The sequence below is a fragment of the Roseobacter fucihabitans genome (genome assembly GCF_014337925.2).
Classification (GTDB): Bacteria; Pseudomonadota; Alphaproteobacteria; order Rhodobacterales; family Rhodobacteraceae; genus Roseobacter; species Roseobacter fucihabitans.
Genome location: NZ_CP143423.1, coordinates 1,464,274 through 1,521,944 on the forward strand (window position 1 = coordinate 1,464,274; position 57,671 = coordinate 1,521,944).

The 57,671-nt window shown below is 57.0% G+C and carries 48 protein-coding genes and 3 pseudogenes (2 of these 51 only partly in view); 27 read left to right on the top strand and 24 right to left on the bottom strand.

Translation table 11 applies throughout. The annotated features are described in order from the left end of the window. Positions 1–469, bottom strand: a pseudogene (gene putA / locus ROLI_RS07290) (bifunctional proline dehydrogenase/L-glutamate gamma-semialdehyde dehydrogenase PutA); it reaches 2,955 nt to the left of the window's first position. 85 nt (positions 470–554) lie between these two features. On the opposite strand from putA, the gene ROLI_RS07295 reads away from it, so the two are divergent. Both ROLI_RS07295 and ROLI_RS07300 read left to right on the top strand, forming a co-directional pair. Further along, positions 555–1,055, top strand: a complete 501-nt coding sequence (locus tag ROLI_RS07295) for an Lrp/AsnC family transcriptional regulator (RefSeq protein ID WP_187432362.1) — start codon at positions 555–557, stop codon at positions 1,053–1,055. 31 nt (positions 1,056–1,086) lie between these two features. After that, positions 1,087–1,641, top strand: a complete 555-nt coding sequence (locus ROLI_RS07300; protein ID WP_187432363.1) for a tetratricopeptide repeat protein — start codon at positions 1,087–1,089, stop codon at positions 1,639–1,641. A gap of 1,597 nt (positions 1,642–3,238) precedes the next feature. Here ROLI_RS07300 and ROLI_RS07310 read toward each other — a convergent pair. From ROLI_RS07310 to ROLI_RS07320, 3 genes and pseudogenes are all read right to left on the bottom strand, one after another. Beyond that, complete coding sequence (locus tag ROLI_RS07310; protein ID WP_338469275.1) at positions 3,239–3,844, bottom strand: hypothetical protein; 606 nt, start codon at positions 3,842–3,844, stop codon at positions 3,239–3,241. Next, a pseudogene (locus ROLI_RS07315) lies at positions 3,765–4,533 on the bottom strand (IS1595 family transposase); the annotation flags it as partial. The gene ROLI_RS07310 and the pseudogene ROLI_RS07315, both read right to left, overlap by 80 nt. Positions 4,534–4,616: 83 nt before the next feature. Next, a pseudogene (locus tag ROLI_RS07320) lies at positions 4,617–4,739 on the bottom strand (helix-turn-helix domain-containing protein); the annotation flags it as partial. A gap of 421 nt (positions 4,740–5,160) precedes the next feature. Here ROLI_RS07320 and ROLI_RS07325 point away from each other — a divergent pair. Continuing rightward, positions 5,161–7,749: a methyl-accepting chemotaxis protein gene (locus ROLI_RS07325; protein ID WP_222869705.1), complete on the top strand. Its 2,589-nt coding sequence runs from the start codon at positions 5,161–5,163 to the stop codon at positions 7,747–7,749. Positions 7,750–7,821: 72 nt separating this feature from the next. Here the strand turns inward: ROLI_RS07325 and metG are convergent, their stop codons facing one another. From metG to ROLI_RS07340, 3 genes are all read right to left on the bottom strand, one after another. Then, the gene (gene metG, locus ROLI_RS07330; protein WP_187432042.1) at positions 7,822–9,543 is read right to left on the bottom strand and encodes a methionine--tRNA ligase; all 1,722 of its coding nucleotides are present in this window, start codon (positions 9,541–9,543) and stop codon (positions 7,822–7,824) included. Between the two features lie 96 nt (positions 9,544–9,639). After that, positions 9,640–10,869, bottom strand: a complete 1,230-nt coding sequence (locus tag ROLI_RS07335; RefSeq protein WP_187432041.1) for an MFS transporter — start codon at positions 10,867–10,869, stop codon at positions 9,640–9,642. A gap of 65 nt (positions 10,870–10,934) precedes the next feature. Beyond that, a complete protein-coding gene (locus ROLI_RS07340; RefSeq protein WP_338469248.1) occupies positions 10,935–11,519 on the bottom strand; it encodes a YceI family protein in 585 nt (194 codons plus the stop codon). A gap of 534 nt (positions 11,520–12,053) precedes the next feature. Here ROLI_RS07340 and ROLI_RS07345 point away from each other — a divergent pair. Beyond that, positions 12,054–13,097, top strand: coding sequence for an aldo/keto reductase (locus ROLI_RS07345; RefSeq protein WP_187432039.1), 1,044 nt, complete (start codon positions 12,054–12,056; stop codon positions 13,095–13,097). Here ROLI_RS07345 and ROLI_RS07350 read toward each other — a convergent pair. Further along, positions 13,048–14,046, bottom strand: coding sequence for a GlxA family transcriptional regulator (locus tag ROLI_RS07350; RefSeq protein WP_187432038.1), 999 nt, complete (start codon positions 14,044–14,046; stop codon positions 13,048–13,050). The genes ROLI_RS07345 and ROLI_RS07350 overlap by 50 nt on opposite strands. A 77-nt stretch (positions 14,047–14,123) precedes the next feature. On the opposite strand from ROLI_RS07350, the gene ROLI_RS07355 reads away from it, so the two are divergent. From ROLI_RS07355 to ROLI_RS07375, 5 genes are read left to right on the top strand one after another with little or no spacing between them, the layout of a single operon-like run. Next, a complete protein-coding gene (locus tag ROLI_RS07355) occupies positions 14,124–15,038 on the top strand; it encodes a 3-keto-5-aminohexanoate cleavage protein (protein WP_187432037.1) in 915 nt (304 codons plus the stop codon). After that, positions 15,035–15,550 carry a hypothetical protein gene (locus ROLI_RS07360; protein ID WP_187432036.1) on the top strand — a complete coding sequence of 172 codons (516 nt, stop codon included), beginning with the start codon at positions 15,035–15,037 and terminating at the stop codon, positions 15,548–15,550. The genes ROLI_RS07355 and ROLI_RS07360 overlap by 4 nt, the downstream gene beginning before the upstream one ends. Further along, positions 15,547–17,022, top strand: a complete 1,476-nt coding sequence (locus ROLI_RS07365) for a carnitine 3-dehydrogenase (protein WP_187432035.1) — start codon at positions 15,547–15,549, stop codon at positions 17,020–17,022. Before ROLI_RS07360 ends, ROLI_RS07365 begins: the two co-directional genes overlap by 4 nt. Then, the gene (locus ROLI_RS07370) at positions 17,019–17,765 is read left to right on the top strand and encodes an SDR family oxidoreductase (protein WP_187432034.1); all 747 of its coding nucleotides are present in this window, start codon (positions 17,019–17,021) and stop codon (positions 17,763–17,765) included. Before ROLI_RS07365 ends, ROLI_RS07370 begins: the two co-directional genes overlap by 4 nt. A 44-nt stretch (positions 17,766–17,809) precedes the next feature. Next, entirely contained in the window at positions 17,810–18,727 is a 918-nt protein-coding gene (locus ROLI_RS07375) for a DMT family transporter (RefSeq protein WP_187432033.1), read from the top strand. Positions 18,728–18,773: 46 nt separating this feature from the next. On the opposite strand, the gene ROLI_RS07380 is transcribed toward ROLI_RS07375, so the two are convergent. From ROLI_RS07380 to ROLI_RS07390, 3 genes are all read right to left on the bottom strand, one after another. Next, positions 18,774–19,481: an NUDIX hydrolase gene (locus ROLI_RS07380; RefSeq protein ID WP_187432032.1), complete on the bottom strand. Its 708-nt coding sequence runs from the start codon at positions 19,479–19,481 to the stop codon at positions 18,774–18,776. A gap of 23 nt (positions 19,482–19,504) precedes the next feature. Continuing rightward, entirely contained in the window at positions 19,505–19,858 is a 354-nt protein-coding gene (locus ROLI_RS07385) for a DUF983 domain-containing protein (RefSeq protein WP_262386686.1), read from the bottom strand. 582 nt (positions 19,859–20,440) lie between these two features. Beyond that, positions 20,441–21,844: a diguanylate cyclase gene (locus ROLI_RS07390; protein WP_187432030.1), complete on the bottom strand. Its 1,404-nt coding sequence runs from the start codon at positions 21,842–21,844 to the stop codon at positions 20,441–20,443. Positions 21,845–21,943: 99 nt separating this feature from the next. Between ROLI_RS07390 and ROLI_RS07395 the strand changes: the two genes are divergently transcribed. The 9 genes from ROLI_RS07395 to ROLI_RS07435 all read left to right on the top strand — a co-directional run bounded on the left by ROLI_RS07395 (position 21,944) and on the right by ROLI_RS07435 (position 33,816). After that, positions 21,944–22,228, top strand: a complete 285-nt coding sequence (locus ROLI_RS07395) for a DUF3572 domain-containing protein (protein ID WP_187432044.1) — start codon at positions 21,944–21,946, stop codon at positions 22,226–22,228. Continuing rightward, the gene (locus ROLI_RS07400; RefSeq protein ID WP_187432029.1) at positions 22,225–22,923 is read left to right on the top strand and encodes an HAD family hydrolase; all 699 of its coding nucleotides are present in this window, start codon (positions 22,225–22,227) and stop codon (positions 22,921–22,923) included. Before ROLI_RS07395 ends, ROLI_RS07400 begins: the two co-directional genes overlap by 4 nt. 122 nt (positions 22,924–23,045) lie before the next feature. Next, positions 23,046–24,608 carry a trimethylamine methyltransferase family protein gene (locus ROLI_RS07405; RefSeq protein WP_187432028.1) on the top strand — a complete coding sequence of 521 codons (1,563 nt, stop codon included), beginning with the start codon at positions 23,046–23,048 and terminating at the stop codon, positions 24,606–24,608. An 855-nt stretch (positions 24,609–25,463) separates the two neighbouring features. Beyond that, on the top strand, positions 25,464–26,048 hold the full coding sequence (locus ROLI_RS07410) for a heme NO-binding domain-containing protein (RefSeq protein ID WP_187429833.1): 585 nt from the start codon (positions 25,464–25,466) through the stop codon (positions 26,046–26,048). Between the two features lie 323 nt (positions 26,049–26,371). Next, positions 26,372–27,088, top strand: a complete 717-nt coding sequence (locus ROLI_RS07415; protein ID WP_316247437.1) for a GGDEF domain-containing protein — start codon at positions 26,372–26,374, stop codon at positions 27,086–27,088. Between the two features lie 291 nt (positions 27,089–27,379). Continuing rightward, a complete protein-coding gene (locus ROLI_RS07420) occupies positions 27,380–27,817 on the top strand; it encodes a GAF domain-containing protein (protein WP_187429832.1) in 438 nt (145 codons plus the stop codon). 172 nt (positions 27,818–27,989) lie between these two features. Continuing rightward, positions 27,990–30,335 carry a cache domain-containing protein gene (locus tag ROLI_RS07425; protein WP_187429831.1) on the top strand — a complete coding sequence of 782 codons (2,346 nt, stop codon included), beginning with the start codon at positions 27,990–27,992 and terminating at the stop codon, positions 30,333–30,335. Next, complete coding sequence (locus ROLI_RS07430; RefSeq protein WP_187429830.1) at positions 30,322–30,954, top strand: response regulator transcription factor; 633 nt, start codon at positions 30,322–30,324, stop codon at positions 30,952–30,954. Before ROLI_RS07425 ends, ROLI_RS07430 begins: the two co-directional genes overlap by 14 nt. A 450-nt stretch (positions 30,955–31,404) precedes the next feature. Beyond that, on the top strand, positions 31,405–33,816 hold the full coding sequence (locus ROLI_RS07435) for a bifunctional diguanylate cyclase/phosphodiesterase (RefSeq protein WP_187429829.1): 2,412 nt from the start codon (positions 31,405–31,407) through the stop codon (positions 33,814–33,816). 208 nt (positions 33,817–34,024) lie between these two features. On the opposite strand, the gene ROLI_RS07440 is transcribed toward ROLI_RS07435, so the two are convergent. From ROLI_RS07440 to ROLI_RS07465, 6 genes are all read right to left on the bottom strand, one after another. Next, a complete protein-coding gene (locus ROLI_RS07440) occupies positions 34,025–34,528 on the bottom strand; it encodes a DUF3299 domain-containing protein (RefSeq protein WP_187429828.1) in 504 nt (167 codons plus the stop codon). Beyond that, positions 34,522–35,025 (bottom strand): DUF3299 domain-containing protein, encoded by a 504-nt coding sequence (locus ROLI_RS07445; RefSeq protein ID WP_187429827.1) that lies wholly within the window; start codon positions 35,023–35,025, stop codon positions 34,522–34,524. Before ROLI_RS07445 ends, ROLI_RS07440 begins: the two co-directional genes overlap by 7 nt. A gap of 17 nt (positions 35,026–35,042) precedes the next feature. After that, positions 35,043–36,293 carry an ABC transporter permease gene (locus ROLI_RS07450; RefSeq protein WP_187429826.1) on the bottom strand — a complete coding sequence of 417 codons (1,251 nt, stop codon included), beginning with the start codon at positions 36,291–36,293 and terminating at the stop codon, positions 35,043–35,045. Then, positions 36,290–37,009, bottom strand: a complete 720-nt coding sequence (locus ROLI_RS07455) for an ABC transporter ATP-binding protein (RefSeq protein ID WP_262386486.1) — start codon at positions 37,007–37,009, stop codon at positions 36,290–36,292. The genes ROLI_RS07450 and ROLI_RS07455 overlap by 4 nt, the downstream gene beginning before the upstream one ends. Continuing rightward, positions 37,006–37,626, bottom strand: coding sequence for a DUF2796 domain-containing protein (locus ROLI_RS07460; protein WP_187429825.1), 621 nt, complete (start codon positions 37,624–37,626; stop codon positions 37,006–37,008). The genes ROLI_RS07455 and ROLI_RS07460 overlap by 4 nt, the downstream gene beginning before the upstream one ends. 665 nt (positions 37,627–38,291) lie before the next feature. Next, complete coding sequence (locus ROLI_RS07465; RefSeq protein ID WP_187429824.1) at positions 38,292–40,517, bottom strand: hypothetical protein; 2,226 nt, start codon at positions 40,515–40,517, stop codon at positions 38,292–38,294. Positions 40,518–40,673: 156 nt separating this feature from the next. On the opposite strand from ROLI_RS07465, the gene ROLI_RS07470 reads away from it, so the two are divergent. Next, entirely contained in the window at positions 40,674–41,369 is a 696-nt protein-coding gene (locus ROLI_RS07470; RefSeq protein ID WP_187429823.1) for an SIMPL domain-containing protein, read from the top strand. A 52-nt stretch (positions 41,370–41,421) separates the two neighbouring features. Here ROLI_RS07470 and ROLI_RS07475 read toward each other — a convergent pair whose 3' ends face one another. The 3 genes from ROLI_RS07475 to ROLI_RS07485 all read right to left on the bottom strand — a co-directional run bounded on the left by ROLI_RS07475 (position 41,422) and on the right by ROLI_RS07485 (position 43,807). Continuing rightward, on the bottom strand, positions 41,422–42,714 hold the full coding sequence (locus tag ROLI_RS07475; RefSeq protein WP_187429822.1) for an O-acetylhomoserine aminocarboxypropyltransferase/cysteine synthase family protein: 1,293 nt from the start codon (positions 42,712–42,714) through the stop codon (positions 41,422–41,424). A gap of 148 nt (positions 42,715–42,862) precedes the next feature. Further along, positions 42,863–43,036, bottom strand: coding sequence for a hypothetical protein (locus ROLI_RS07480; protein ID WP_187429821.1), 174 nt, complete (start codon positions 43,034–43,036; stop codon positions 42,863–42,865). A gap of 603 nt (positions 43,037–43,639) precedes the next feature. Beyond that, complete coding sequence (locus ROLI_RS07485; RefSeq protein ID WP_338469249.1) at positions 43,640–43,807, bottom strand: hypothetical protein; 168 nt, start codon at positions 43,805–43,807, stop codon at positions 43,640–43,642. A 111-nt stretch (positions 43,808–43,918) separates the two neighbouring features. On the opposite strand from ROLI_RS07485, the gene ROLI_RS07490 reads away from it, so the two are divergent. Beyond that, a complete protein-coding gene (locus ROLI_RS07490; protein ID WP_187429820.1) occupies positions 43,919–45,547 on the top strand; it encodes an iron ABC transporter permease in 1,629 nt (542 codons plus the stop codon). Positions 45,548–45,601: 54 nt separating this feature from the next. Here the strand turns inward: ROLI_RS07490 and ROLI_RS07495 are convergent, their stop codons facing one another. Then, on the bottom strand, positions 45,602–46,615 hold the full coding sequence (locus ROLI_RS07495; RefSeq protein WP_187429819.1) for an extracellular solute-binding protein: 1,014 nt from the start codon (positions 46,613–46,615) through the stop codon (positions 45,602–45,604). 211 nt (positions 46,616–46,826) lie between these two features. Beyond that, positions 46,827–48,206: a short-chain fatty acyl-CoA regulator family protein gene (locus ROLI_RS07500; protein WP_262386485.1), complete on the bottom strand. Its 1,380-nt coding sequence runs from the start codon at positions 48,204–48,206 to the stop codon at positions 46,827–46,829. 157 nt (positions 48,207–48,363) lie between these two features. Between ROLI_RS07500 and ROLI_RS07505 the strand changes: the two genes are divergently transcribed. The 7 genes from ROLI_RS07505 to ROLI_RS07535 all read left to right on the top strand — a co-directional run bounded on the left by ROLI_RS07505 (position 48,364) and on the right by ROLI_RS07535 (position 55,229). Continuing rightward, positions 48,364–49,566, top strand: coding sequence for an alanine--glyoxylate aminotransferase family protein (locus ROLI_RS07505; protein ID WP_187429817.1), 1,203 nt, complete (start codon positions 48,364–48,366; stop codon positions 49,564–49,566). 27 nt (positions 49,567–49,593) lie between these two features. Continuing rightward, positions 49,594–49,767, top strand: a complete 174-nt coding sequence (locus ROLI_RS07510) for a hypothetical protein (protein WP_187429816.1) — start codon at positions 49,594–49,596, stop codon at positions 49,765–49,767. Positions 49,768–49,824: 57 nt separating this feature from the next. Beyond that, a complete protein-coding gene (locus tag ROLI_RS07515; RefSeq protein WP_187429815.1) occupies positions 49,825–51,000 on the top strand; it encodes a malate--CoA ligase subunit beta in 1,176 nt (391 codons plus the stop codon). Positions 51,001–51,013: 13 nt separating this feature from the next. Next, entirely contained in the window at positions 51,014–51,910 is an 897-nt protein-coding gene (gene sucD / locus ROLI_RS07520) for a succinate--CoA ligase subunit alpha (protein WP_187429814.1), read from the top strand. Further along, positions 51,907–52,785 (top strand): MaoC family dehydratase N-terminal domain-containing protein, encoded by an 879-nt coding sequence (locus ROLI_RS07525; protein ID WP_262386484.1) that lies wholly within the window; start codon positions 51,907–51,909, stop codon positions 52,783–52,785. The genes sucD and ROLI_RS07525 overlap by 4 nt, the downstream gene beginning before the upstream one ends. Next, positions 52,782–54,023, top strand: coding sequence for a CoA transferase (locus ROLI_RS07530; protein ID WP_405048995.1), 1,242 nt, complete (start codon positions 52,782–52,784; stop codon positions 54,021–54,023). Before ROLI_RS07525 ends, ROLI_RS07530 begins: the two co-directional genes overlap by 4 nt. Before the next feature lie 276 nt (positions 54,024–54,299). Continuing rightward, positions 54,300–55,229, top strand: coding sequence for an aminotransferase class IV (locus ROLI_RS07535; protein WP_187429813.1), 930 nt, complete (start codon positions 54,300–54,302; stop codon positions 55,227–55,229). A gap of 325 nt (positions 55,230–55,554) precedes the next feature. Here the strand turns inward: ROLI_RS07535 and ROLI_RS07540 are convergent, their stop codons facing one another. Next, positions 55,555–55,989, bottom strand: a complete 435-nt coding sequence (locus tag ROLI_RS07540; protein WP_187429812.1) for a response regulator — start codon at positions 55,987–55,989, stop codon at positions 55,555–55,557. 123 nt (positions 55,990–56,112) lie between these two features. Continuing rightward, positions 56,113–57,671, bottom strand: partial view of a CHASE domain-containing protein gene (locus ROLI_RS07545; protein ID WP_187429811.1) — the 3' portion only. 211 nt of this gene lie beyond the right edge of the window; the window shows 1,559 of its 1,770 coding nt (coding positions 212–1,770); the start codon falls outside the window, past its right edge — the gene reads right to left on this strand; its stop codon occupies positions 56,113–56,115.

Here is a 57,671-nt window from a genome sequence, read left to right on the forward strand (position 1 = left end):
TCACGGGTTCACCAAGGCGCTTTACCGCAGCACGTAAATGGCGCACCGGGCCGGGGTGCTCATCATCCAGCACTCGGCCTGTCAGCATCAGCGCCCAGGTCGAAGCGTTCACCAGGCTGGAGGTGGAATGACCCAAGTGGCGCCCCCAATCGGAGGGGGCGATCTTATCCTCGATCAACGCGTCAATTGTATCGGCATCAGGCACGCGCAACAGCGCTTCGGCCAGACACATCAGCGCAACGCCCTCATCGGTAGACAGACCGTATTCTGCGAGAAAAACCTCCATTAACCCGGGCGCTGTTGAGCCGCGGATATCACGCACGAGTTGGGCTGCCTTTGCGCTGATCGTCTGTCTGGTGTCAGGGGAAAGCTGCGCTCCCTCCATCAACTCCGTCAGAACGCGATGGGGGTCAGCATAAGTGCCAGCATCGATTTGGTGGCGCAGGGAAAGTGAGATGTCACGAGCCATCTGGGAACTCCGGGAATGAATTTTCCCTAGTATACAGATAAGTAACCAGTCATAATGACCTAAATTTGATGCCATGGGAGGCAAAATGGTTAAATTTGGTGATCAAAACGAGCAAAGTGAGCAAGCAAGCCTTGATCGATTTGATCGCACGATTCTCTCGGTGCTCGCCGAAGACGGGCGGATCAGCATCACGGATTTGGCTAAACGCATTGGTTTGTCGAAATCACCGACGCAGGCGCGGTTACGCCGTCTGGAACAGAGCGGGATCATTATTGGATATCGCGCCTTGCTGGATCCTATTCAATTGGGATTGGATCACGTCGCTTTCGTCGAAGTCCGCTTGAGCGATACGCGTGAAGCCGCGCTCAAGGCGTTCAATGCGGCGGTTGCACGGGTACCGGAGATCGAGCAAGCCCATATGATCGCTGGTAATTTTGACTACCTGCTGAAGGTGCGAACGCGCGATATGCAGCGCTACCGGCAGTTCCTGGGCGAGACGATTTCAATGCTGCCCCATATCGCCGGCACCTCGACTTACGTCGCGATGGAGGCCGTCAAGGAAACGATGCTGGCGGAGACCTCTTGACCTGGGGCTGGCGCGTGTCATTTTCGATATCATGAAACATTTAATATTTGTTCTGTCGTTCTGTGCGACACCGCTCTTTGCCGACTGCCCTGCGGTCACCGATCATAGCTCCGAGATGGAGAGACTTTTTGAGCAGGCGCGCGCGGCGCCAAACGATATGGCCGGGCGGGGGATCTCTGACAAGATGTGGCAGATATGGCTTCAAGCGCCCGATGAGGCCGCCCAAGCCACTCTGGACCGAGGCATGCGCCAGCGCGAGGTGTCCGATTTTGTCGGCGCGCTCGATGAATTTTCGCGTCTTGTGGCCTATTGCCCGCATTATGCGGAAGGGTTCAATCAGCGCGCCTTTATTCATTTTCTGCGTAAAGACTATGCAAATGCGCTGAGTGATCTGGATCAGGCTTTGGCCTTGTCACCGTTTCATGTTGGAGCGCGCTCGGGGCGGGCGTTGAGCTTGATGAGCCTTGGACGGATCCGCGAGGCGCGCGAAGATCTGTTGTTGGCACTGGAGAATAACCCATGGCTTTCAGAGCGTTTCTTGATGTCGCAAGGCGGGCCATTGGCCTTGCCGGGAAAAGACATCTGACCCGTTTACACCGCCCGTTGTTGCATTATTGTGCCCGTTATATCGCCGTGATGCACCGCGCGAAATCAGGTGTTTGAAACGTCGCTTGTTTCGTTTCGGGGCTGCAGTGTGGGGCAGTGACCTCGCGATCTGGATGGGTCTGCGAGGTTAACGACAAGGAGTAAATTGCACAGACTAAATAGTGCGTCATATAAAATTGGGGACCTAAAACATTTTGCATTTAATCTGCGGCATATCCGGCAGCTTTGAGGAGGTTTCCAGCATTCGCTTGGATCAAACAGATCACAAATGTCGCCGAGGGCCTGGAAGAGTGCATCGAACGTTTTTAGCCCGATCGGTCTCAGATGGGCTTTGAGAAAGCCATCTCGATCATTGGCCGTCAGGGTATTGTGCAGCAATGTCCCGAGAGGTGGGGTTGAGGTCGCGGGAGTAGGGCGGCAAGAACAGGAACCAGCACGCGCTTTCTTAACGCCTGCGCTGCGCGGGGGCTTTTGTGGGTGGAAAGATTGCCCCTTGCCCGGCAGTTGATTGCAAAGCAATTAAGGAGAGGAGAGAATGGCTACCGTTCCGGGTTCCAACGCAGGTGTCGAAGGCGCGCCCGTCCAGTGCACCCGTGATCACCCACGGCGCGATCAGCGCAGCCCGGCGATGAAAGTCTGCGTACCCCGTTTTCCAAAGGGCGCGGTGCCAAGGAGGCGCTCGCCTATAGGTGCCCGTCCGCACAGCCGCGTGACATTGGTTTTTACGGCTGTCTCATCCACTGGCCGTCAGGGTATTGCGCAGCAATGTCCCCAGAAGCAATAAAGACCAGTCTGTGTGGCTCCTGGCGCATGCGCGGCTGGCGGTGGTTGATCCACCCCCGCCTTGCCCTGCGCAGGGCAGGCCGATTACGTTCCCGTGCGATAAGTCCTTTTTTCATATAAGAACCCGGCGCGTACCAAGGCGCGGTGAATTGATGAGAGGTGAACAGATACGCCAGACGTGTCTTCCAGCGCGCCGGATAGTTCATGCAATGTTATGTCTGGTTCGGCACGGATAACCCCGATTAAGAAATCCTTATACGGTGCCAGCTGGCCAAATCGGCCCACCGGCCTGCCCTGTGGTCTGGGCGTGACGTCGCGCCGCTCTCGTTTGTCCGCAGCATAACGCACCGCCGTTGCCGCACTGACACCAAAAATGCGCCCTGCTGCACGACAAGAGTTCCCAGCAGCAACATACCCGCAAATCCGGTGCCGAAGATCTAAAGAAAGAGGTTTGCCCATCATCCACCTCCACACTGAAAATGAAGCAGACAAAGACTCCTTTAGGAAACACAAATCAATTCAGATTAAACGCAAACCGCTTTAAGGCTTATTTGGGCTGGCATGTTCGGCGCGATATCCTTATGGCAAGCCTTATCAACAATGCGGACGTGGTGGAATCGGTAGACACAAGAGACTTAAACCATTTTTTTGAGTGCCTCGGGGGAAACCCTGGGAGTAGAACTGCTCAAATTCGGGGAAAGCTAACGGCCTGAACCAGGGTCCATGCCAATCCCGAGCCAAGCCGACCAAAGGGTCATCCAGGTCGGAAGGTGTAGAGACTAGACGGGCAGCACCTAAGACCGGGGGACCGGTGACGGTGAAGGGATAGTCCAGACCACAAACGGCGTATTGCGCCGGCGGCGAAAGTCGTAGCGGGTAAGAAAATCTCTCGATCGTATGATCGTGCGGGTTCGAGTCCCGCCGTCCGCACCAAAACAGACCTTAGGGTCTGAAACTGCCCTTAACGCTATGAACGGAAACGATATTTCCGGGGTTCTAGCTCCATCATTTCGGCAGTATTTGATACGGGTTTTAAGGGCCAGTTTTAGCACCAAACGACGCAGGTTGACCTGTGCGCTACCGGGCGTTTCCCAGATTTTCCAAGGGCTTGCGAGAAACATGATCGCTGGTTCTAGTTTTTCCTCAAAACTCCCCTTCGGCTCGGCTTGTTTTTGCATTTGTTCGGCCAAAATCGCCTTGCCACGCTCCAGCGCGACGATCTCGCCTTCATAGACGGGTACAATCGCGTCGCTTTGCGCGTTCACGATACGACCCAGCAGCGCGTCGATGCGTTTATCAATGCGGGACAGCTCTTTCTTAGTGGTAAACGCCGATGTACCCGCGCTTGAGCAATGACCAGAAGCTTTCAATTCCGTTGGTGTGCACCATGTCGCGGACATACTCGCCAGCAGAGTGACGAACCGTCTTGTGGGTGTAGCCCTTGACCTCAAGGCTTTGTAGGCGCGGACTCGTCTGTAACGACTTCGCCACCCTCTGGTGCGTTTTCCTGCGCGAAACCAACCAGTGTGGCCGCATTGGTGCGCTTAACAGGCTTGGCGACAACTTCGCCGCTTTCGTCCCGCATGCCAACGACAGCGATCTTGCCAACCGCGCCACGGCCCGCTTTCAGCTTCTTATCGGCGTGTTTGTTCTTCTCTTTTCCGCCCACATAGGTTTCATCCACCTGAACTTGGCCGTCCATCTTGTTACTATTGCCGCCCATCCAAGTTTCGCGGATGCGCTGCGCAAGGAACCATACTGTTTTCTGAGTGACACCCAATTCGCGAGCCATCTGAGTGCTGGAGATGCCCTTACGGGCGCTGGTGAGCATGTAGATGGCAAGCAGCCATTTGAGCAAAGGAAGGCGACTCTCTGCAAGGACTGTGCCAGTGCGGACGCTGAAATGCTTGCGGCAATCTTTGCAGCGATAGGCCATTGGCTTGTGATCTTTACACTCAGTCACGGCAACCGAGCCGCAGTGACCACATACGGGTTCATCATTCCAATGACGCGCTTCAAAGAATTGACGCGCCGCTTCCTCAGTAGGAAATTTCTGAAAGAACTCAAATGTGCTAAGTGTATCGGTCATCACGCTAAATCCCTTTTCTGAAATTAAGCTAGCCAAAACGGATATGGCGTTAAGCCAAAATTGGCCAGTTAGGTATATAGATCCCTAAATTTTGGCTCTACCGCGTCGTCGCGCAGATACTTTTTGATGGTGTTGCGAGACAGCCCAGTGCGCCGCGCAATCTCTCGTATCGGCATTTTGTCACGCAATGCCCCCCTCTCGTGCATGTAAACATGCACTGCCGGGCAATGAGCGTCCTATGACACTCAAAAATCCCATGTCGATCACTCCAAATCCCACTGAACAAAAACGTCAGGGCTATGTGTTCACATGGCGCAGTTCTCAGTGACAATTTATGGGGCTACCGGTTCAGTTCTCAGTGACATTCAACAACGGTTTGCCCATCATCCACCTCCACACTGGAAATGAATCGGACAAAGACTCCTTTGGGAAACCCAAATCAACTCAGATTAAACGTAGACCACTTTAGCCCTATTTTGATTGAAAAGAACGGGGAATTTGCTGATGGGCACGCCACCTTATGTGATGCGCGTTAAGCTGACAGAAAGAAGTACTTTGTAAAACCTTTGCATGTGCGTGTTGGCAAGTTCCAGTGCGATTGCCTCTTAATTTCCAAAGGACACAATGATGTCGCTCTTGAAGCCTTCAAAATTGCAGAGTTCCCCACTAAATAGCCTGTTTGTCAAATGTACCTTCATGATTTTGATCTGCATCGTTTCCGTGGTGTCCGCGGTTGCCTATTCTGCGCAGCAGACGAAAATCAAGATGACCTCCGACGCGTTGAGCGCGCGCGCCGTTGAAGTCACCGGTCTTCTGGCGATGCAGCTGGGCGGCGCTATCAAATTTGGCAATGCGGATGCGATATCGGGTCTTGTCGGTGGTGTTGTAAAGGCTGCGGAGCCGGACACATCCGGGGCACTTGTCATGAATGTCAATGGAGACATTCTTTACGGTGAAGAGCGCGAAGTAATTGATATGGATGCGGCACAGGCCTTGGCAAAGCGTGCGTTGGAAAGTGGTGAGGCGGTTGTGTCCGAGAATGGTTTTTCTAGTGCACAACCTGTGTTTTTTGGAGACGATAAAGCAATCGTGGGCGTTATCGTTACGAGTTGGAATCAAGAAAGAAAATTGGCACGGTTGCAGGAAATGCAGATGCAATCCTTGGCGGTCGGATTTGCCGTCATGGCTGCCGCAATCATATTTTCCAGCATAATACTGCGTAGTCAGATGTCACAGCCGTTGGTCCGGCTGACAACGTCCATGGGCGCTGTCGCGAAGGAAGATTACGATGCCGCTGTACCCTATACGAATCGCGGTGATGAAGTTGGCCAAATGGCGCGACGTCTGGACATGTTTCGGAGCGCGCTTTCGCTCGCGAAAGAAACAAAACGGGAAAGCGCCTATAAGAGCGCGGCATTCGTTGGCTCGACAGCCCCCATGATGGTTCTTGATGAAGCGATGTCAGTGATTTACGTCAACCCCGCATGCAGTGATCTTCTCGAAGAAATCATGAGCGATCTCAAGACGGTTTGGCCGGGTTTGTCAGAAGACCAGGTATTGAACACCGATTTTTCGAAATTTGGGGCAATGTGTCATAATATCGAAGAGATTCAAAGTAAGGGTATTTCTGCAATGCCCGTTTCTCATAGCGTAAAGATCGGTGAATTTCTCATTGAGATCAATATTAATGCAGCTTTGAATGATGACGGTCAAATGATTGGTGCCGTGGTGGAGTGGGCAGACCATACCGAAGCTGCACGCAACGCGGCCGTTTTGAAGTCGATTGACGATGGGCAGTTGCGGATCGAATTTGACCCCAAGGGCCGAACAATCGCCACAAATGGCAATTTGCGCAATATTTTGGAAATTGAAGGAAACGCCAGTTCGGCTAAGCCTCTTTCTCACCTTTTTGAAGGGATGGCAGATAAATCGAGTACCGGAGAAAAGCTGTGCTCACAGATCCTCAACGGAGAATCCGTATTCGGTCGGTTTCAGGTTGCGGGCTGCGATGGATCGGCACCGATGATCTGGGAAGGGAATTTTGCAGCTGTCAGGGCACCAGATGGAAGTTTGGACCGCACTATTTTTCTTGGGACGGATGTCACGGAGGTTGCGAGAAAGGCAATACTGGCCGAGCATGAGCGCGCACGGACCGCACGACAGCAGGAAGAAGTGGTCGAAGCTCTTGGAGTTGGGCTGAAGGGCCTGTCTGAGGGCGATTTGACCGTCGAGATTGCCAGGGATTTCCCTGGTGAATACGAAAAACTGCGCGCTGATTTCAACATGGCGGTGCGTGCCCTCAAAGAAACCGTCGGAGCCGTCGTACACAATGCGGAAACGATCCGAAATGAAACGGGTGAAATAAATTCGGCTGCGGATGATCTTTCGCGGCGCACTGAAAAGCAGGCGGCAACGTTGGAAGAAACAGCTGCTGCCATGGATCAATTGACGAGCTCCGTTCGCTCTGCCGCAGAGGGTGCAGATGAGGCATCCAATATGTCGGCAGAGGCTCAGGCGAACGCAGAAAAAGGTGGAGAAGTCGCGCGCCAAACGGTGCGCGCCATGGATGAGATTAAAAACTCTTCTCAGGAAATTTCCAAAATTACATCTGTAATTGATGATATTGCCTTTCAAACCAATCTATTGGCGTTAAACGCCGGTGTAGAAGCTGCGCGTGCGGGCGAAGCGGGTCGTGGTTTTGCTGTGGTAGCGACAGAAGTGCGCGCCCTTGCGCAGCGGTCCTCGGAAGCCGCGCGCGAAATCAACGCGCTCATTTCCAGTTCTGGAGATCACGTCAACCAAGGCGTTGATCTTGTGGATAAAACCGGTGTCGCTTTGGCATCAATCGTCACATCCGTTGCAGAGATTTCAAAACGAATTTCAACCATTGCGACCTCGGCGAGGGAGCAATCCGCTGGCCTCAACGAAATTAACACTGCTGTAAACGAATTGGACCATGTTACTCAGCAAAATGCGGCGATGTTTGAGGAGACGACGGCTGCCAGCCATTCTCTGACCGCGGAAGCAGATGCGCTTTCATCTGCGGTTGCGCGATTCAAATTGGATATGCCAGCCATCAAATCGACCCGTTCACCGGCTGCGCCGCAATTGTCAAACGAAGAAACGAAGGCTTCTGCCATTCCAGCCGTCGAAGGTAATACGGCACGCGATATGTCACGAGATGTAGACACGCAAAGCGGTTGGGAAGAGTTCTAACCGCTGGCCAAATGCGCAATCACGATACGTAACTTTGATCTCAAGTTTGCTGCAATTCCACAAGCCGATACTTCAGTCAGAGCGCTCGCCAGAGAAACGATTTTGCCAAATCTGACGTTCCTCATCTGTCACTTTCGCAAAAAGGACGTCGGGAACTGAAAATGAGTGCCCTGGTTCCAATTGAGACATAAAGGCTGTCACATCATCGGGCCAATGGGTGCCTTCAATGTTCAGGCACCTCAGAATGGACGCACTGGCGTCAGGTAAAAATGGTGCTGACAAAACTGCGTAGAGATGCGCAAAATTCAATCCAAGCCTGGTCTGCATTGCGGCCATTTCGGGATCTTCCTTAATCGTAGTCCATGGGGCAACGCTTTGAAGATACTCATTTCCACAGACCCAGATAGCCCGCAACTCCTGTGCGGATTTCCGCACTTCCATAGCCTCCATCAGGGCTTCATATTTTGCGCAGCGTTGTGAAATCTCTTCAATCAGCGCGTTTTCGCGAACCCCGTAGGCGACACCAGCCGGAACGGCCTCACCGAATTTTGCACGGCAGAACTTCGTAATGCGACTGATGAAATTCCCCAGCACATCCGCCAAATCCTTGTTCACGGAGCTTTGGAAATTCTCCCAGGTAAATTCCGCATCGCTGTTTTCGGGCGCATGGCTCAGCAGCCACCAGCGCCAGTAATCAGCCGGGAGCAATTCCAAGGCCTGGTCCATAAAAATCCCACGCCCCTGCGAGGTCGAAAACTGGCCGCCATCGTAGTTGAGGTAGTTGAAGGATTTCAAATGGTCCACAAGCTTCCAGGGTTCGCCGGACCCAATGAGGGTTGTTGGAAAGCTGAGGGTGTGAAACGGCACATTGTCCTTCCCCATGAATTGGGTATAGCGCACATCCTGCGCGCCCTTATCGATGCGCCACCATCGTTGCCAATCGGCGTCCGACAATCCATTGGTCTCGGCCCATTCACCGGCACAGGCGATATATTCGATCGGGGCATCGAACCAGACATAGAAAACCTTGCCTTCCATTCCGGGCCAATCCTGATCGCCGCGGCGCACCGGAATCCCCCAATCCAGATCCCGCGTAATACCGCGGTCGCGCAGGCCTTCGCCGTCGTGCAGCCATTTTTTTGCGATGGATGTGGTCAGCACAGGCCAATCGGTTTTTGTATCGATCCATTTATCAAGTTCGTCCTTCATCAAGGACTGGCGCAAGTAGAGGTGTTTGGTCTCACGCACTTCCAGATCGGTCGATCCGGAAATGGCCGAGCGCGGATCAATCAGGTCCGTGGGGTCCAATTGCTTTGTGCAATTCTCACATTGATCCCCGCGCGCCTTGTCATATCCGCAATTTGGGCAAGTGCCTTCGATATAGCGATCCGGCAGATATCGCGCGTCCTGGTTGGAATAAACCTGTTTCTCGCTGATTTCTTCGATCAATCCGGCATCGGCGAGCCGCCCTGCAAAATGTTGTGTGAGCGCATGGTTTTGCGCGCTGGACGAGCGACCAAAATGATCAAAGGACAGACGAAACCCGCGGGCGATCTCAGCCTGCACCGCATGCATTTCCGCGCAATATTCGGCCACCGGTTTACCCGCTTTGGCGGCGGCCAATTCGGCGGGGGTGCCATGTTCGTCCGTGGCGCAGAGAAACAGAACCTCATGACCGCGCGCGCGCATGTAGCGGGCAAATAAATCGGCGGGCAATTGGCTCCCGACCAGGTTGCCGAGGTGTTTGATCCCATTTATGTAGGGGATCGCGGATGTGATCAGGTGGCGTGCCATGGCAGGGCCTCTCGTATTTCTACAACTTGCGCTTCCCTCTAGCCCAGCTTGGGCGCAAGAGCCACGGTGAAATCTGCCTTGCGCCAGGATAGCGGCTTATGTGTCGGATTTGGTTTTGCTGCGCCGGATCAACCGACCGATGATAAATGAGGTGCGCGGCGCATAGGTATAGCGTGTGCGTTGTGCAGGCGAGGGTCGAGCGCGCATCCGCGTCAGCCCGAACAGAACCAGCAGGATATGGCCGACGCCCAGCATTACGAACAAGGCCGGTGGGCCGTAGTTTTCGATCAGCAGGGATGCGAAATAGGGTGCCGCGATGGCCCCCAATGCAAAATAGAACATGAGTGCTGCGGAGAGCTCCACGCGTTCATCGTCGCTGGCGAAATCATGTGCGTGTGCTGCGGCGACGGAGTAAATCGGGAAAGTGGTCAGGCCAAAGAGGCCCGCCGTCAACATGATCCCGATCGTGCCGGTTTGGGCGGCGAAAATGGTGATCGCCGAACTGGCGATGGCGGCAATGGACAGCCAGATCAATACCTTGCGGCGGTCATATTTATCCGCGAGCCATCCCACGGGAATCTGCGCCAGCGCGCCGCCAAAAACGAATGCGGTCAGAAAATAAGCAATCTGATCATTGCTCAGCCCCACTTCGGCACCGTAAACCGGCCCGACCATCCGAAAGGAGGCGCTGGACAGGGCGGCGACCAGGACCGCGGCCGCGGCCAGGGGGGAGCGCGCATGCGCGAGGCTTGGACGCAGGCGCGGGGAGGCGGGCGTGTGAGGTTGGCGCACCGTGGTGAGCGTCAGCGGCAACAGCGCCGCGCAGCACAGGATCGCCAACAGGTTGTAGGACACATAAGAGGCGGGTTCCAGAAAGCCGATGAGCATTTGGGCCGCCATAGAGCCGGTCATATCAACCACGCGGTACACGCCCATGGTGCGACCGCGTGTTTCATTGGTCACCTTCGCCTGGAGCCAGGCTTCGATCACCGTGTAACAGCCCGCAACGCAGACACCGGAGGCAATGCGCATCAAGGCCCAGGCATAGGCATCTATGATCAGCATATGGCTCATCAGACCGATGGCCCCGGCAGCAGCAAGGGCGGCAAAGGCGCGGGAGTGACCGACGCTGCCCATCAGGCGGGGAGCCCACCAGCACCCGATGAAAAAGCCAAGAAAATGCGCCGACCCCAGCAGGCCAATTTCCTGTTTGCTGAACCCCAGCGTCAGCCCCGACAACGCATCCAGCGGGCCGACACCACCCGAGGAGAGTTGCAGCAAAATGACGGACAGGAAAAGAGCAGCAAAAGAAATCAGAAGACGCATGATGGCGTCAGGTTTATCCAATCCTGCTGTCGAACCTATGCGTAATTCGACACAAGGCGTCGTTTTTAGCCGCGTCTGCGGATTTCTGCGAAAATATCCAGATCAACCTGATCCTCGACGAGGTTTGGGTATCCGGTGGCACCGAATCGAATGCGGCTCAACGCCCCGGTGAGGTTTATGTTCAGCACCGAAAGGTCATCCGCGGCGGTCCCGGCCGGGCGGGTGAGTTGCGCATTCAGCACCAGGGGGAGCGTGGTGCCACGCAGCGTCAGCTTCCCTTCAATGCGCGCGCCCTCCGAGATGCGCCCCGCGCTGCCCAGCAGGATTTTCGTCGATTGAAACCGCACGATAGGATGATTTTGCGCGTCCAGCACCGAGGGGCTGAGCAGGGCTTGTGTCACGAACAGCACACCGGCTTTGGCGCGCCGGATGTCCGTTGTAACATCCGCACTGGAGGCGGAAAGGTTGGCGATGTCCACACGGATGTCGGCGGTTCGCACCGGCACGGTGCCGGTTTGAGGGCTGCCGCTCACCTTGAAGTTGAAGGCGATGCGCGACTTTTCCGCCACCAGATCATAGGGCGTTGCGCCGGCTTGAGCCTGGCCCGTCAGACTTGTGAGACCTGCGATGACAAACAGGCGTCGGGTCATCAGAAATGACATTGCGATATGCGTCCCTTATTCTGATCCTAGATAATCCTTAATGGTCGATTTCCAAATAAATCATCTGGATTTGATCTCGGCAGGCGGTCTTGATTGTGGCCGTCGTTTTGCTTGGCTCAGCCTGCGCAGGCGGTTAAAATGCAAGAATTGCGATCCGTTTGCAGGGGGCGCGAAGCGGCAAATGCGGTTTGTCCTGTCGCCGGGCATCGGACGTAAGTGTCAAACTTTGCTCCAAATATTGTTAGTTTTGCGTCCAAAGGCATTTGGCAATTAGGTCGCGAATGGCTGTTCCGGCCTGTGACGGATTCAGCAAGGCCGCGAGAGATGATAGCGCGAAAGCGGACCCTGAAAGCGGGTTGACCGACCGGAAGCGATTTGGATGCAGACATATGAAATCTGTATCAAGTTCTTTTCTGTTCTATATCCCCGGTTTGCTCTTTCTATACCTTTTTGAGTGTAAAGCAGCTTGCAGCGACATGGCGTCAAGGTACTGTGCGCGTGCAAAAGCGAGAAAGGCCTACCATGAAGATGAACAAGCTCGGACGGACCAGCATCGAGGTATCGCAATTCTGTCTGGGTTCGATGACGTGGGGGACGCAAAATACCGCGGATGAGGCACATGCTCAAATTGATCGCGCAGTGGACGCTGGTATCAATTTCATCGACACCGCAGAGATGTATCCGGTCAATCCGATCAGCGAGGAAACAATCGGGCGCACCGAGCGAATCATAGGTCTGTGGTTTGAGCGCGACATGCGCAGAGATGAGGTGATCCTCGCCACAAAACACTCCGGTGAAGGGTTGTCTATCGTGCGGGACGGCGCGCCGATCTCATCAAAGACCATTGCGGATACGGTGGAAGGGTCCCTGCGCCGGTTGCGAACGGATTACATTGATCTCTATCAGTTTCACTGGCCCAATCGGGGCAGTTACATGTTTCGCAAGAACTGGGATTTTGACCCTTCCGGGCAATTGATGCTGGACACGCAGGAGCATATGGAGGAGGCGCTTGATGCGCTTCAAAAAGAGGTGAAGCGCGGGACAATCCGCGCCTTTGGATTAAGCAATGAAAGTGCATGGGGCACCACCAAATGGCTGGAAACGGCCGAACGTATGGGCGGGCCTCGGGTCGCGTCGGTGCAGAACGAATATTCCTTGCTGTGCAGGTTGTATGATACGGATATGGCGGAGATGAGCCTTCAGGAAGAGGTGCAGCTTTTGGCGTTCTCACCCCTTGCAGCTGGTTTGTTAACGGGCAAATACCAGGGCGGCAAAGTGCCTGCCAAATCGCGCATGTCGCTGAGTGCGGACCTCGGCGGGCGCAGGACCCCGCGCGCTTTTGAGGCCGTGGCCGCATATCTGGATATTGCCAAACGCCACGGGCTCGACCCGACACAGATGGCGCTGGCATGGTGCAAGACCCGTCCTTTCATGGGTTCCATCATCTTTGGCGCAACGACGATGGCGCAATTGGAAACCTGCCTCGGGGCGGTTGATCTCGATTTGAGCGCAGACGTCATGGCCGAGATCGGTGCGGCGCATCGCCAGCACCCGATGCCGTATTGAGAGGCCCCTTGCTTGATCTGCGCCCGCGTGCCGAAGTGCCAAAACGCTGCCGATAGGCGCGTGCGAAACTCGACTGTGAACCGAACCCGGTGATCAAAGCGATGTCCTGCAAGGGCAACGCCGTCTGTGTCACAAGCCGGTCCGCCTCCACCAGGCGCAGCCCGAGATAGTATGATTGAGGTGTGACACGCAATCTGGCCTTGAACTGGAGTTGCAGCGCCCGCAGACTAAGCCCGAGACGACGGGCAATCATTGCGATCGGCACCGGATGTTCGAGGTTGGCCTGCATGATGTCCTGTGCCCGTGCCGTGAGCCCTGAATGGTCGCTCCCAAGGGGGCGTCGTCCCTGTGGCCTTGTGGGCAACTGGGCCGCATCATAGATGAAGCTCGCCGCGACACTCTCCGATAGATGCGTGCCGAAAAAACCGGCGATCAAGTGAAGCATCATCTCAAGCGCGGGTGCTGCACCGCCACTTGTGAGGCGGCTGCCATCGTCGACAAAACGCGCATCAACGGTGTCAACATTATGAAACTGTTGGCGAAAAGCGTCGAGGTCTTCCCAATGCGTGGTGGCGCGGTGACCGTCCAGCAAACCTGCACGTGCCATAATCCATGGGCCGCCGTCGATCCCGGCCACGTGGCGCGCCTGCGCGGACAGGCGGCGCAGGCTGGCGTGCAACCTGGGCGTGGCTTGCCGCGCCAGATCAAATCCGGCGACGATGATGAGCAAATCGCAAGTGGTGACCAGGTGCAGCGGGGCGGCTGGTACGCACAACCCGCTGGTCAAAGTCACATCTGTTTCGCCGGGCGTTGCAAAGCACCACTGGAAAACCGGTCTTTGGGCATGTCGATTGGCCGCGCGCATCGGATCGACGGTGGCGGCAAAGGAGAGCGTATTCGTTTCTTCGAGGACCAGAACGACTGCCTGAATGATTTCTACGTTTTTCATCAAGTGAGCTTCGTATTTTGAAAAGTCATGGCGCGTGTTTTGGGGCATCTTTGCGTTAACCACAAGGGAGATAGGATATGCCGCTGACCATGAGCCAAGAGGTTTTTATCACCTGCGCTGTGACAGGTTCCGGCGGCACGCAGGACCGCAGCCCGCATGTGCCGCGCTCGCCTAAGCAGATTGCCGAAAGTGCGATTGCAGCGGCCAAGGCGGGGGCGGCCATCGTGCATTGCCATGTGCGCGATCCCGACACCGGCGCGCCGAGCCGCAAGCTGGCGTATTACCGCGAAGTGACGGATCGTATTCGCGCGGCGGATGTGGATGTGGTGCTGAACCTGACGGCGGGCATGGGCGGGGACATGATTTTTGGCGATACCGAAAACCCGCTCCCCCTGAAACACGAGGGAACCGATATGATCGGTGCCACGGCGCGGGTTGCGCATGTGGCGCAGTGTCTGCCGGAAATTTGCACGCTGGATTGTGGCACGATGAACTTTGCCGAAGCCGATTATGTCATGACGAATACGCCCGGTATGTTGCGCGCCATGGGGCGCATGATGACGGACCTTGGCGTGAAACCGGAGATCGAGGCCTTTGACACCGGGCATCTGTGGTATGCCAAGCAACTGGTGGAGGAGGGCGTTCTGAAGGCCCCGGCGCTGGTGCAATTGTGTATGGGGGTGCCTTGGGGCGCGCCCAATGATCTCAATACTTTTATGGCGATGGTGAACAACGTGCCGCCAGACTGGAATTTTTCGGCGTTTTCATTGGGGCGTAATCAGATGGCCTATGTCGCGGCGGCGGTTCTGGCGGGGGGGCATGTGCGCGTCGGACTGGAAGATAACCTATGGCTGGACAAGGGCGTTCTGGCCGAAAACTGGCAACTTGTGGAACGCGCGGGGACGATCATCGAAAACATGGGCGCGCGCGTTATGAACGCTGGCGAGGTGCGCGCGAAACTGGGATTGCTCAAACGAGCACGCCCCGCGTGAGCTCTGCGAAGCTGCCTTTTGCACGGCTTAGCGCGGTCGTGGCCCTTGCCATGATCGGTGCCTGTATGCCGTTTGGGGAAGCCAGGGACGGGATTTATCGCGACGTGAGCGTGCCAATCGGGGCCACGACGCGCTTTGACACAGCGCAGTTCGCCGGGGAGTGGTTCATTGTCGCCCGGTTCGGCGAGACGCCAGAGGGCCGGGTGGTTTTCACACAAAGCCCCGCAAGAAATGCGCTGTCGCTCGCGAGTGACGTGATCCCCGAGCGGGCAGGAACATATGAAATTACCCGCGCGGGTGTGTTGGAAAGCCCGCGCGCGCCCGGCGATACGCTGATTGTCATGTGGGTTGATGAAGGGTTCCGGACTGCGGCAATCGGCACCGGGGAGGGTGATTTTGGTGTCATCCTGAACAGACAGGGTGCCGCGCCGGCTGACCGTTTGGAGGCCGCGGTGGAGGTCTTGGATTTTTACGGCTGGGACACCAGCCAATTGAAAGGAGCACAGCCATGACGCAGACGGCTGCAATAATCGGCGGTGGTGTGATCGGGGGCGGATGGGCCGCGCGGTTCCTGCTCAATGGTTGGGATGTGCGGGTTTTTGACCCTGACCCGGAGGCCGCGCGCAAGATCGGCGATGTTTTGGCGAATGCGCGCCGGTCCTTGCCGGGTCTGCTGGATGTGGCGCTGCCGCCTGAGGGGCAATTGAGTTTTCATGACACCATCGCTGAGGCGGTGACGGGGGCGATCTGGATACAGGAGAGCGTGCCCGAAAGGTTGCAGATCAAGCACGACAGTTTCGCCGCGATCCAGCGGGCTTGTGATCCGCGTGCCGTTATTGGATCCTCCACATCGGGCTTCAAGCCGTCGCAGCTCCAGCAGAACGCGCAAGATCGCGGGCAAATCCTGGTCTGTCATCCTTTCAACCCGGTTTATCTGTTACCCTTGGTCGAGGTCGTGAGCACGGCGCAGAACCCATCAGAGCTTATCGAGACTGCCAAGGGTATTTTATCGCGCGTTGGGATGCATCCGTTGCACCTGAAAAAGGAGATCGACGCGCATGTCGCGGATCGTTTCCTGGAGGCCGTGTGGCGCGAGGCACTCTGGTTGGTCAAGGACGGGATCGCAACAACTGAGGAGATCGATGACGCGATCCGTTATGGGTTCGGTATCCGCTGGGCGCAGATGGGGCTGTTTGAAACCTACCGCGTTGCGGGGGGCGAGGCGGGCATGAAGCATTTCATGGCGCAATTCGGTCCGGCGCTGCAATGGCCCTGGACCAAATTGATGGATGTGCCCGAGTTCACGGAGGAATTGGTCGATCTGATCGCAGGGCAGTCGGATGCGCAATCAGGACATCACACGATCCGCGAATTGGAACGTATCCGCGACAATAACCTCGTAGCGATGATGCGCGCGCTCAAGACGCAGGATTGGGGCGCGGGCGCGCTGCTGGGCGCGCAGGAAAAGGCGATCCGTCAGGGCTCGGAACTGGGGCAAACGGCTGGCGACATCCGCGACCCTGCCGCACCTGTTTTGACGGTGCACCGCGCCGTGCCGCTGGATTGGACCGATTACAATGGGCATATGAATGAGGCGAAATACCTTCAGGCCTTTGGGGACGCGACGGACCGTTTCATGGAACTGATCGGATGCGATGCGGCCTATATCGCCTCGGGCGGCAGTTATTTCACCGCCGAGACGCATATCCGTCACATCGATGAGGTGAACGCCGGTGCTCTCATCGAGATCCGCACACGCGTGCTGGGCGGGGGGGGCAAAAAGATGCACCTGTGGCATGAGATGTATGAGGGCGCGCGATTGCTGGCCACGGGCGAACATTTCCTGCTGCACGTCAGCCTTGAGACTCGCCGCGCGTGCGACGCCAGCCCGGCCCTTGACGCGGCCCTGCGCCGGTTTGCGGACGCCCAAGCCGATCTGTCCCCCCCGGACGGTGCGGGTCGCAGTATTGGTGCGCCGCGATGAAAACCGTTCTGATCACGGCGGGCGGGGCGGGGATTGGGCGCGCCATGGGGGAGGCCTTTGCCGCCCAAGGGTATCAGGTCTGGGTCACGGATGTGGATGAAGACGCCCTTGCGGAATGCCCCGATGGCTGGCACCGGCACGCTTGTGATGTCACTGATGAGAAAGCGTTGCACACCGTGATTTCGGGCATGCCAGGGTTGGACGTCTTATGCGCCAATGCCGGGACCGCGGGACCAACCGCGCGGATCGAAGACATCACCCTTGAGGAGTGGCGCAGCTGTGTGTCGGTCAATCTGGAGGGCGCATTTCTGGCCGCCAAACACGCCACGCCAAAGATGAAAACGGCCGGGCAGGGCGCGATCATTGTGACCTCCTCGACGGCGGGTCTTTATGGCTATCCCAACCGCGCGCCCTACAGTTCGGCCAAATGGGCGGTGATCGGGTTGATGAAGACCCTCGCCATGGAGCTTGGACCTTTTGGTATCCGTGCCAATGCGATCTGTCCCGGTGCCGTCGAAGGGGCGCGCATGGAAACCGTCCTGGCGCGCGAGGCCGAGGCCAAGGGCATGACGCGGGACGCGGTTTATCACGGCTACGCGCGCGGCACCTCGATGCAACGTTTTGTGGAGGTCACAGACATCGCGAATATGGCGGTGTTTCTGGGCTCGGATGCGGCCCGATTGGTGTCGGGTCAGGTCATTGCCGTGGATGGGCATACGGAAAACCCCGATCCGAAACTCTGATCTTTGCCTCTGGCGATGATCCGGGATTTGCGCCATGAGGGAGCATGAATTTTCCGATGCCCGACCTTTGGCTGCTTGTCACCTTTGCGGCGGCGATCTTCCAAACCCTGCGTTTCATGCTTCAAAAGATGCTGGCGACGGCCACGCTGTCTCCCACCGGGGCGACTTTCGCGCGGTTTTTGTACTCGGCACCGCTGGTCGCGCTGATCGTCGCGATCTATCTGCTGCGCACCGACCAGACCCTGCCGCCCCTGACGGCGCAATTCTGGGGCTACGCGCTCAGTGGCGGGCTGGCGCAGATCATCGCCACCATCTGCGTCGTGACCCTGTTTAAATCGCGCAATTTCATTGTTGGCGTGACCCTGATGAAGACCGAAGTGATCCTGTCGGTGGTCATTGGTCTGATGCTGCTGGGCGAAGGGGTGAGCTGGCCCGCTTTCGGCGCAATTGCGCTCGGCTTGGGGGGTGTTCTCTTGCTGTCCACGCCCCCGGATGTGGTCGGCTGGCGCTGGCAGGACATGTGGAACCGGGGCGTTGGTTTGGGTCTGGCATCCGGGACGCTATTTGCGGTTTCCGCAGTGTCTTATCGCGGTGCATCGCTGGAAATCCTGCATGATGATCCTCTGTTGCGGGCAGGGGTCACATTGTCCGTGGTTACAGGCGCGCAAATGATTGCCATGGCCGCCTGGCTTCTGTGGCGCGATGCCCCACAGATCCGCGCTGTCTGGGCCGCGCGGCGCGTTGCGGGATGGATTGGCCTGTTGTCGATGGCCGGATCCTACGGCTGGTTTCTTGCTTTTACGCTGCAAACCGCGGCCTACGTCAAGGCCGTCGGGCAGGTGGAACTTGTCTTCAGCCTGCTTGCATCCGTGCTGTTTTTTCGCGAAAAACCCAGCCTGCGCGAGCTTGCCGGTGTTTCGGTTTTATGTCTTTCGATCCTGACCTTGGTTCTGCTGATCTAAGCGATTTGGCTTGATCTGAGCGCCAATATCCAAAGCCATGCATCGGTCATACGGGAATGGGTTTTCCATATAGACGCAGAAACAGGCTCTCTTCATCGTTATTCTTGAAGAACGGGACGCTGTCGGGCGCATTCTTTTGCTTAAGCCGTCCTTCGATCTCGGCGAGAACCACTTCCGTAATGAAGGGCATGTCAAAGCTGCGCGCGTCCTTTAAAGCCACCCATTGCAGGTGGGATAGCTCATCACTTGCCGCCGAAAAATCATCCAGCGGTGTGCAGATGTGCTCCGCCTCGACGAGGAAAAACCGCGCATCAAACCGCCGCGGTCGTCCCGGCGGCGTTATGGCGCGAAAAACGAATTGCAACTCCGACGCGGCAGGCAGATGCCCGGTCCGCGCAAAACCCTCCCAATCCGAGGGGATTGCAGATGTCCACTGTCCGGCTTTACCCAGCACGAGCCCTGTTTCTTCCCATAACTCGCGGATTGCTGCCACAGGGAGAGCGTGAGAGAGGTCCAGGCGCGCATCCTCCGCCAGGCGACGCGCACAGGGCTGCGTCAAAGGGTGCGCCAACGGGATATTGGCATCACTGTGGTCAACCGCGCCGCCGGGAAAGACGAATTTATTTGGCATGAAAGCGGCCTTCGCCCCGCGTTGCCCCATCAAAATATGCGGATCACGGTCACGATCACGCAAGATAATAACGCTCGCAGCATCGCGAATGGCGGTTTTATCGACCGTATCATTTTTGGTCATTTTTTACCCCTTTGTGATCCAGATCAAGGGGTTGGGGCGTCATGTTCCCCAAATCCACCCATGCCGCGCGCCCATTGATATCCGACGATGGCCCCTTTGAGCCGCGGCAACAGATAAAGCGACAGGCCAACGCAGCCAACCGAAAAAACTGTAAATAGGGTCAGCGGTTCGGGGCGCCAGGTCACAAAGACCAGATGCAGCAGAGGGGCCATCAGATGCCCGACGATCAGAATTGTAAGATAGGCGGGGCCATCATCTGCGCGGTGATGATGCAGATCGAGGCGGCACACTGAACATGTGTCGTTCACCTTGAGATAGGATTTAAGCAACGGGCCGCTGCCACAATGCGGACATTTGCGTCGCCACCCGCGCATCATGGCGCGTTTTGTGTCCCGGGGAGGGTGCTGCGATGTGCTCTGGGCATCGGCACTTGTGGCGGGCGCATGGATCAATCCGGGCTCTTGGTGCGTGGCATCGCTCATCGCGCAGTTCCTTCTTTGGAACTTCTCTGCGCCATTCTGATCAAAATGGAAAGCTTTGTGGGCGTCGCTGCGGCGGGATGTCGCGAAAACATGCTTAAAATGCGCGCCTTTTTCTACCCGTCCAGCCATGGGCAGAGGGGAGGGCGCAAGCCCCGTCGTTTGATAAATGCGACGTATTTTGGGCCGGCGGTCCGTTGTTCGCCTGTTCTGTGACGTGTGAGTGGGTAAGCACTGCTCTTTATAGCCGTCATGGTCACTGGCTTTCCCCGGAAGATAAGGTTCAAGACGGGCTCACAAACAATCACGCCCACAAAACGTGCCACAGTCGTTCAGGCCTCCATTTGAAGCAGACATTGGCGGCTCAGGGCATCCTGCGGGGTCATAGGCTTTGGAATGACCAGAACGAGAGACACGACCCCACGCGGGCTTTCCATTCCGCGCGGGGCTGGTCAATTGATGGTTTTGTGCTGGAGTCGATCAGGCGGCGGGTCGGTTCAGGTTGACCTGATTTCGGCCCTGCATCTTGGCCGCATAAAGCGCCTTATCCGCAGCGTCCAGCAGGATATTGGCATCCTGCGGCGGTTGGGGTTGTTGCGCCGTGCGCAAGCCGCCAAGTGTCACGCCTATGGAAACGGTGACCTTGATCAACTCGCTGCTACCGGGGATTTGAAAACCGCGACCGCCGATTTTACGACACAGCCTGCTGGCCGCAGCGCGGGCCTCTATCAAGGGCGTGGCGGGCATGACAATCAGGAATTCCTCTCCCCCGATCCGGGCGATCAGATCCACACCCCGCAGGTTGTCGCGCAATCTTTTGGCCGTTTCGATGAGCACCGCATCCCCTGATGCATGGCCGTAGAGATCATTGATCTGCTTGAAGTGATCCAGATCCGCCACCATGACCGCAAAACTACGCCCGGTCGCGGCGGAATGCTCGGCCACGCGGCTCAGATGCGGCATCGCATACCGCCGGTTGTGCAGACCGGTCAACGGATCAGATACCGCCGCCTTAAGACCCGTGCGCACGGTGGCGCGCAATTGATCCGCGATTCTTTTGCGTCGCAACATGGCCTTCACCCGCAGGGTCAGCTCCAAAGGCTCAAAGCCATCGGTCATCAAGTCATCCGCGCCAAGATCAAGCGCATAGGCCCCAAGTCCGGGGTCAGAACGCGCCTGCAGCACTAAAATACCGGCATGCCGTGTGATGGCCGTCGCGCGAATCGCCGCCAGCAGGCGCAAGACATCGCTATTTGATGTGTCGTTCTGCCCGAGCGCCAGGATAAAGACGTCTGGCACCTTATCAGGGGCGAGATCGCGCAATGCGGTCTCGGGCGCGGCATATGTCAGGCTGGTGCGCAGTTTCGGACGCAGCGTCACAACCCAGTTATGTGCAATCTGCGCATCACTTCCCACCAGCACCGCACGGCCGGCCGGTCCAAATTCCAATGCTTCCTCAGCAAAGCCCAAAGCGCGCGAGGTGTCATCTCGCATTTGCCATTCGGCTGCGGTATTATGTGCGCGGATCAGGCTGCGCACACGCGCCAGAAGCAAGGTGTCGTCGATGGGCTTCAACATGACATCCTGAACACCGGCTTCCAGCGCCTTGAGACGTGTATCAGCGTTTGGTCGGCACCCCACGACCATCATCGGGATGGCACGCGTTTGCGGGCTGCGCTTGAGGCGGAGGCATAATTCGGCGGCGTCACAATCGGGGAGCGCCATGGCCGAAATGATCAGATCGGGATCATGCCTGAGGGCCGCGACGCAGGCTTCATCCGCCGTTGCAGCATGCACAACCTCGTAGAATGCCGAGGCAAGTTTGACTTTCAGAACGATGCGATTTGTCGAAATCGCGTCTACTATGAGAATTTTGCCCTGCACGCTTTTTGCGTCCTTTTCTGGGTGTTTGACCGCTGGTCGACATTGCGCCGAATTTGGTTAACAAAGGGTTTCGAGTTTGGGACAAATTATGGGCAGATTATCATGACCACGCGGGAATCCGCCGAGGTACTCGCGCTTCAGGTTTTGGGATGGTTGGCAGGCAATGAAGACCTTCTCCCGGTTTTTCTGGGCGCAAGTGGTGCTAGTGAAAACGATGTGCGAATGGGCGCGCGCGACCCGGTTTTTCTGGGCTCTGTTCTGGATTTCATCCTGATGGATGATGCCTGGGTGATGCAGGCCTGTGATGCGCTCCATGTGCCTTATGAGGCGCTATCGCGCGCGCGACAGGCATTGCCGGGGGGTGAGCAGGTGAATTGGACATGAGCGCTATAAAGGGGGTTCTTTTCGACAAGGACGGCACGTTATTTGATTTCGCTACAACTTGGGAGGCCTGGGCCATTGGTTTCCTGGATCGGCTGGCGGATGGCCCTGATGCGGCGGCACATTTGGGTGCGCAGATCGGGTTTGATTATCATGGTGGCCGTTTTACCAAGGATAGTATCGCGATTGCAGGCACGCCCGGGGATGTGGCACTGGCATTGCACCCTCATATGAGCGGGTATACGCAGGAGCAAATTCTCGATCTGTTGAACGATGAGGCGGCAAAAGCCCCCCAAGCAGAGGCCGTGCCGCTTGTGCCGTTCCTGTCCGGTCTGATCGACAGGGGTCTGAGGCTGGGTGTTGCGACCAATGACGCTGAAGCCCCGACACGCGCGCATTTGGATGCGGCCCATATCCTTGATCGATTTGCATTCATCGCGGGATTTGACAGCGGCTACGGTTGCAAACCCGACACCGGCCAGTTGATCGCCTTTGCGCGTGCGATCAGCACCGATACGGCGGCGATTGTCATGGTCGGAGACAGCACGCATGATCTGTTGGCTGGGCGCGCGGCCGGGATGCGATGCGTTGGCGTTCTGACCGGGCTGGCCGAGCGTAGCGTGCTTGAACCCCATGCGGATGCGGTTTTCGATGACATTGGTTTTTTGCCGGATTGGATCGACGCACAACAGGGATGACCGCCACCCTGCATTTCCCGCAGTGATTTAGGCAAAAACGACGATTTAGGTCGCGAATAAGACGGCTCGCCGCGCGCGCTCTGCTCTTTATGGATCAACCGATGCGTAAGGAGCACACAGAGATGACAGAGGCACCCCCCAAGCGCAGAACCCGCGGCGGCGGTCGTGCAGGGGCCGTGATACGGCGCGGGACTTCGGTGATCGAGCAAATGCCGTGGAACCCGCCTGTGAACATCGACCGGCCCACGGAGCCTTTGACCCCCGAGGGCGTGGAGGCCATTCACGACGGCGCGATGCGTATTCTCGAAGAAATAGGTATCGAATTCCTGAACCATGAAGCGCTGGAGATTTTGCGCAAGGCAGGGTGCACAATCAACGGTGAAAACGTCCGTATGGGGCGCGATTTCGTCATGGAATGGATTGCGTATGCGCCGTCGGAATTCACCCTGACGCCGCGCAACCCGGACCGCAAGATCATCATCGGAGGCAAGAACATGGTGTTCGGCAATGTCTCCTCGCCGCCCAACTACTGGGATATGGCGCGGGGCACCAAAGTGCCGGGCACTCGCGAGATGTGTCGCGATCTGCTGAAACTGACGCAGTATTTTAATTGCATCCATTTTGCGGGCGGTTATCCGGTGGAGCCGGTGGATCTGCACGCCTCTGTGCGGCATCTGGATGTTTTATATGACAAGCTGACCCTGACCGATAAGGTCATGCACGCCTATTCGCTGGGCAAAGAGCGGATCGAGGACGTCATGGAAATGGTCCGTATTTCACAGGGGTTGTCACATGAAGAATTCGACGCAAGCCCCAGAATGTACACGAATATCAATTCAACCTCGCCGCTGAAACATGACATCCCGATGCTGGATGGGTGGATGCGTATGGCGCGGCGCGGGCAGGGTCTGGTGGTGACGCCCTTTACGCTGGCCGGTGCTATGGCTCCGGTGACCATGGCGGGCGCGGTGGCGCAATCACTGGCCGAGGCGCTCTGTGCGGTGGTGCTGGCGCAGATCATCAAACCGGGATGCCCGGTTGCGATCGGGACCTTCACCTCCAATGTGGATATGAAATCTGGCGCGCCCGCTTTTGGCACACCGGAATACATGCGCGCAACCCAGATGACCGGGCAGCTATGCAGGCTTTATAACCTGCCGATGCGTTCGAGCGGTGTCTGCGCGGCCAATGTGCCGGACGGGCAGGCGATGTGGGAAACCTCGAACAGTCTTTGGGCCGCGGTGCAATCCGGGACCAATATGGTCTATCATGCGGCCGGTTGGCTTGAGGGTGGCCTGATCGCCAGCCCCGAAAAATTCATCATGGATTGCGAAGTATTACAGCAAATCCAACGCTATATGAATCCGGAAATCGTTGCGACGGGGCCCGATGAAATTGCATTGGACGCGATCAAATCCGTTGGTGACAAGGGCCATTTTTTCGGTATTCAGCACACACAGGATCGGTATAGCACGGCGTTCTACCAACCGTTCTTGAGTGACTGGAAGAATTATGAGGGATGGGAGGCCGCGGGCGCGATCTGGACGCCGGAACGTGCACATCTGATGTTCAAGGAGATTATCGCAAGCTTTGAGCCGCCCGAAATGGATGTCGCGATCCGTGATGAACTGGCCGATTTCGTGGCACGGCGCAAGGCAGAAGGGGGCGCGCCGACCGATTTTTAAAGCGGTTTGCGTTTAATCTGAATTGATTTGTGTTTCCCAAAGGAGTCTTTGTCTGTTTCATTTTCAGTGTGGAGGTGGATGATGGGCAAACCTCTTTCTTTAGATTTTCGGCACCGGATTTGCGGGTATGTTGCTGCTGGGAACTCTTGTCGTGCAGCAGGGCGCATTTTTGGTGTCAGTGCGGCAACGGCGGTGCGTTATGCTGCGGACAAACGAGAGCGGCGCGACGTCACGCCCAGACCACAGGGCGGGCCGGTGGGCCGGATTTGGCCAGCTGGCACCGTATAAGGATTTCTTAATCGGGATTATCCGTGCCGAACCAGACATAACATTGCATGCACTATCGGGCGCGTTGGAAGACACGTCTGGCGTATCCGTTCACCTCTCATAAATTCACCGCGCCTTGGTACGCGCCGGGTTCTCATATGGAAAAAGGACTTATCGCACAGGAACGTAATCGGCCTGCCCTGCGCAAGTCAAGGCGGGGGTGGATCAACCACCGCCAGCCGCGCATGCGCCAGGAGCCAGGAGCCAGGAGCCACACTTTATTGCTTCTCGGGACATTGCTGCGCAATACCCTGCCAGTCAGCGGATGAGATGGCTTTCTCAAAGCCCATCTGAGACGGATCGGGCCAAAAACGTTTGATACACTCTTCCAGGCCCTCGGCGACATTTGTGATCCGTTTGATCCAAGCAAATGCTGAAACCTCCTCAAAGCTGCCGGATATGCCTCAGATCAAATGCAAAATGCTTTAATCAAGTATGTAGGCCCAATTATTCACTAAAATTGAATGTATTGGCTAATTTTTAACGCTGTTGATGCAATGGTTGCCCACGGATTTGAGTGAGGCGATAATGCACGGGCTTATAAATCGAGCGATCCAGAGTTTTGTTATTGATAGCTACGGCGCGGACCGGTGGAAAGCGGCGGCACGGCGTGCGGATATTGGCCTTACCTCTTTCGAAGCAATGTGGGTGTATGATGATGCGTTGACGTTCAAGATACTGAATGCTGTCTGTAATGTGTTGGATCGTCGCTATGATGAGTTGATGGAGGATATTGGCAGTTACCTCGTGTCACATCCCAATCTCAAATCACTCCGCCGACTCCTGCGATTTGGAGGCGTTGATTTCGTAGAATTCCTTCATTCACTGGATGATTTACCTGACCGGGCCCGCCTGGCGGTGCCCGAACTGGAACTCCCACGCCTTGAACTGCATGAACACTCGGTGTCGCGATACAGCCTTCGCTGTGAGGGTGTGATTGAAGGGTGTGGTCATCTGTTTGCCGGCGTCTTGAGGGCGATGGCGGATGACTATGGTGCCTTGGTGTTTCTGGAGCATAAGGGAGCCAAGGACGGTGCTGAAACGATTTCGATCTCCTTGCTTGAGGCTGATTTCGCCGAAGATAGTGGTTTTGAGCTTGCGGCAGGTCTGTGATGAGTGATGTTACCCCAAGCCAAAGGATGCTGAGTATCATATGTCCGATGCACGTCATTTTGGATGCGACGGGTCGCATTTGCAGCGCCGGCCCGACAGCAGAAAAGCTCCTTCTCGGAAAACCACTGACGGGTATGCAGTTTTTCGATGTATTCGAAGTAAAACGCCCCTGTGTGGCGGAGTCTCTGGAGAAATTGCGCGCAGCTGCAGGGGCCAAACTTCGGATGCAATTGCGTTTGGAGCCCTACCGCGAATTGAAGGGTGTTTTGGCGCAAGGCCCCGAAAAGGGACAATTGCTCATAAATCTGTCTTTTGGCATTTCAGTGATTGATGCGGTGCAATATTACCGACTTTCTGCGGCGGATTTTGCACCGACTGACCTGACGATTGAGATGCTCTATCTGGTGGAAGCCAAATCGCTTGCCATGGATGCCTCACGCCAGCTCAATCACCGCCTTCAAGGGGCGCGTGACGCCGCCGAAAAGCAGGCTCTGACTGACACATTGACAGGCTTGAAAAATCGCCGCGCCATGGATCAGGTGGTGTCGGAACTGATCGAGAACAGAGAGAGCTTTGCGTTGATGCATGTAGATCTCGATTTTTTCAAGGCGGTCAACGATACGATGGGTCATGCGGCCGGGGACCATGTGCTGCAGGTGGTCGCATCAATCATGCTGAATGAAACGCGAAAGCGCGATTGTGTCGCTCGCATCGGGGGGGATGAATTCGTCATTGTGTTGCGTGACCTGAAGAATCCCAACACAATTGACCAGATCGCAATGCGTATCATCAACAAATTGAGTGAGCCAATCCTTTATGCAGGCGAGCTTTGTAATGTTTCGGCCAGCGCGGGGACTGCGTTGTCCAGCCTTTACGATTTCCCCGACGCGGATCAAATGCTCGGAGATGCCGATGCGGCCCTTTACGAATCAAAACGCCAAGGTCGCGCACGCCACACATTTCATTCTGGAACGCTAACCCCAGAACGTACCGACCCGGAAGTGGTTGCTGATCCTGCACAATCAAAGTTGCGCGTATAATGCACGCGGCCTCGGAAGCGGGCACGGGTCGCCATTGCCAGCATAAAACGCTCTCGCTTTTCCGGCCCGTCGCAAACCAATCTGCCGCTTCGGGGATGCGCCTGTGCCAGACAGCCCTGCGTAATGGGCAATGGGCAACAATGCCTATACCCCAGAGAATGAAAAACGCCTAAACAGGTGATAGGAAAAAGGATTTTTTCTTTTTCTGGCATGCTTCACCAAGACGCCCCAAACCTTGGATGCCAAGCGCGCTGTTGTGGGGAAATTGGGTCTTATTTGAGGTCGGGTTGCGTGACAGAACAGTTCTCCATGGTGTCGGTCAGGCTTGAGGCCATAAGCAAAGATCTGAATACGGCGGCCACATTCTTTTTCGCCTCGCCAACTTCTGCCCTGGGGAGCCCGAAGCAAGGGGACAATAAAACAGCGCATCATGATCAGATCACGCAGCGCCAAGCGCACCAACTCGGCGATTACGTGTTTGACCTGCACAAACCTCTTTTCATTGATGACATTTACGCCCATCCTTTGATCGTCCGGAACGATATTCTTTTTGGACATCGCATCAGAGCTTTCGCAGGGACGCCTATGATTGATAGTTTGGGTAGAAAATCGGGCGTTCTTTGCACTGTAGATACGAAAAAACGCCTTTGGAGTGCGCAAGATGGGGCGGTTTTGCAGGCTTTCAGTCGGTCGCTGCAATCCAATGTCGATTCTTATGAGCGCGCATGATCAACGGCCAAGCGGATTTTACTGGATGGTCGGCACATTTTAATCATGTAAAAGTGGTAGATGCTTCGAAGCTAAGGTTCAGGAGAGTTTTTCTGATTACCGAACAAGGGCCTGATCAAAAATCGAGGGCGCGGATTGTAGCAGAAAACCTGCAGACAGGGCATGAAAGACGATGAAATTCTCGTTAGGCATGATCCTGGCGCTTTGTCTTGCAGGACTGCAATTTGTTGCGGTCACGATTGTTGTGTTTTCTTCCTTTTTGACGTCCGAACGGGTTCTTCTGGATCACGCGCGTGACCTGCTGAGTGATGTCGGCAATAATACCATCGCGCATTCGATCGGGTTTTTGAAACCTGCAAAAGGGGCCGCCGAGCTTGCCACGCGGCTTGCGGAAAACAGGGTCATATCCAGTGATGATCGCATGCAGCTGGAAAAGCTGTTGTTTCAGCAACTGCAAATTTCGCCACAGTTTTCGGGCCTTTTTTATGGCGATGAACAGGGTGACTTTGTTTACGTGATGCGCAGCAGTGGCCCGGGACCGTTCCGTACCAAAGTGATCTCTCACATTGACGGTCTGCGTACCGTTGACCTGATTTGGCGCGGCGATGACCATGAGGTGATTGAGACACGTGTTGATCCTACTGATCTTTATGATCCCAGAAACCGCTTATGGTACATTGACGCGCGCGCAAAAAAACAGAGCATCTGGACCGATCCGTATATTTTTTTCACCTCTCAACAGCCCGGGATCACCGCGGCATCCCCTGTGTTTAACGCATCAGGTGATATTCGTGGGATTGTGGGCGTGGACATCGGGATCCATGCGATTTCCGAGTTCCTGTCGCGTTTGCAAATTGGTGAAAGCGGAAAGGCCCTGATTTTAAATCAAAATGGTGATGTGATTGCGCATCCAGATAAGACTTTGATCCGCAAAGAAAACCCAGACGGGACCTTCAGATTTGTCAATATTGGGGAGATCGAAGATCCGGTTGCGCGCGCGGCCTTTGGTCATTTAGGCGCTCGGGAGCAGGTTTCGGTGGAGGAAGAAGTGTCCTCAAGGTTCAATTACGAAGGTGCCACCTATGTGTCGATGGTAATGCCTATCATCAGTCAAGAACTGCCGTGGACAATCGCCGTTTACGCGCCGGAGAGTGATTTTACCGGAGAGATCAAAAACAATCGAACGCAAAATGTCTGGATCGCGGCGTTTATTGCACTGATGACGGGTGTTTTCGGGCTGGTGCTTGCCAACTATATTCACAAACCGGTCAGGGCCTTTGCGGTGCGCGCGTCGCTTGTATCACAAGGCGAAGTTTCCGCGTCGGACCCTCTGCCAAAAACCTATCGCGAGCTTGAGCGTGCCAATGAAACATTGGTGGAAGCGATTGCGGAGCGCAAAATTTCAGAGGCCGAATTTGGTCGCACATTTGACCTGGCATCGCGTGGCATGGCACAAATTCAAGCGGGAACGGGGAAATTCATCCGGGTGAATTCGAAATTTGCCGCGATGCTGGGATATTCGGAAACCGAGATATTGCAATTGAGCGCACATGATATTTCACATCCGGACGACCCGGTATCTGCCTTTTTCTTTGAGGAGGGGGAGCATGAGAAATCGGGCTACCTGCATGAAAAGCGGCTTTTGTGTAAAGATGGCGATATTATCTGGGTCAGCGAGAATGTCATCGTCATTCGTGATGATGGCGGAAAATCCCTGCATGCGGTGGTGACGGTTGATGATATTACCGAACGCAAAGCCGCAGAGCGCGAAATTCAGCAATTGCATTGGGATTTATCACATTCGGCGCGCGTAAACGTCATGGGGCAGATGGCGACCAGTCTTGCCCATGAATTAAACCAACCCCTGCTGGCCATTACGCAGAATATGGACGCAGCACTTTATGCGTTGGAAAACAAGGCGGTAAAGCCAGAGGATTTGAGGGCGGTTCTGCGCGAAACCGACCGCCATGCGCATCGCGCGGGTGATATTATCAAGGCGCTCAGGGGTTTCGTCAAAAAGGACGGTGTGGAGAAAGCCGATTTTGATTTTGAGGAGTTGTTAGAGCAAACGCTGCATTTGATGCGCTCGGAGGCGCGTGACAAGGGGATCAAGATCAGTATCCAGGCGCACGGGCTGGACCCGGTTTATGGATCACGGGTGCAGATCGCCCAGGTTCTGATGAACCTGTTGCGCAATGCCATTGAGGCGGTGGCCGAAAGTCAGGCGTTAAAACGCGAGGTGGTCTTGAAAGCCGAGAATACCGAGACCGGCGTGCAGATTTCTGTAACAGATACGGGCCCAGGGTTTGATGAGGGCGCAAACCTTTTTGAACAGTTTGAAACCACCAAGGACGACGGCATGGGACTTGGGCTGTCGATCTGCCGGACCATCGTTGAAGCGCATGGTGGCAAGTTGTGGTATGAGCCAGATGCGCAGGGCATGGCACGGTTTTTGTTTTCATTGCCGGCACTTGCTCCGAAACCCAATACGATGAGGCGGGAAGATGTCAGAGCTTGATCAAGTGGTTTTCATTGTGGATGATGACGAAGATATTCGTACGTCCTTGTCGCGCGCGTTGGAAATGCGCGGCTATAGCACGCGGGTTTTTGCCTCTGCACAGGCCTTTCTGGATGCCTATGACGCGGATTTGATGGGTTGTCTGATCCTGGATTATGGTATGCCACAGATCTCCGGCCTGGAATTGCAGAGTGCATTGGTTGCACGCGGCGCGACGCTCCCGATCATCTTTATAACGGGCCATGGTGGGGTACCGGAATCGGTCCAGGCAATGAAACTTGGTGCGATCGATTTTCTGGAAAAACCCTTTCGACAAGAGACGTTGATTAAACAGATTGACGCGGCATTTATATCGGATGCACGGAGCCGCCAAGGCCATGCACGCGCGCGCAATGCCCGTCGGATGTTTGAAAGCCTGACCGAGCGGGAACGCGAAATCGCGCAACTTCTGGTATCCAATCCTTCCAGTTCATCCAGCAAGGATGTGGCGCGCCATCTCGAGATCAGCCCACGCACCGTTGATCACCACAGATCCCGTGTTCTGGAGAAAATGCAGGTAAGTTCCGTCGCAGAGTTGGTCGATTTATCCATTTCGACGGGATTGTTTGATAAGGGCTGATACCACCTCGGCATAGGTGGTTTTACCTAGGCAACACTGCTCATTTACCCTTCATCAAGAATAGTTCACTGTCTCCATACGGTGAGGGTGTTTTGTGTTCTGCGTTTTTTGGCGCGTTTCTTGTACCGAGTTGTGGGACGCAGAGTTTTCAGTCGTCTCAGGGTGGTTTCGCATCCCATTTTTGTAACGACACTTTTGTGAGTATCAGTAGGAAGCACGTTGCGGTTTTTGACAATTGTCAGGCTGCGACGTGTCTTCCATTTTTGCGTTTTGGTCTTTGCATGGCAGTGCAGAGATCTTTGTGCAGGAGAGGGTCTGCGAAAGTGCGATTTTAAGAAGCGCGCCCGCTTGGGCAGAGCAATGCCCGGCGTCTTTCAGCGGTTTGCAGTCGCACAGCTCCCCCCAAATGCCTCCAGTTAACCAATTATAAACCATGTTTAATGTAGGTTAATGCCACATATAGCAGCGGAGGGCATGGCGATGGGAGTTTTCGAACGGCTCGGGCGGCTTTCAGATCAGTTGACAGGACGCCTTTTGAGAAAGCACAGTGCGCCCGGCGGCACTGACCTGGTCAAAGATCGCCAGGGCTTTGTGCGTAAGGCGCAGCTGACCGCTGTAATGGCAACATCTCTGCCCATGATGATGGCTAATATCTGCAACGCGCTGGCTTTGGTCGCGCTGCAATACTCCGTTGACCGCCTGGATGTTGTCACGCTTGTTTGGGCAGGCCTCGTGACTGTTTTTGCGAGCTTCGGGATCGCCAGTGCCAGAAAATTTCACACCACCCCTCCAAGGCATGTTGCAAGCGTCCGGGCTCCGGGAAAAATTGTCTTCTCTTCCTTGTTGCTGGCGCTGATATGGTGTTTTCCACTGCTGTTTTTGGTGCCGGGCGGCAACCTTCTGCAAGTGGCCTTTATTAGTGCGCTGACGGCCGGGATGATCGCGGGAGGGGCTCTGGCGCTTTATCCGGTGCCTTTGGCCGGGTCCATCTACGTTACGGTTTTGTCTGTCATGGCCTTTGTGACAATTGTGGTGACGGGCGCTTTGCCACTTTTACCCTTCGGTCTGGTGATCGGGTCTTTTGCCCTGATCGTGACGTTTTCCACCCGGCGTCACACAGTTTTGTTTCTTTCGGAAATGATAGGCCGTCTGGAAGCGGAACGCCAACGTGATATGGTGAATTTGCTGTTGGATACCTATCAGGGCAAGGGCGGGCAGTACCTGTGGCGCAGCGATCAGAATCTGACCCTCACCGAAACCCCCAACTCGCTTTTCCAGATGCTCGGATTGCCGCCCGGACGGGACACCAGTGGGAATTTAATCACTTTGCTGCGCGCGGCAAAGGCCGTTGGTCACAACGCGCAAAGCGTTGCCGCTTTTGCAGCCATGACGGTGTTGCGCTATCCAACGGGCACCGATTTCGAGATGGTTTTACGGCTTGCGAATAAGCGGTTTCTGAAGCTGGCAGGACGCAGCGAAATCAGTGATGAAACCGCCCACCTTTCCTATCACGGGTATTTAAAGGACGTGACCAGTGAGATGCAGGCCATTGAAAAAGTCTATCATCTGGCGACCTGTGATACGATGACGGGCTTGTTGAATTATCGTGAATTCAGCCTCCGGGTGCAGGCGGAATTGGAGGCCCTGCGCGATCAGGAGGGCGACATTCTCTTTGTGTTTCTGGATGCAGATAACCTCAAACGGATCAATGACAGTTTTGGACATGCCGTGGGAGATCGTCTGATCGAAACCATCGGGCAGAGGTTTGGAGAGCTGTTGCCGCAAGGCAGTCTGGTGGCCCGCAAGGGGGGAGACGAGTTTGTAGCGCTCATATTGCCGAACCAGATCGCGGATGTCGCCGTCTGGGCGGATGGGCTTCTGGAGGATATTGGGATCAGCTATTGCTGTGACGGTCTGGAGATCCCGGTGTCCTGTTGCGTGGGGGTGAGCGTTGCCACATGTGCGCAGGCACAGTTGCGTAGGCTGGAACTGGAGGCGGATCGGGCCCTATATTCTGCAAAATCCCGCGGAAAACGACAAGCCCGCATTTACAAAGAGAAATTCGGTCAACAAATTCAGCGCGACCGTGTGTTGGCGCTGGATCTGGAAGCGGCGATGGAAGGTGGTGAATTGACGTTGCTGTTCCAGCCGATTGTGGATGCACGCGACGGTTTGATCCTCGGTGCAGAGGCGCTTTTGCGGTGGGAGCATTCGGTTTATCACGATGTAACGCCCGAAAAGATCGTAAGCATTGCGCAATGCGAAGGGCTGGGGCCAAAATTATTTGAATACGTTCTAGGTCACGCGCTGAGCCATGCGGCGCATTGGTCGGGCACCGGGTTTGTCGCCGTCAACATGCATTCGGCTGATTTGCAAATGATGAATTGCAGCACGCGGATTCTGGAGGCGCTGCAGCAGCAGGGTCTGCCGGCAGATCGCTTGTGGCTGGAGGTGACAGAGGCGGAGCTGCTTTTGGAAAATGGCCCCGTGCAGGACAATATCACGGCGCTGCGTGCCGCGGGCGTGCGCGTGGTGATCGACGAATTTGGCGTTGGAAATACGTCGCTGTCGCATCTGGCGACCTCGCCAAGCGATATTGTCAAAATCGACAAAAACCTGATTGCGCATTGTGACCGTAATGACAGCAGTAGGATCATCATTCAGGCGATGCAGTCGCTTGCGTTTTTGAACGGGTTTCAGATGGTCGCTGTGGGTGTGGAGCGTGCAGCACAAAGGGACATGTTGATCGCTGCAGGCGTCAGAATGGCGCAGGGTTTTGCATTTCATGGGCCGATGCTGCCGTCTGATCTTCTGGCAAAACTGGCGATGCAACAGAGTTTTAGGCTACCCGCGGCGTCTTGATGCCCTCAAAACGGTGACATGATCTTGAGCCCTGAACATCGCCCAGCAAAATGCCGGGGTATTTGACCATCTTGGAACGTGGGTTTGTGGCGCGATTTTGGAACGTAAAAACCAAAGCACCCCATCCTCACAGTGTCGCCCCCTAAAGAACGTTCGCTTGTTTTAGCAGCGCATGATGCCAAAGCTCGCGGATCAATGGATCCTGACGCTAAAAACGCTCGATATGTTCGGCAGAGAGGGCATAGGCGATATCGGCAAGCTGCGTTGTCATGGACGCGGTGCCGAACATGCCGATCACATTCACCGGTTCAAACAGACCGGAGCCTTCATAGGGTTCAGGTGTGGTCACGAACACCAGCTGGTTGGCCGGGGGCGGGGGGACATGAACGCAAGCCCCGACGAATGGCACCAGAATGAAGGCGGTCACGCCGGTGCCGGAATACTCGATGGGCACGACAAAACCGGGCAGACGTACGATTTTGCCGTTCCATTCCGTGCGCACGCCTTGGGACGGGGGCTGCTCGCTCGACAGGCTGGGCCCATCGTGCTGGATCAGGTCCATGATCACAGGCGGGATCGCGGGTTGCCCCGGCGGCACCAGATCACCCCATTCCAAATCGATGTAATCCTTTGCCAGGGCGGTTTTTGGCACCAGAGTGCCGGCGGCCAGAGCGGCCAACATTTCCCGACGTCTGAAGCGTGGCCCTACCATTCAAAAGCCTCGATCTTATCGGCAAACATCGCGTAACCGATGTCGGCGATAGTTGTGGATTGCAATTCATGTGTCATCCGGCCCGTCACCCAAACCGGGTCCCACAGGTCGGTGCCGGGCCAGGGGTCCTTGCTGTCCACAAAGACCAATTGGTTCGCTGGCGGGGGCGGCACATGGATACAAGCGCCGACATAAGGAACCATGATGAAGCTGGTCACGCCCTGCGCGGAGAGATCGATCGGCAACATATATCCGGGCATTTTGATATAGGCCCCATCCAGCGCCGCATTCAGCTTGGTGGCGTTTTCGTCGAAAACCGGCAGCCAGGTATCGTTGATCTCGTCAATTTCGCCATCTCCGATGATCTCTGAATAGGGCACGCCGGGGGGAATGAGGTCATCCCAGCTCAGAACGCGCGGTGTCATCGCATAAGCCAGCCGTGGCACGCCCGCGAAGGCTGCGGCAACGGCAACAAGGTGGCGGCGGGAGAGTTTCATTGTCGCTAACCCTTTGATCAGATCCGCACCATCATACCATCCGCAAGCGATATGCGATAGGCTCTGAGTGCCGGGACCAAGCTCACAATTGCGCCAGCCGCAACGACGCCGAGGAGCACCCAGGCCTCGCGAAATGTGGGGGCCTGAGGCGGTAGCCAGAGGCCGAAGGCAGCATCGATCAAGGGCTGTGCGATGGCGAGGCTCGCATAGAGCAACCCCAGCCCGATCACCGCACCGATGGCCGCCATGAGCGCGGCTTCCAGCACCAGAAGGCTGAGAATGACGCGAGGTCTCGCCCCCATGGCGCGCAGGATCGCCATCTCCCGGCGTCGCTCGTTCAGGCTGGAGAAAATCGTGGCCATCATCCCGATCAGCGCGGTCACAACGACCATGCCCGAAACGGCAATGAGCGCGGTTTCAGCGATGCCAACGATCTGCCACAGCTCCTGCAAGGCGACACCGGGCAAGATCGCCAGCAGTGGCTCGGCAGGGTATTCATTGATCGCGCGTTGCAGGCCAAAGACCTGAAGCCTGCTGTTGACACCGATCAGGGCTGCGGTCACGGCCTGGGGCTCAAGTGTCATCTGGCGGATTTTATCGGCAGGTGTATTTTGGCCCGGAACCTGTGCGCCGCTTTGCCAATCAACATGGATGGCCTCAATGGCCCGCAGGCTGACCATCACCGTGCGATCCACGGGGGTGCCGGTCTTTTCGAGAATTCCGGAAATACGGAACGGTTGGTCGTCGTGGTGGATGAAGGAGGCGAGCCCATGCGCCACCACAATCGGATCGCCCACGTCGTAGTTCAGCGTGCTGGCAACATCCGCCCCGATCACCGTATCGAACAGATCGTCAAATATCGCGCCTTTTTTCAGCATAAGCCCTTGGTTGGCGCGATATTTATAACGCTCAAAAAACGCATCGCTCGTGCCCATGACACGAAACTGGCGGTGGCTGTCGCCCAGAGAAATCGGAACGATCCAGTCGACCTCCGGGCGCGCAGCGATGTCACGGTAACTCTCCCAGGTCATGTTATTGGTCGCATTGCCGATCCGAAATACCGAATAGAGCAGCAGTTGGACCGACCCCGAACGCGCCCCGACGATCAGGTCGGTGCCGGAGATCGTATCTGCAAAACTCGCCTTTGCCCCTGTGCGGACCTTCTCGACGCCCAGAAAAAGCGCCACGGAAAGGGCAATCGCCAAAATCGTCATTGCCACGGTCAGGGCGCGGGCCTTCAAGGAGGCACAGGCAAGGCGCAGCATCATCGCGCGGTTTCCGGGCTGTTTGTGATCTGCGACATCTCTACCACGCGGTCAAAATTCGGTGCCAGCCGGGCGTCATGGCTGACCATCAGCAGCGTGCTGTGATGCGCGCTGGCTTGCTCGAAAAGCAGTTGTAAAAACGTCTGTTGCGTCGCTGCATCCAGCGCGGAAGTCGGTTCATCCGCGATGATCAGCGCAGGCGCGCCGATCAATGCGCGCGCCGCGGCGACGCGTTGTTGTTGTCCAACGCTGAGCGTGCCGGCGGGGGCCAGTATCACATCGTGGGGCAGGCCGAGGTCAAGGCACAGGGCGCGCGCCGTTTTCTCAGCCGCAGGCAGGCGGGCGCGACGGCGCGGTGCAAAGCGCAGAGGCAGCAGAATATTGTCCAAAACGCTGGCATAGGGCAGGAGATTAAATTGTTGAAAAATCAAGCCGATTTGTTCGGCACGAAAGCTGTCACGCTTGCCCGCTGAAAGGGTCTTCACATCCGTTCCCGTCACCCTGACATTGCCCGATTGCGCCGTGATCGTGCCGCAGATCAATGACAGAAGAGTGGATTTTCCCGACCCGCTTTCGCCCAGCAAAAGGACCGTCTCGCCGCCCATCATGTTGAAGTCCGGAATATTCAGGTGAAAGGAATTCCGACCTGGCCACCGATAGGTGACGTCGCGCAGCTCCAGAACGGGTGGCTGCGCGCTGATCTCGTTGCGTGGGTTCAAAATAGACCGCGCAAATCGAGCATCGGGGCCTCTCGCAAGACCTCGCTTGCCGCCGCCCCCTTCGACGAAATCACCTGAACCTCAAGCTTTTCGGCATTTTCGAAAGCTTCGAAATAGGAGAATTCAATCACCGTCATTGCGCTCACATTTGTGCACTCCAAAAGGTATTCCGCGTGGAATTCAGTGTGGGAGGCATGATGCGCATCTGATTTCTGATCCTCATCATGATCATGCGCGGCATGTTCGTGGCTCTCTTCATGTTCGTCGTGCGCGTGCGTTTCGCCGTGATCCTCATGCGCCTCGCCACCGTGCAATGCGACATCGACCCCCACAACATTACATCCAGCTGCAGCAGGTGGTGCAAAGAAATCCAAGGGCCGGGAAAGTGCGGCCACGGCGGCCTCCAGTTTTGCGCGATCCTGCGACGTCTGTGCGGCATATTCAAAGCCGACAATATCGGCACCGGGAGCGCGAAGTTCCATGGCAATCTGACGGCCCTCAAAGGCTATGTCAAAGTGCCCGACGCCATGCTCATGCGCCTCCAACTGTCGAATTTCTTCGGCGAGAAGGACACCGGGTGCTAATGCAGGCAGGAAAAGCAAGGAGATGAATTTCATTGTTGTAGTCCTTTTACGCGTGATTGGGCATTTCGAGTCGCATCGCTTTGTTGTTTCCCTACCTATCTTCACGAAAACTGATCATGCCGATGCCAAAGCGCGTCGAATCGGACCAATCGTCGTTTTATTGCCGATCCTTTTATCTAGAGGCCAAACACAGTTTTAGAACAGCCCTAGGATCGTGTGGGCGCCAGGTCAGGTGGCCACAATTTGCTCGGAGGCGGTGAGTTCTCGTTAGATCAGAAGCCTTTTTGGGTAAGGTCATAGCGTTATGATATAACATATCTAATTTGCGTTGTATAGGAACGAAAAATGGTGTGATGAAACGCCACAGATACCCGAATACCTCGCTCAGACGGGTAACACGTAAGACCCGCCGCATAGGATTTCCGCTGAGCGTGCAACTTGTAGCTTTGATGTCCGACCACGTGAAATTCCATAGAAAAAATGCTCCATGACAAGGTTTAAGACGGAGATAGGCAAAATAAAGCTAGCCCGGCCAACTGTTCGGTGCAATCTTGCTCGGAACGAAAGGCGTTGGCTTGAAACAGGTCACGGCCCCAAAAAATATTCGGTCCAAGAGATCCGCCCCGCATCAAGCCGTGCTGGTCACATCAGAGCACTATAATTTGACACATCCGCTGGCACCGTTTGAGTGCCCCCGATCACCCCTTGGGCATCTTTAGGATGATGTTGCGCCCACTTTTCTGGTAGCGCAGTTCACCCTCCCCGATGGCAGATATATTGCCGCCGTCAATACGGTCGCCGACTTCGACTTTTTTGTATCGCCCATTTGCCAGGCGCACCAATGCGCGGCGTTGGGAGGGGGTCCCATAGACACCAATCAGGTTCACTTTGCGCAGGTTGATCGCGTTGCGCACCGTTGCTTCGCGCGCAACCGAGGCGCTTGAAGGGATGGAGGGTTTGACAACCGCACGCGGTGCAATACTCGCAGCGCCACCGGTGGATGCAATCGTTGCGGCGGTATTTTGGGAACGCGCCACGATCTGATTGAAATTGCTGGGACGAATACCGGGCCTTTGGGTCACCACGGCCACGCCGGATGTCGCGGCATCATTGGGATCCTGGTTGGCGGTGTTACCCTCAAGCGGCACAAGGCTGGCTGCGGCGGCATTCCCACCTCCGGCACTGGCCAAGGTGGGTCGCAAGGGGGGGCGGATCTGAGCAAGTTCCGAGCGTGTCAAACCCTCAAGGGTGGCGCGCTCGGTCGTCTCGACAATATCGTCTGGTCGCAGCTGGGGGCGAAAGGCCGCCAGGCTGGCGCGCGCCGGGTTCGACGCATTTTGGGTTTCTGAGGTGCCGCGTTCAGGCAGGTTTGCGGGCCGCACCGGCGGGGCGCCGGAAAATACTGTCACGCCGTCGGGCGATACCGCGCCACCGGGTTGGGCAATGACCAACCCCCTGTCATCAAGTTTGAAGGTAATACCCGCAGCAGCCGGGGAAGCCGGTGCGTCAATGGCGCTATCCCGGTTCACCACCTCCAATTGCGGCAGCGCCACCGCATCAAAACCCGGTTCTATGGGGTCAATGCTGGTAACGTATAGATCCTCGATATCCACCAGCGGGGGCGGGCTTGGCACTTCCGGCGCGCGGGGCCAGATCCCGCTCACGGCATATTTGGCAAGAAATTCCTGTGTTATCAGCGTGCTGGTCTCGGTTTCAGAGGAGGTCTCCAGCGGCGCGCGCAGTGCGTTTAGCACGGCTGCATCTTCATCGCTCAGCGACTCCGCCGGGGATACGACATCAACATCGCGGGTTGGGCTGGCCGCGTCGGTGGGCCCATCCCGAACGGGGTTGGGGAGCGGGGGCGCGACCTGAATGGCGGTCGTTTCGACACCGCCCCCCTGTTCGCGATCAAACAAGACGGCCACGAACGCCGGTAGCCTGCCCGAAGCAAAGGCCAGGACGCCAAGCAAAACGAGCAGAGCAAAACACGCCACAATCAGAACTGGTTGGCGCGACCCTTCCGGCGTATTGGCCTGAGCACGGGCCCCGAAGGTCGTCAGGCGCGCCGCTTCGTCCGTAATCAAGGCAGCATTTGGTGCCGCGCGCGCCTCGTGACGCGCTCCTTGCCCCTCAAACGGCGTTGCCGTTTCCGCGAAGCCGCCCGCAATTGGTACGGGAGAGGCAGGTTTGGGAAATGCAGGTGGGGGAGGGGTATTGGTGCCGCGCCGACGACTGCTGAATTCAGGTGCCGGTATGCCCTGTTCAGGTGTCCGCCCGATTGTCGCGGATTCCGCGCCCTGGGCGTTTCCCAGCGTGGCCGCCATGACGGCGGGATTGCCCTCATCGCCCGCCGGTCTGGTTGATTGCATTTGCAACCCGGCCTTGGCCGGTGCGTCGCGGCGCATGTCCTGTTCAGTCTCGCGCACAGAAGCAAGCCTGTCACGGCTGGATTGAGCCGCTCCAAAAAAGGGCTCCCAGGCGAAGGCGTCTTCTTCCGGAACAGCGACAAAACAGACCGGATCGAACCCGTGCTCCAGAGCAAAGGCTTCGGCTTCTTCCAGTGTTTCGCGCGCGACGGCGGCGATGTGGCTGCGGTCTGCGTCCGTGATCACGTCAAAGGCGAGCTCCTCCATGGCATAGGGTGTCGCCCCGTTCAGCGCATCATAGGCGGCCTGGTGGATCTGCTCCGGGTCACATTCGCCGGTTTGGATGCTCAGATAGCGCACTTGCTGATTGGGGATCACAAGTTTGCACCCGCTTCCCCGCGTGGCAAGGCGCGCGCCGCTTTGTTGCAGGCGCATCAGATCTGATCTCAGCGTCGTCGATTGTGGCGAAACCTCGCCGAGCACGGTCCAGCCCGCCCCACCACGATGCAGCAGGCGAATGCCATCTGGAGAAAGAGAAAGGGCAAAATCTGGTTTCATGACCTGAAGTTATCAGCCGCTAAAAGAGTTGCACAGGAGTTTGAATTAAATAAAGCACATATAGCAGGGATTTGCCGAGGAAAAGCGAAACCAGCCTTAACGGCTTGCTCTTGTGCCTGTGCAGGGATCAGATGGGATTGATTAAAGGAGAATTAAATGAGACATGTGTTAAAGTTGTTGGTGGCCCTCTTTTTTGTCGCGGGTGCCGCTCACGCCCAGGGCGCGCAAGAGCGCGTGATCACCACGACCGGGCAAGGGAGCGTCGCGACGCCACCTGATATGGCGAGCATAAGCCTGGGCGTGACCCATCAGGACGAAGAGGCAGCGCGCGCGATGATGGCAACCTCTGAGGGGGTCACGGCGATTTTGAGCAGGCTTTCAGAAGCTGGCATTGCGTCGCGTGACATGCAGACCGAAAATATCGCGCTGCGCCCGTTATGGTCGAACCGGGGATCGAACGCCGATAGTCCCGCGCAGATCACCGGGTTTGTTGCCAGCAATACCCTGACGGTCCGGGTGAATGATCTTGCGGCGCTGGGGGGTATTCTGGATCTGGTGGTGCAGGATGGGGCCAATACTTTCAATGGCTTATCGTTTGGATTGCAGGACCCGAAACCTCTCGCGGATGCGGCGCGCGCGCAGGCTGTGAGCGATGCGATTGATCGTGCGGGCCAATTAGCGGCGGCGGCGGGTGTCACGCTCGGTCCGGTTCAGTCGATCAGCGAGCAGGGGGGTATGGCGCGGCCGCAAATGATGGAAATGGCATCGGCCCGCCAGATGGATATGCCCATAGCGGCGGGCGAACTGACGGTGCAAGCGCAGGTCAATATGGTGTTTTCCATCGCGAATTGATCCCACGCAGAGAAGGACGAGGGCATGTGGTTGACATGCCCTCGTGATGGGGTCAGTTGACCGCTTTTGCCAGCGCCTGATCCAGATCCGCGATCAGATCATCGGCGTTTTCGGTCCCGATAGAGACCCGCACAACGCCGGGCCCGGCCCCTGCGGCCTCTTGTTGCTCCGCCGTCAACTGGCGGTGCGTCGTGGAGGCGGAATGGATCACAAGGCTGCGCGTGTCGCCCAGATTGGCGACATGGCTGAAGATTTCCAGCGCATTGACGAATTTCACGCAGGAATCGTAACCGCCCTTGATCGCGAAGGTAAACAAGCCACCCGCGCCCTTGGGGCAGATCTTCTTCACCCGCTCGTTATAGGGCGATGATTTCAACCCGGCGTAGGTTACATAGTCGACGCGCGGGTCCTTCTCCAGCCATGCAGCCAGCTTTTCGGCGTTTTCCACGTGACGTTCCATACGCAGCGACAGGGTTTCGGTGCCCATCAACGTGTAATGCGCCGCCTGCGGGTTCATGGTCATGCCCAGATCACGCAAGCCAATGGCGATGGAATGGAAGGTAAAGGCCAGCGGGCCGAAGGTCTCGTGGAATTTCAACCCGTGATAGGCCGGCTCCGGCGCGCTGAGCGAGGGGAATTTGTCATTGGCGGACCAATCGAACTTGCCCGAATCCACGATGCAGCCGCCCGTGACCGTGCCATTGCCCGTGAGGTATTTGGTGGTGGAATGCACCACCAGCGTCGCGCCATGCTCAATCGGGCGGCAGAGGTAGGGCGTGGCCGTGGTGTTATCCACGATCAGCGGAATGCCCGCCGCATCCGAAATGGCGGAAATCGCATCCAGATCTGTGATGTAGCCGCCCGGATTTGCGATGGCCTCGCAAAAAACGGCGCGTGTGTTGTCATCAATCGCCGCCTTGACCGCGTCCAGATCGTCGAAATCCACGAAGGTCGCTTCCCAGCCGAACCGCTTGATCGTGTGGGAGAATTGCGTGACCGTGCCGCCATAAAGACGGGTGGAAACGACGATGTTCTTGCCCGGTCCCATCAGTGGGAACAGCGCCATGATTTGCGCTGCGTGACCTGAGGAGCAACAGGCCGCCCCGACACCGCCCTCCAGCGTGGCGATGCGTTCCTGCAACACCGCCACGGTGGGGTTGGTCAGGCGGGAATAGATAAAGCCAACCTCTTGCAGGTTGAACAGGGCCGCCGCGTGATCGGCATCGCGAAACACGTAAGCCGTAGTCTGATAGATGGGCGTCTGGCGGGCACCGGTTGCGGGATCGGGGCGCGCGCCCGCGTGGATTTGTAGCGTGTCAAAGCCGTAGCTGGGGCCGTCTGTCATGGGGGTCCTCCTCGGGGATTTGTTTGGCCGTATCGTTAGGCCAAGGGGGCAGGGCATACAAGGGTCGCGCGTTGCTCAGCGCATCCAGAGCCGTTGGATTTGATCCGGGGTGGCGATGGTCGCTTTGCGCCGGGGCAGGGTGTCGCGATCAAGCAGCGCGTACCTTCGCGCCGCGTCCCTGATGAAGGTTGCGCTTGATCGGCTCGTGTTTCTTGAGCTTATTGGGTGCGGCGACCGTCTCGATAAGGACGCCCGAAGACATGCGGACACGCAAAGGAAAAGAAATCCGCATTGAAGGGGAGATAGCGTTTTCAATATTCATTCGCGTCATCCGCGCCGGAATCGGGGCGTTCAAAGGGTATGATTTCGTAAATACCATTTCCACCCGCACGGATGGCGACCGCAAGGCCTGTCCCCCATGGCATCTCACCCCCACATTTATGGATCACACCGTGGCAATTCGCGTGCCAATTGCCACATATGTGACGCATCCGAAATCAAAACCCGTCTTTCATAGGGGTCCTGACGGCACTGCATCAGGGGTACTGCGATCTCGGGCGATGACCGCGGGGGGTAGCCCAGGATCGCCTTTGGGTGCGGCAACCCCTTTTCCGCGCAAAGAACGCGTTTTATCTTGATGGTATCGATCATTAGGGGCCGCGATGAGCGCTTTCTAATTGGCTATCGTGCCCTTGGTGACCTCAAGCCTCCGGTGAGTTTGCAGGTTGCGTGCACGCGCAAATACCGAATTATGACGTGCCGCGCCTTTACTAATGCGCCGTGAAATTGTGCCTCTTGGGGGGCTTTGGGGTCGCTGTAGGGGATTGGCCTCAGGCCCCGCTCCCTTAAGCGCGACAGTAAATCGGCCTTGCCAGCTCTGTGAGGTTGATCGGTTGATGGCACCGCCGCCTGTCGATGCGCTCAGCTACAATCTGTTCGGGGAAACCCCGACCTCGACGGGCAATAGCAGAACCCCGGAACCGATGTCGAAGCGGGAAAGCAAAGGGTGCTCGCCGGGCATCTTAAAGCCGGCATGGCCTTGGATGTGCTTTCCCACGGTGCCGGGGATTTCTGGTCTTACGGCTTGCGTCATGGGGTCTTCCTGCCAGGTTCAATTCCGACTAAAACAATCGGGTCTGTAAACTGCCGGAAGTCCGGGTTAAGGAGTTTTTGCGGAAAACGATTTTGGGTGGGGCCGTTTGGTATGGACAAGAAAATCATCACCGGTATCGCGCTCTTTGTCGCCTTGATCTGCCTTCTGCCGCTGGCCGGTGTGATCGCCGCAGCGGCGTTTGGCAGTTTTGAAACGCTGGGAAATCTCGCCCAGACGGTCCTGTGGCGATATACGTGGACGACGCTTGTGTTGGTGCTGCTGGTGGCGACGGGCAGCATCATCATTGGTACGATCACGGCCTGGCTCGTCGTGACCTGCGACTTTCGTGGCAGGCGCTTTTTCGAGGTCGCTCTCGTCATCCCGCTGGCCTTTCCGGCCTATGTTCTGGCCTATGCCTATACCGATGTGCTCGATCATCCGGGCATTGTGCAAACCAGCCTGCGCGCCCTGATGGGGTGGGGGCCGCGTGATTATTGGTTCCCGGAAATACGCTCGCTGGGGGGGGCGGCGCTGATGCTGACCCTGGTGCTTTACCCCTATGTTTACCTGCTGACCCGCGCAGGGTTCCGAATGCAGGCGGCCACGCCGTTTTATGCCGCGCGCTCGCTGGGCTCATCTCCGGTCATGTCCTTTCTGCGGGTGTCCCTGCCGATGGCGCGCCCGGCCATTGCTGCCGGGGCCTTGCTGGTGGTCATGGAAACGATTGCGGATTTCGGCACGGTGGCGCATTTCAGCGTGCAGACCTTTGCCACCGGCATCTACACCAGCTGGTTTGGACTGGCAGATCGCGGTGCGGCGGCGCAACTGGCGCTTGGGCTTCTGGCCTTTGCGCTGCTGGTCGCGGCGCTGGAATATATGAACCGGGGGGCGGCAGATTACGCCTCGCGCGGTCGGCAAGAACCGTTTGCGCGCTTCGCCCTGTCCGGCCCATCTGCCCTGTCGGCACAGATCGCCTGCGCGCTGCCGGTGCTGCTGGGGGTAATCATACCAACGATCACGCTGGTGCTGATGGGCCTGCGCTCAGAGCAGGATATCTTCAGCCCACGCTATCTGGGTTTCATCCAAAGTACGCTGACCTTGGCCGGTATCGCGGCCCTCGTGACGGTCTTCGCTGCGATCTTCCTGGGCACCTTCAACCGTGTTTCACCAAGTCGCACGTCGATTGCCTCGCTGTTCATCGGACGGTTGGGCTATGCGGTGCCCGGCGGTGTCATCGCCATCGGCTTGCTGGTGCCCTTCGCGCGGTTTGACAATTGGCTGGATCTGCAAATGGAGGCCTTTTTCGGCATTTCCACCGGCTTGCTGATCTCGGGCTCCATCTGGTTGATGGTGGCGGCCTATATGATCCGCTTTCTGGCGGCGGCCATCGGGGCCTATGACAGCGGGTTGGCCACGGTAACGCCGAATGTCGATGCCGCCTCGCGGGTGCTGGGACGCACCGCCTGGGGCACGGTGCGCGACGTGCATCTGTCGGTGCTGCGCCCCAGTATCCTGACGGCGATGCTGATCGTGTTTGTGGATACGGTCAAGGAACTGCCCGCCACGCTGATCCTGCGTCCGTTCAACTATGATACCTTGGCGGTGCAGGCTTTCCGGCTCGCCTCGGATGAACGCCTTGAGGGGGCAGCGGTGCCCAGCCTGATGATCGCGGGCATTGGCCTCATTCCGGTCATTCTGCTCTGCGCTCAGATTGGGGATTGGCGCCGCGCCACGGCCTGAAACGAAAAAAGCGCACCCGTCTGGATGCGCTTTTGAGGTGGGGTGTTGTTTGCTTTATTTCCAACCGGCTTCTGCCAGTATCCGCTGGGCCGCCTCGATGTTATCGGCAATGTCGGACAGGGCGATGGCATCTGGACGGAAAATGCCCAGTGCCGCGACCGAAGGCGACAGGCCCACACCCGGCACGGCGGGATATTCATCGTTACCGGCGGAGAAATACTGCTGCGCCGCATCCGAGGCGAGATACTCAAGGAAAGCGACGGCGTTGTCCTTATTGGGCGCATGCGCTGCGACGCCACCGCCGGAGATGTTCATATGCGCGCCGATATCGTTCTGGTTGGGAAACACCCAGCCCACCCCGTCGATGCTATCGGAGAGACCCGATACATCTTTGCGCAAAGCCCGCGCGAAGTAATACGTGTTAGACATCGCAATGTCGCATTCGCCCGACACAATACCGCGCAACTGGTCGGTGTCACCGCCTTGTGGGTCGCGTGCAAAATTGGCGACGACGGCTTTGGCCCAGTCCGCCGCGGCCTCTTCGCCCAGATGCGCAACAAGGGCTGCAACGATATTCTGGGTATAGACGTTGGAAGAGGAGCGAATACAGACCATGCCCTCATACTCGGGTTTTGCCAAATCCTGATAGGTTGCGGGCGGGTTTGCGACTTCGTTCTTGTCATAGAACAGGATACGCGCGCGCTGGGAAAAGGCGAACCACTGGTTGTCCGCATCCTGTAGATAGGCCGGTACACGCGCTTCGAGGACGTCGCTGTCCACCGATTGCAACAATCCCAGATCTTTGGCGCGGGTGATGCGCACCGTATCCACCGTCAAAAATACATCGACCGGAGAATTGGCCCCCTCGGCTTCCATACGCGCGATTAACTCATCCGCGTTGCCCTCGATACGGTTAACGGTGATGCCGGTTGCATCGGTGAACTCGGAGTAGAGGCGCTCATCGGTGTCATAATGACGCGAAGAGTACAGGTTGAGTTCCCCCTCGGCGACGGCGCTTGAGGCCGTCATCGCCAGTGCCAGAGCGAAGATAGAAGTCTTGGTGGTCATTGGAATCTCCCGAATTTCATAAACCTTACAGTTTTACTCAATTACAAGATCCCAGCCACATTGCAACCCATCCTGAGTAAAATGGTCGGATTAATTTCACGGCACTCTGCGCAGGGTCAAGGCACTTCTTGCCAAGCGCGGGGCTGTCTTGATGGGTTATGATCTATGTCTAGCTTGGCCTGCGCGCCTTAAAGCCGTGGGCTTGCAAAGATCACGAAGAATATCGCGTTGCGCCGCGCCTGGTCTCATCCACCGGGCTGGCCAGCATGACGGTCTGATGTGCGCGCTGGTCACAATCCATGCGCGGACAAACGCGACAATTGATGCCGATCTTTGTCATGCGCGCCGCCGCGAGGCTGAGGTCATCCGCATAGCCGATCTCGCCGACATGATCGAGGCTGCACCCCATGGCGATGGCAAGCTGTACGTCCCTTGAATGGCGCGTGAACGTGGGGCGATCCACGGTGCGCGCGAAGACGAAAAACTGCGTGGCATCGGGCAGTTCGACAAATTGCGGCACGATACGCCCGGGCGCGCGAAATGAGCTATGCACCTCAAGGCGCGGGCAGGCCCCGCCGTATTCTGCCAGATGAAAATCGGTGGCATTGAATCGCTTGGTTACATTCCCCGCCTTGTCGATGCGCAGGAAAAACAGCGGCACGCCCTTGGCACCGGGGCGCTGGAGCGTGGTGGTGCGGTGGCAAGCCTGCTCGAAACTGACCCCGAAACGGGTGGCGAGATGGTCAAAGTCATATTTGCTGGCCTGAGCCTCGCGCAGGAAGGCAGTGTAGGGCATTAGCACGGCCGCCGCAAAATAATTGGCCAGCTCAACCCGGTAACGCGCTCGGCTGCGGGCGTCCTCAAGCCCGGAGCGCGCGAGAATCTCTGCCAGCAGGTCATGCTGTTCGATCAGGGCGGCGACATGCACCAGTTGAAACACGCGGTTGGGGTGGTCCATCGCCTCAGAGAGGCGCACCTCGCGCAGGGTCTCATCATATTCGCGCAGGGTATTGGGCATCTCTTCACTGGCCGCGAGCCGGACGGTCAGCCCGAGTTTGTCGCGCAGCCGCGATTTCAGCGCGCCATAGACCTCATCCGCGGGCACCTTCTGCCCCGCCCAGAAGGCTTCGGCGGCGGTTTCCAGAGAGGGAAAATGGTTCTGATGCTCGCGAAACAAATTATGCACATTCGATTCGGGAGAGGTCGGCAGGAGCGCCTCCTTGTCGTCGGATGCACCAGCCAGGCTCATCAATTGATCCGTTACCGCCAGATAGGCACGATGCAGTTGCAGAAAACTGCTTGCCAGATCTGGACTATGGCTTAGCGCGGCGCGCAGCTGTGTGAGGTCCGGGCGTGTCGGCTCAAACAGCGGATTTTGCAGGGCGGCGCGCATGTCGGCAAGCTGCGCGGCATCATCGTCCTTGGCGATGTCACGCCAGTCAACACCATATGCTTCCATCACTTTCAACAGGACAGAGACGGATACGCTGCGCTCGTTCTTTTCCAGCAGGTTCACGTAAGACGTACTGATCCCCAGGGCCTTGCCCATCTGCGCCTGCGTCTGGCCGTGCTCCACACGGAGGCGTCGCAAGTGGGGTCCGATAAAAGTTTTCATATCCTTTACTAGCGCAATTTTTACAAGTTTACAAATTGAGAACTTGTGAACTTGCGCGTTTACAGCATGACCCGCTTCTGTTTCAGGATTTCCATCTGCACGTGCAATGGTCCACGCATCAGGAGGAGCACCCATGCGGACAGGCCAGACACATCTTTTTATTCCCGGACCCACCAATGTACCCGAAAGCGTGCGCCAAGCCATGAACGTGCCCATGCAGGACATGCGGGCACCGGATTTCGGCGACCTGACGCTTGGCCTTTTCAAGGACCTCAAAAGCGTTTTGCGCACTAAAACCGGCAAGGTCATGCTCTTTCCTGGATCCGGCACGGGGGCCTGGGAAGCGGCGATCACCAATACGCTTAACCCCGGTGACAAGGTCTTGATGTCACGCTTTGGTCAATTCTCCTCGCTCTGGGTAGAGATGGCGCAGCGTCTTGGTCTCGACGTCGAGGTCGTTGATGTCCCTTGGGGGGCCGGTGTGCCGGTCAAGGAATATGCCCGCCGCCTCGGCGCGGATGCCAAGGATGAAATAAAGGCGGTTTTTGTGACCCATAATGAAACCGCAACCGGTGTGACCTCGGATGTGGCGGCGGTACGCAGGGCGATGGATGATTGTTTCCATGATGCGCTGTTGTTCGTTGATGGCGTGTCTTCGGTCGCCTCGATCGATTTCCGCATGGATGACTGGGGCGTGGATCTGGCCGTCACCGGCAGCCAGAAGGGCCTGATGTTGCCCGCGGGTCTGGGTATTCTGGGCGTCAGTGAAAAGGCGCTGGAGGCCGCGCGCGGTGCCAAAATGCGGCGCGCCTATTTTGAGTTCGACGATATGCTGAAGCTGAATGCGGATGGGTATTTTCCCTATACGCCGCCGACGCAACTGTTCCACGGCTTGCGCAAATCGCTGGACCGGATCCAGCACGAGGGGCTCGACAATGTCATCGCCCGGCACCATCGCCTTGGCGAAGCCGTGAGGCGCGGGATTGCGGCCTGGGGGATGGATCTTGTCGCAGAACATTACACGCTTTACTCCGATACTGTCTCCGCGGTGCGCGTGCCTCAAGGTGTGGATGCACGCGACGTGTTGCGCATCGCCTATGAGGAATACAACGCCTCTTTTGGATCGGGTCTGGCGCGGCTTGCGGGCAAGGTGTTTCGGATCGGGCATCTGGGCGATCTCAACGAGGGCATGTGCCTGACATCGCTGTCACTGGCGGAAATGGCGCTGGCGCGGGCGGGTGCACGGATCGAATTGGGCTCTGGCGTCGGTGCGGCGCAGGATTGGCTCTTGTTGCAACACATGGATGCGCCTGATTTGTGTGTTGCGGCTGAATAAACCCTTCCAGCAGCGAGAAAGTAATCCATGTCCCACAGGCATCACCCCCTGCGACAGCAACGCGCGGAACTTGCTGCTGGGGCCTTCAACCCGGCGATGATTGGCCGCGCAGCAAGCAGCTCGCCAAGTGCCGAAGATAACAAGGCTGAGCGGACCATGGATGCGCTGCGCAAGGCCGAAAGCTTAGGGCGCAAAACGTGATCGACGTGGCAAAAGCCATCGCCGCGCATGTGTAACTGTTTCAACTGGGAGGCAATAATGGACATTCACGAATATCAGGCCAAGGAAATTCTGGCAGGCTTTGGTGTGCCGGTGCCGCGCGGTGGGCTGGCGTATTCCCCCGAGCAGGCGGGATACCGCGCGCGTGAATTGGGCGGTGAGGCCTGGGTGGTCAAGGCGCAGATTCATTCGGGTGGGCGCGGTGCAGCGGGCGGTGTCAAGCTGTGCCGGACGGATGAAGAGGTGCGCGCTTATGCCGCCACGCTGTTTGGCCGCGACCTGGTGACGAAACAGACCGATGCGCGGGGCAAGAGCGTTCACCGCGTCTGGGTCGAAACCGCCTCGGAAATTAGGCAGGAACTCTATTTGGGTCTCGTTCTGGACCGTAAAACCGAACAGATTATGATTGTGGCCTCCGCCCATGGCGGCATGGAAATCGAGGATTTGGCAGAGGAAGACCCCGACAGCCTACGCCGGATGTTGATTGATCCCGCCGTCGGGCTGGCCGAATTTCAGGCGCGCGAATTGGCCTTTTCACTGGGGCTGACGGGCGGGCAGGTGGCGCAGATGGTGAGCGTCCTGCAGGCTTGCTACCGGGCCTATCGCGATCTGGATGCGATGATGGTAGAGATAAACCCACTTGTGCTCACCGGTACGGGCGAACTTGTGGCGCTGGATGCCAAGATGAGTTTTGACACCAATGCGCTTTATCGCCGACCGGATGTCGCAGCCTTGCGTGATCCCTCCCAGGAGGACCCGCGCGAGGCAACCGCCGCCGATAATGGTTTGGCTTATGTCGGTCTTGACGGTGACATCGGATGCATCATCAATGGTGCCGGGCTGGCCATGGCAACGATGGATATGATCAAACTTTCGGGGGGTGAGCCAGCCAACTTCCTTGATATTGGCGGTGGTGCCAGCCCCGAGCGCGTGTGTCAGGCGTTCCGCACCGTTTTGAGTGACGCAAATGTGCGGGTAATTTTGGTGAATATCTTTGCCGGGATCAACCGCTGCGACTGGATTGCCAATGGCGTTGTGCAGGCCTACCGCGAGGTCGGTATGACCCTGCCTGTGGTGGTGCGCCTGGCCGGGACAAACGTCAAGGAAGGTCAGGACATCCTGCGCAAATCGGGCTTGCCGATCCTCACCACCGATACGCTGGAAGAAGCGGCAGAGGTTGCCGTTGCCCATCGTAAAACCCCCATCGCCGCTTGAAGGAGAAGAGCATATGGCTATTCTGATCGATAAGAGCACACGCGTTTTGGTCCAGGGCATTTCCGGGCGCATCGGCCAATTTCACACACAGGAAATGATCGAAGCGGGCACCAATGTTGTCGGCGGCGTCACGCCGGGCAAGGGCGGGAGCAGCATCCTGAACCGACCCGTTTTTGACACCGTACGCGCGGCCGTGGAGGCCACCGGTGCCGAGGCCAGCCTGTTGTTTGTCCCGCCCCCCTTTGCGGCGGATGCGATGATGGAGGCGGCGGATGCGGGCATCCGCACGGCGGTCTGCGTGACCGATGGTATCCCGGCACAGGATATGATCCGGGTGAAACGTTTCCTGCGCCGTTATTCCCGGCTGCGCAAAATGCGCCTGATTGGACCGAATTGCGCCGGGATCATCTCCCCAGGGCAGGGTTTCATGGGGATCATGCCGCCTCATATCTACATGCCGGGGCGCGTTGGGATCGTCGGGCGGTCCGGGACTTTGGGATATGAGGCCGCCAGCCAGATGCAGAAATTGGGCATCGGGGTTTCGACCTCCGTTGGCATTGGGGGGGATCCGATTAACGGATCGTCATTCCGCGACATTCTGGAACTGTTTGAGGCCGATCCGGAAACGGATGCGGTCATGATGATCGGCGAGATCGGCGGGCCGCAAGAGGCTGAAGCCGCGGCCTATGTGCGCGATCATATGAGCAAGCCGGTCGTGGCCTATGTCGCCGGTCTGTCGGCACCCAAGGGGCGCCAGATGGGACATGCCGGGGCGATCATTTCCGCCTTTGGTGAAAGCGCGCAGGAGAAGGTTGAAATGCTTAGCGCCGTGGGCATTGCCGTGGCCCCAAACCCATCCGCAATGGGCGTGACCATGGCGGACGTCCTGTCCCATCAGCGCGCGGCATGAGCCTTATGGACGGAGCCTCAGAAATCGCAATGACCAACAGCGCAAGCGGTGTCGGTCGCAAAGAACAGCATGTCGGTGTCTTGAGCCTGGCCTTGGCCAATATGGTCCATGGAGCGGTGGCGCATGGGTTGTCTGCGGCTTGCGATATCCGCGAGGGCGCGCCCATGCCGCATCTGTGGCATTGGGCGGGGTTTCCCGAAACCGTGCCGCTGTCGGAATTGGCCCGCAACGGGCATCCGGCGATGGGTGGATTTTTACCGGAACTGTCCTTTGAGCGTCGTATGTGGGCGGGGGGGCATCTGCGGTTTTCGGGCAGGTTGCACATCGGCGAGCCCTTGCACCGCAGCTCGGAAATCCTCGCTGTCACCCGCAAGGCCGGGGCGACGGGCGAAATGGTGTTTATCACCGTGCAACATGTCGTGACCGGCGAGGCCGGGGGCCGTGTGGATGAGGTGCAGGACATCGTTTACCTCGATATCCCCGACCGTTTTACAGCACCCAAAAAGAAACCCGTGCCTCAGGATTTGCTGTTTGACGAAACCGTCACGATGAACGAGGTACGCTTGTTTCGCTTTTCTGCGGCGACCTATAATGCGCATCGCATCCATTATGATCTGGATTACACACGCAAGGTCGAAAAATACCCCGCCCTGATCGTGCATGGTCCGATGCAGGCGATGATGCTGCTGGATGCCGGTGAACGTCACAGCGGCAAATCCGCATGCGGGTTCCGATTTCGCGGTGTGCATCCGATGTTCCACGATCAGGACCTGCGGCTCACGGGGACCGTTGATCTCGCAACAAAGGCCATGGTGCTGGGCACGGCTGCCCCGGCGGGCTTTCTGGGGATGCAAGCGCGCATGGAGTGGGCATGATGGGCGGTGTCCTGGCCGGAATGCGCGTTGTTGAAAGCTCTGCCTTCGTGGCGGTGCCGCTGGCGGGGATGACCCTGGCGCAGATGGGAGCGGATGTGATCCGTTTCGATTTGCCCACGGGCGGCATGGACCATCAGCGCTGGCCGATCACCGCGCAAGGCAAAAGCCTGTTCTGGGCAGGGCTAAACAAGGGCAAACGGTCGATTGCGATTAACGTAAAAACCCCGCGGGGCCGCGAGATCGCCTCAGAAATCATCTGCGCACCGGGCGAAGATGCGGGATTGTTTATCACCAACCTCGCCGTCAAGGGCTGGACCGATCATCTCAGCCTCGCGAAAAAGCGCACCGACATTTGCACGGTAACGCTGCGCGGGGACCGCATGGGGCGGCCCGCGGTGGATTACACGGTCAACCCATCGGTCGGTTTTCCCGATGCCACCGGTCCGGTCGATGGGAGCGAGCCGGTTGCGCATGTGCTGCCGGCCTGGGATTGTATCGCCGGGAATATGGTTGTCTCAGGGCTTCTGGCGGCAGAACGACACCGGTTGCGGCGTGGCCACGGGCAGGGAGTCGATCTGACGCTCAAGGACGTCGCCGCTGCGATGCTTGGCAATTTGGGCATTATCGGTGACGTCGCGATGAACGGCGAGAGCCGCGCCAAGGCGGGCAACGCGCTTTATGGTGCCTATGGGCAGGATTTTTTGTGCCGGGATGGTCGGCGCGTGATGGTTATTGGTCTGACGGTGCGGCAGTGGCGCAACCTGGTGAAAGTAACACAGACTGAAGGCGAAATGGATCGCCTGGCGCGCAGCTTGGGCGTTGATCTCGCCGAAGAGGGCGCGCGCTGGCATGCGCGCGATCAGATCACAAAGGTGCTGGTCCCATGGTTCGCCGCACGAGATCTGGACATGGTTGCGAGCGCATTTGATGCAGGCGGCGTGACCTGGTCGGTGTTTCGCAATTTCCGCGAAGCGCTCGCGCAGGACCCTGATTTGTCGCAGCAGAACCCGATGTTTCAATCGCTGCATCAACCGGGTATCGGGCGCTACCTGACGCCCGGCTCGCCGTTTGATTTTTCTGATCTTGCACGGCAAGATCCGCGACCTGCGCCGGTTCTGGGCCAACATACCGAAGAAATTCTGGCTGATGTCGCCGGGCTGCCCGACAGCGAGATCGCGTCCCTGTTTGACGCAGGTGTTGTAACGCAGCCGGGTCAGGCCATACGCCTTGCGTCTTGACGTTGATGCACAGGGTGCTTGCCGGTTTTCGAGCCTGACCCGCGCTATGACTGGGCCCGCTCTGCAATGATGTGACCGTATATGGTTGCAGTGACCCTATCGTAACCAAAAGGCATCGGATATGTGCAACGCTTTTTGTTGTGTTGCCGTGGCAGAGTGTGAATTATTTTGTCTGGGTCCGCTTGGTGTCTCAAGCGATATTGGATCGACGCATTAAAAATTTCGGCGTAGGCAGGTGATGTGATTTGTCCCAGTGACCCCAGATAGAGTACCCCGATGACCGACACCCAGATTTCAACCCATGATGCTGCGGCGGACGCGCGCAATGATGACATCCTGATCTATGTGGACGGCGATCTGGTGCCACGCGCGGAGGCAAAAGTGTCGGTGTATGATTCTGGCTTCATGCTGGGGGATGGCATTTGGGAAGGGCTGAGGCTCTATGACGGGTATCTGTCGTTTCTGGATGAACATCTCGACCGGCTGTTTGAAGCCGCGCTCTATATCGACCTCGACATTGGCAAAACCCGCGCGGAACTGGTGCAGGCGATCCACCAGACCCTTGATGCAAATGCCATGACAACGGATGTGCATCTGCGCGTGATGGTCACACGTGGGCGTAAGAAAAAACCCTTTCAACATCCGCAGCTGAGCGTTTTCGGCTCTACGATCGTGATCATTGCGGAGCACTCCAAACCCGACGAAAACGCCATTCACCGTGGCATCCGGCTTCACACCGTGCCCCATCACCGTGGTCTGCCGCTGACGCAGGATTCAAAACTGAATTCGCATTCCAAACTAAATTGCATTATCGCCCTCAACCACGCGTTGCGCGCGGGGGCGGATGAGGCGCTGATGCTGGATCCCTTTGGTTTCGTGAATACGACCAATGCCTGCAATCTTTTTATCGTGCGCAAGGGGGTTGTTTGGACCTCGACGGGGGATTATTGCATGAACGGTATCACGCGGCAGAAGGTTATCGATTTGTGTTGCGAGAATGACATTCCGGTGTTTGAACGCAACTACTCCCTGGTCGACACCTACGGTGCGGATGAGGTATTTCTGACCGGTACTTTTGGCGCGCAGACGCCCGTTTTCGAGGTTGACGGTCGTGTGATCGGCGGTGGCAAACCCGGCCCCGTATTTTACCAAATACGCGCATTATACAAAGCGCTCATTGCAGAATCGCGGATCTCGACCTCCTGAAAGACCTAAGGCAATCAGTCGGCAAGGTGCTGGCGACGCTTCGGTGCAGGTCGGGAAAAATGAACCGCTCACCGCCGCGCGCATGACGGAGGGGTTTCGCGGAACGACTTGGTCTGGGTTTTGAGGTAAAGACCGGGCAGGCCTGTCTTGTTCTGCCTCATATTTCTGGTGCATCTAAGTTCAGTCTGATCTTGGGGTCCTGTGATGCCCGACCTGACGCGCTTGACGGTCGGATTCAAATTTGACCTAAAAACCAGAACGCGCGACCCACGGGTTTTGTATTTCCCACGCTCTTTTCAATTGCCATTGTGGAACCTAGCAATTTTCAATCACAATGAGCCGCCTGCAAAACAGGACGCAGTCGCATCAGCTCTTCGACCTTGAGCGGTTTGTCGAGAAAAGCTTGAACACAGGACATGCCGCTGAATTTATTTTTTTGAACCAATGGTAAAGGTGTCGAGATCATGACCAGCACCGCGGGCGCGAAGATCAGATTTGCATCATTGGTTGCGGTTTCAAGAAACTCCAGTCCGTTCATACGCGGCAGGTTCACATCAAGTAGGATGACATCAATTGCGCCGCCGGGGGGCGTGCGCAAATAGGCGAGCGCCTTTTCGGCATCCATGAAGCTTATCACCTCCTCGGCAAGGCGCGCGCGGATCAGCGTCCTTTGGCACATCGCCTGATCGACGCGATCATCGTCAATGATCATCACCTTTCCCAGAAAAAGCGCGGGGTCATTTTTGTCAATATGCATCATTTTGGGGTCCTCTTTCCAACCATCGGGCGTTTCTTTTTGCGCCGACGCATATTCCCGACGTCGTTTGATGACATCGTGTGGCGAGGCGTTGAGGTTTTAAAGCGTTGTGGGGCGGTAATGCTCTCACGCCGCGGTACTTTCACGGGGGGGTGCGGTCGCGTTACGGGGCCAATGAAAACTGAACGTGGCACCCTCACCGGGATGAGAGATAATTTCGACACGGCCGCCGTGTAATTCAACAGATTTCTTGACGACAGCCAATCCGATCCCCGTGCTTTCGGGGGTATCGCAGGTACGCAGGGTCTGGAACATTTCAAATATCTTCTTGTGATATCTGACGTCGATACCCGGCCCATTGTCTGCGACGCTAAAGGCAAAGGTGTCGCCTTTGTCCTCTACGCAAACCCGAATTCTCAGCGGTGTCCGGCCATCGTGGTATTTGACCGCATTGCCGATCAGGTTTTCCAAAACGCGCCTCAGGTTGATCGTGTCGGTTGTGAGAGTTTGGACGGGCGTGTCCAGGACCAGCTGATCGGGCTCCAGGTCCAAATCCGCGATCATTGAGGTTATGAAATCAGTAAGCTCGAGGGGGCTGTCTTTGCCATAGGTTTCGCGGATACAGGAGAATTCGAGGATTCCAGATGTCAGGTCATTCATGCGTTGAACGCGATCATGGATAAGGTCGATCGCCGTTGTGACCTCCGGGTTGGCATCCTTTGAGCTGCAATAATCCTCCAGGTCCTCTTTGAGCATATCTGCAAGGCCGGCAATGCCGCGTATCGGTGTTTTCAGATCATGGGAAATGACATAGGCGAATTGTTCGAGTTCGACATTCGATTTGACCAGCTTCTCCTTTTCGCTGCGCAATGCGTCGGTCACCTTTTCCGCATAGGCGACAGCTTTCTTGTTCGTGCGTGCCATCATGATGATCAGCGCGATAACCAGTACCTCAATCAATACCCCTGCAATCAAAAACAAAACGGGCTGCATATCGCTATTGTTATGGCGAAAGGCGAGGTTGGTTCTGATGTCCAGCCGCCACTGGCGACCGTATAGATCCAGCGTCACCTGTTCAGCAAACATGGGATTGTCATCATGCAGGTCTTCTGCCGTCAGGTGCTCATCATAAATCACCTCATCGGCATCGCTGATGCTGACACTTACGTGGCGCAGATGTTTGGCCAGCAGACCGTCCATCAGCCTGTTGACGACGAAAGGTGCATAAACCGTGCCTGAAAAACTTGCGCGCCGCTGTTCAAGGGTGTCCAGCGGCCCCTCTTTGTAAATGGGGGCGTAAAACAGGAATCCGGGCGTTGAACTGGCATCCTGCACCAGGACGATGGGTCCCGTGATCTGCGCGTACCCCGTGTCGCGGCTGGCCAATGCGGCGTTCCGGCGATTGGTCTCATGTGCAATATCGAGGCCGATGGCGGCAGAATTCGCGGCTTCCGGCTCAATGAATGAAATTGGCATCATGTGATCACTGTCATGGTCGGGGAAGATCTGAAATACGTCCCGCTCGATCCCGCGCGCGTCCAGGTAGGCGTCGAGCATGTCAGGGCGCAGATAGTGGATGACACCGATACCGTTGATGCCGGGATACTTATCCCCAATCCGCATCTTCTCCGTGAAAAGGCGCCACTGCTCCAGCGTCATATCTCCGCCCTGCGAATCCATCGCCG

Coding starts and splice junctions, on each gene's coding strand:
- ROLI_RS07295 (WP_187432362.1), top strand. CDS start 555: ATGGTTAAATTTGGTGATCAAAACGAGCAAAGTGAGCAAGCAAGCCTT.
- ROLI_RS07300 (WP_187432363.1), top strand. CDS start 1,087: ATGAAACATTTAATATTTGTTCTGTCGTTCTGTGCGACACCGCTCTTT.
- ROLI_RS07310 (WP_338469275.1), bottom strand. CDS start 3,844: ATGTCCGCGACATGGTGCACACCAACGGAATTGAAAGCTTCTGGTCAT.
- ROLI_RS07325 (WP_222869705.1), top strand. CDS start 5,161: ATGTCGCTCTTGAAGCCTTCAAAATTGCAGAGTTCCCCACTAAATAGC.
- metG (WP_187432042.1), bottom strand. CDS start 9,543: ATGGCACGCCACCTGATCACATCCGCGATCCCCTACATAAATGGGATC.
- ROLI_RS07335 (WP_187432041.1), bottom strand. CDS start 10,869: ATGCGTCTTCTGATTTCTTTTGCTGCTCTTTTCCTGTCCGTCATTTTG.
- ROLI_RS07340 (WP_338469248.1), bottom strand. CDS start 11,519: ATGACCCGACGCCTGTTTGTCATCGCAGGTCTCACAAGTCTGACGGGC.
- ROLI_RS07345 (WP_187432039.1), top strand. CDS start 12,054: ATGAAGATGAACAAGCTCGGACGGACCAGCATCGAGGTATCGCAATTC.
- ROLI_RS07350 (WP_187432038.1), bottom strand. CDS start 14,046: ATGAAAAACGTAGAAATCATTCAGGCAGTCGTTCTGGTCCTCGAAGAA.
- ROLI_RS07355 (WP_187432037.1), top strand. CDS start 14,124: ATGCCGCTGACCATGAGCCAAGAGGTTTTTATCACCTGCGCTGTGACA.
- ROLI_RS07365 (WP_187432035.1), top strand. CDS start 15,547: ATGACGCAGACGGCTGCAATAATCGGCGGTGGTGTGATCGGGGGCGGA.
- ROLI_RS07370 (WP_187432034.1), top strand. CDS start 17,019: ATGAAAACCGTTCTGATCACGGCGGGCGGGGCGGGGATTGGGCGCGCC.
- ROLI_RS07375 (WP_187432033.1), top strand. CDS start 17,810: ATGAATTTTCCGATGCCCGACCTTTGGCTGCTTGTCACCTTTGCGGCG.
- ROLI_RS07380 (WP_187432032.1), bottom strand. CDS start 19,481: ATGACCAAAAATGATACGGTCGATAAAACCGCCATTCGCGATGCTGCG.
- ROLI_RS07385 (WP_262386686.1), bottom strand. CDS start 19,858: ATGATGCGCGGGTGGCGACGCAAATGTCCGCATTGTGGCAGCGGCCCG.
- ROLI_RS07400 (WP_187432029.1), top strand. CDS start 22,225: ATGAGCGCTATAAAGGGGGTTCTTTTCGACAAGGACGGCACGTTATTT.
- ROLI_RS07405 (WP_187432028.1), top strand. CDS start 23,046: ATGACAGAGGCACCCCCCAAGCGCAGAACCCGCGGCGGCGGTCGTGCA.
- ROLI_RS07410 (WP_187429833.1), top strand. CDS start 25,464: ATGCACGGGCTTATAAATCGAGCGATCCAGAGTTTTGTTATTGATAGC.
- ROLI_RS07425 (WP_187429831.1), top strand. CDS start 27,990: ATGAAATTCTCGTTAGGCATGATCCTGGCGCTTTGTCTTGCAGGACTG.
- ROLI_RS07430 (WP_187429830.1), top strand. CDS start 30,322: ATGTCAGAGCTTGATCAAGTGGTTTTCATTGTGGATGATGACGAAGAT.
- ROLI_RS07435 (WP_187429829.1), top strand. CDS start 31,405: ATGCCACATATAGCAGCGGAGGGCATGGCGATGGGAGTTTTCGAACGG.
- ROLI_RS07440 (WP_187429828.1), bottom strand. CDS start 34,528: ATGGTAGGGCCACGCTTCAGACGTCGGGAAATGTTGGCCGCTCTGGCC.
- ROLI_RS07445 (WP_187429827.1), bottom strand. CDS start 35,025: ATGAAACTCTCCCGCCGCCACCTTGTTGCCGTTGCCGCAGCCTTCGCG.
- ROLI_RS07450 (WP_187429826.1), bottom strand. CDS start 36,293: ATGATGCTGCGCCTTGCCTGTGCCTCCTTGAAGGCCCGCGCCCTGACC.
- ROLI_RS07460 (WP_187429825.1), bottom strand. CDS start 37,626: ATGAAATTCATCTCCTTGCTTTTCCTGCCTGCATTAGCACCCGGTGTC.
- ROLI_RS07465 (WP_187429824.1), bottom strand. CDS start 40,517: ATGAAACCAGATTTTGCCCTTTCTCTTTCTCCAGATGGCATTCGCCTG.
- ROLI_RS07470 (WP_187429823.1), top strand. CDS start 40,674: ATGAGACATGTGTTAAAGTTGTTGGTGGCCCTCTTTTTTGTCGCGGGT.
- ROLI_RS07475 (WP_187429822.1), bottom strand. CDS start 42,714: ATGACAGACGGCCCCAGCTACGGCTTTGACACGCTACAAATCCACGCG.
- ROLI_RS07480 (WP_187429821.1), bottom strand. CDS start 43,036: ATGAATATTGAAAACGCTATCTCCCCTTCAATGCGGATTTCTTTTCCT.
- ROLI_RS07485 (WP_338469249.1), bottom strand. CDS start 43,807: ATGACGCAAGCCGTAAGACCAGAAATCCCCGGCACCGTGGGAAAGCAC.
- ROLI_RS07490 (WP_187429820.1), top strand. CDS start 43,919: ATGGACAAGAAAATCATCACCGGTATCGCGCTCTTTGTCGCCTTGATC.
- ROLI_RS07495 (WP_187429819.1), bottom strand. CDS start 46,615: ATGACCACCAAGACTTCTATCTTCGCTCTGGCACTGGCGATGACGGCC.
- ROLI_RS07505 (WP_187429817.1), top strand. CDS start 48,364: ATGCGGACAGGCCAGACACATCTTTTTATTCCCGGACCCACCAATGTA.
- ROLI_RS07510 (WP_187429816.1), top strand. CDS start 49,594: ATGTCCCACAGGCATCACCCCCTGCGACAGCAACGCGCGGAACTTGCT.
- ROLI_RS07515 (WP_187429815.1), top strand. CDS start 49,825: ATGGACATTCACGAATATCAGGCCAAGGAAATTCTGGCAGGCTTTGGT.
- sucD (WP_187429814.1), top strand. CDS start 51,014: ATGGCTATTCTGATCGATAAGAGCACACGCGTTTTGGTCCAGGGCATT.
- ROLI_RS07525 (WP_262386484.1), top strand. CDS start 51,907: ATGAGCCTTATGGACGGAGCCTCAGAAATCGCAATGACCAACAGCGCA.
- ROLI_RS07530 (WP_405048995.1), top strand. CDS start 52,782: ATGATGGGCGGTGTCCTGGCCGGAATGCGCGTTGTTGAAAGCTCTGCC.
- ROLI_RS07535 (WP_187429813.1), top strand. CDS start 54,300: ATGACCGACACCCAGATTTCAACCCATGATGCTGCGGCGGACGCGCGC.
- ROLI_RS07540 (WP_187429812.1), bottom strand. CDS start 55,989: ATGATGCATATTGACAAAAATGACCCCGCGCTTTTTCTGGGAAAGGTG.